This window comes from Paraburkholderia sp. A1BS-2L (genome assembly GCF_051125205.1).
GTDB lineage: Bacteria > Pseudomonadota > Gammaproteobacteria > Burkholderiales > Burkholderiaceae > Paraburkholderia.
On record NZ_CP120431.1, the window covers coordinates 801,111 to 857,941 of the forward strand.

Annotated in this window: 53 protein-coding genes and 1 pseudogene (2 of these 54 cut by a window edge); 18 read left to right on the plus strand and 36 right to left on the minus strand. The window is 64.2% G+C overall.

Translation table 11 applies throughout. The features are described 5' to 3' along the window. Positions 1-295: the 5' end (the start) of a LysR family transcriptional regulator gene (locus P5W98_RS33410; RefSeq protein WP_421028687.1), read on the minus strand. Its footprint begins 656 nt before the window's first position; the window shows 295 of its 951 coding nt (coding positions 1-295); its start codon is at positions 293-295; its stop codon lies off the left edge, out of view. A 154-nt stretch (positions 296-449) separates the two neighbouring features. On the opposite strand from P5W98_RS33410, the gene P5W98_RS33415 reads away from it, so the two are divergent. The 5 genes from P5W98_RS33415 (at position 450) to P5W98_RS33435 (ending at position 8,250) form a co-directional block, all read left to right on the plus strand. Continuing rightward, positions 450-1,880 (plus strand): sulfatase-like hydrolase/transferase, encoded by a 1,431-nt coding sequence (locus tag P5W98_RS33415; RefSeq protein ID WP_421028688.1) that lies wholly within the window; start codon positions 450-452, stop codon positions 1,878-1,880. Between the two features lie 77 nt (positions 1,881-1,957). Then, entirely contained in the window at positions 1,958-3,271 is a 1,314-nt protein-coding gene (locus P5W98_RS33420) for an MFS transporter (protein WP_421028689.1), read from the plus strand. A 56-nt stretch (positions 3,272-3,327) separates the two neighbouring features. Next, positions 3,328-4,719, plus strand: a complete 1,392-nt coding sequence (locus P5W98_RS33425; RefSeq protein WP_421028690.1) for an FAD-binding oxidoreductase — start codon at positions 3,328-3,330, stop codon at positions 4,717-4,719. Between the two features lie 419 nt (positions 4,720-5,138). Next, positions 5,139-6,701, plus strand: coding sequence for a histidine ammonia-lyase (gene hutH / locus P5W98_RS33430; RefSeq protein ID WP_421028691.1), 1,563 nt, complete (start codon positions 5,139-5,141; stop codon positions 6,699-6,701). Positions 6,702-6,855: 154 nt separating this feature from the next. Then, positions 6,856-8,250: an amino acid permease gene (locus P5W98_RS33435; protein ID WP_421028692.1), complete on the plus strand. Its 1,395-nt coding sequence runs from the start codon at positions 6,856-6,858 to the stop codon at positions 8,248-8,250. A gap of 180 nt (positions 8,251-8,430) precedes the next feature. Here the strand turns inward: P5W98_RS33435 and P5W98_RS33440 are convergent, their stop codons facing one another. From P5W98_RS33440 to P5W98_RS33475, 8 genes are all read right to left on the minus strand, one after another. Then, complete coding sequence (locus tag P5W98_RS33440; protein ID WP_421028693.1) at positions 8,431-8,847, minus strand: cupin domain-containing protein; 417 nt, start codon at positions 8,845-8,847, stop codon at positions 8,431-8,433. A gap of 19 nt (positions 8,848-8,866) precedes the next feature. After that, a complete protein-coding gene (locus tag P5W98_RS33445; protein ID WP_421028694.1) occupies positions 8,867-11,860 on the minus strand; it encodes a bifunctional diguanylate cyclase/phosphodiesterase in 2,994 nt (997 codons plus the stop codon). Beyond that, positions 11,860-13,161, minus strand: coding sequence for an ABC transporter substrate-binding protein (locus P5W98_RS33450; RefSeq protein ID WP_421028695.1), 1,302 nt, complete (start codon positions 13,159-13,161; stop codon positions 11,860-11,862). Before P5W98_RS33450 ends, P5W98_RS33445 begins: the two co-directional genes overlap by 1 nt. Before the next feature lie 166 nt (positions 13,162-13,327). Then, a complete protein-coding gene (locus P5W98_RS33455; protein ID WP_421028696.1) occupies positions 13,328-14,653 on the minus strand; it encodes a protein kinase in 1,326 nt (441 codons plus the stop codon). Positions 14,654-14,777: 124 nt separating this feature from the next. After that, the gene (locus P5W98_RS33460) at positions 14,778-15,902 is read right to left on the minus strand and encodes a dihydrolipoamide acetyltransferase family protein (protein WP_421028697.1); all 1,125 of its coding nucleotides are present in this window, start codon (positions 15,900-15,902) and stop codon (positions 14,778-14,780) included. Between the two features lie 4 nt (positions 15,903-15,906). Further along, positions 15,907-16,887, minus strand: coding sequence for an alpha-ketoacid dehydrogenase subunit beta (locus P5W98_RS33465; RefSeq protein WP_421028698.1), 981 nt, complete (start codon positions 16,885-16,887; stop codon positions 15,907-15,909). Then, complete coding sequence (gene pdhA / locus P5W98_RS33470; protein WP_421028699.1) at positions 16,880-17,977, minus strand: pyruvate dehydrogenase (acetyl-transferring) E1 component subunit alpha; 1,098 nt, start codon at positions 17,975-17,977, stop codon at positions 16,880-16,882. Before pdhA ends, P5W98_RS33465 begins: the two co-directional genes overlap by 8 nt. A 65-nt stretch (positions 17,978-18,042) precedes the next feature. Then, positions 18,043-18,372 carry a hypothetical protein gene (locus P5W98_RS33475; RefSeq protein ID WP_421028700.1) on the minus strand — a complete coding sequence of 110 codons (330 nt, stop codon included), beginning with the start codon at positions 18,370-18,372 and terminating at the stop codon, positions 18,043-18,045. 191 nt (positions 18,373-18,563) lie between these two features. On the opposite strand from P5W98_RS33475, the gene P5W98_RS33480 reads away from it, so the two are divergent. Further along, positions 18,564-19,073, plus strand: a complete 510-nt coding sequence (locus tag P5W98_RS33480; RefSeq protein WP_421028701.1) for a DUF1269 domain-containing protein — start codon at positions 18,564-18,566, stop codon at positions 19,071-19,073. A 114-nt stretch (positions 19,074-19,187) separates the two neighbouring features. On the opposite strand, the gene P5W98_RS33485 is transcribed toward P5W98_RS33480, so the two are convergent. From P5W98_RS33485 to P5W98_RS33495, 3 genes are all read right to left on the minus strand, one after another. Next, on the minus strand, positions 19,188-19,391 hold the full coding sequence (locus P5W98_RS33485; RefSeq protein ID WP_421028702.1) for a hypothetical protein: 204 nt from the start codon (positions 19,389-19,391) through the stop codon (positions 19,188-19,190). A 31-nt stretch (positions 19,392-19,422) separates the two neighbouring features. Beyond that, positions 19,423-19,836: a hypothetical protein gene (locus P5W98_RS33490; protein WP_421028703.1), complete on the minus strand. Its 414-nt coding sequence runs from the start codon at positions 19,834-19,836 to the stop codon at positions 19,423-19,425. A 122-nt stretch (positions 19,837-19,958) separates the two neighbouring features. Then, positions 19,959-20,222, minus strand: coding sequence for a hypothetical protein (locus P5W98_RS33495; RefSeq protein WP_421028704.1), 264 nt, complete (start codon positions 20,220-20,222; stop codon positions 19,959-19,961). A 254-nt stretch (positions 20,223-20,476) separates the two neighbouring features. Between P5W98_RS33495 and P5W98_RS33500 the strand changes: the two genes are divergently transcribed. Beyond that, on the plus strand, positions 20,477-21,397 hold the full coding sequence (locus P5W98_RS33500) for a 3-hydroxyacyl-CoA dehydrogenase family protein (protein ID WP_421028705.1): 921 nt from the start codon (positions 20,477-20,479) through the stop codon (positions 21,395-21,397). Between the two features lie 74 nt (positions 21,398-21,471). Here P5W98_RS33500 and P5W98_RS33505 read toward each other — a convergent pair whose 3' ends face one another. Further along, positions 21,472-22,089 carry a glutathione S-transferase family protein gene (locus P5W98_RS33505; protein ID WP_421028706.1) on the minus strand — a complete coding sequence of 206 codons (618 nt, stop codon included), beginning with the start codon at positions 22,087-22,089 and terminating at the stop codon, positions 21,472-21,474. Between the two features lie 42 nt (positions 22,090-22,131). After that, positions 22,132-22,497 (minus strand): hypothetical protein, encoded by a 366-nt coding sequence (locus P5W98_RS33510; RefSeq protein ID WP_421028707.1) that lies wholly within the window; start codon positions 22,495-22,497, stop codon positions 22,132-22,134. An 83-nt stretch (positions 22,498-22,580) separates the two neighbouring features. Here P5W98_RS33510 and P5W98_RS33515 point away from each other — a divergent pair, with 83 nt between their 5' ends. The 3 genes from P5W98_RS33515 to P5W98_RS33525 all read left to right on the plus strand — a co-directional run bounded on the left by P5W98_RS33515 (position 22,581) and on the right by P5W98_RS33525 (position 26,069). Further along, positions 22,581-23,027 carry a MarR family winged helix-turn-helix transcriptional regulator gene (locus tag P5W98_RS33515; RefSeq protein ID WP_421028708.1) on the plus strand — a complete coding sequence of 149 codons (447 nt, stop codon included), beginning with the start codon at positions 22,581-22,583 and terminating at the stop codon, positions 23,025-23,027. A gap of 329 nt (positions 23,028-23,356) precedes the next feature. Next, a complete protein-coding gene (locus P5W98_RS33520; RefSeq protein WP_421028709.1) occupies positions 23,357-24,541 on the plus strand; it encodes a GGDEF domain-containing protein in 1,185 nt (394 codons plus the stop codon). Between the two features lie 115 nt (positions 24,542-24,656). Then, entirely contained in the window at positions 24,657-26,069 is a 1,413-nt protein-coding gene (locus tag P5W98_RS33525) for a discoidin domain-containing protein (protein ID WP_421028710.1), read from the plus strand. 53 nt (positions 26,070-26,122) lie between these two features. On the opposite strand, the gene P5W98_RS33530 is transcribed toward P5W98_RS33525, so the two are convergent. Then, a complete protein-coding gene (locus P5W98_RS33530) occupies positions 26,123-27,574 on the minus strand; it encodes an MFS transporter (RefSeq protein WP_421028711.1) in 1,452 nt (483 codons plus the stop codon). A 118-nt stretch (positions 27,575-27,692) separates the two neighbouring features. On the opposite strand from P5W98_RS33530, the gene P5W98_RS33535 reads away from it, so the two are divergent. Next, entirely contained in the window at positions 27,693-28,088 is a 396-nt protein-coding gene (locus P5W98_RS33535) for a hypothetical protein (protein WP_421028712.1), read from the plus strand. Positions 28,089-28,156: 68 nt separating this feature from the next. Here P5W98_RS33535 and P5W98_RS33540 read toward each other — a convergent pair whose 3' ends face one another. Beyond that, a complete protein-coding gene (locus P5W98_RS33540; RefSeq protein ID WP_421028713.1) occupies positions 28,157-29,941 on the minus strand; it encodes a glycoside hydrolase family 15 protein in 1,785 nt (594 codons plus the stop codon). A gap of 413 nt (positions 29,942-30,354) precedes the next feature. Between P5W98_RS33540 and P5W98_RS33545 the strand changes: the two genes are divergently transcribed. Further along, entirely contained in the window at positions 30,355-31,374 is a 1,020-nt protein-coding gene (locus tag P5W98_RS33545) for an alcohol dehydrogenase (RefSeq protein ID WP_421028714.1), read from the plus strand. A 46-nt stretch (positions 31,375-31,420) separates the two neighbouring features. Here P5W98_RS33545 and P5W98_RS33550 read toward each other — a convergent pair whose 3' ends face one another. Then, complete coding sequence (locus P5W98_RS33550) at positions 31,421-32,722, minus strand: aspartate aminotransferase family protein (RefSeq protein WP_421028715.1); 1,302 nt, start codon at positions 32,720-32,722, stop codon at positions 31,421-31,423. Positions 32,723-32,909: 187 nt separating this feature from the next. Between P5W98_RS33550 and P5W98_RS33555 the strand changes: the two genes are divergently transcribed. Beyond that, entirely contained in the window at positions 32,910-33,776 is an 867-nt protein-coding gene (locus P5W98_RS33555) for a LysR family transcriptional regulator (protein WP_421028799.1), read from the plus strand. Positions 33,777-33,826: 50 nt separating this feature from the next. On the opposite strand, the gene pyk is transcribed toward P5W98_RS33555, so the two are convergent. Then, positions 33,827-35,245 (minus strand): pyruvate kinase, encoded by a 1,419-nt coding sequence (gene pyk, locus P5W98_RS33560; protein ID WP_421028716.1) that lies wholly within the window; start codon positions 35,243-35,245, stop codon positions 33,827-33,829. Between the two features lie 371 nt (positions 35,246-35,616). On the opposite strand from pyk, the gene P5W98_RS33565 reads away from it, so the two are divergent. Next, a complete protein-coding gene (locus P5W98_RS33565; protein ID WP_421028717.1) occupies positions 35,617-36,501 on the plus strand; it encodes a pirin family protein in 885 nt (294 codons plus the stop codon). 72 nt (positions 36,502-36,573) lie between these two features. Here the strand turns inward: P5W98_RS33565 and P5W98_RS33570 are convergent, their stop codons facing one another. The 4 genes and pseudogenes from P5W98_RS33570 to P5W98_RS33585 form a co-directional block, all read right to left on the minus strand. Then, a complete protein-coding gene (locus P5W98_RS33570; RefSeq protein ID WP_421028718.1) occupies positions 36,574-36,864 on the minus strand; it encodes a ShlB/FhaC/HecB family hemolysin secretion/activation protein in 291 nt (96 codons plus the stop codon). Positions 36,865-36,929: 65 nt separating this feature from the next. Beyond that, positions 36,930-37,630: pseudogene (locus P5W98_RS33575) on the minus strand (ShlB/FhaC/HecB family hemolysin secretion/activation protein); the annotation flags it as partial. After that, positions 37,631-38,080, minus strand: a complete 450-nt coding sequence (locus P5W98_RS33580; protein ID WP_421073401.1) for a POTRA domain-containing protein — start codon at positions 38,078-38,080, stop codon at positions 37,631-37,633. Positions 38,081-38,307: 227 nt separating this feature from the next. After that, positions 38,308-38,556: a hypothetical protein gene (locus P5W98_RS33585; protein WP_421028720.1), complete on the minus strand. Its 249-nt coding sequence runs from the start codon at positions 38,554-38,556 to the stop codon at positions 38,308-38,310. Between the two features lie 317 nt (positions 38,557-38,873). On the opposite strand from P5W98_RS33585, the gene P5W98_RS33590 reads away from it, so the two are divergent. Further along, complete coding sequence (locus P5W98_RS33590) at positions 38,874-39,281, plus strand: OsmC family protein (RefSeq protein ID WP_421028721.1); 408 nt, start codon at positions 38,874-38,876, stop codon at positions 39,279-39,281. A gap of 96 nt (positions 39,282-39,377) precedes the next feature. Here P5W98_RS33590 and P5W98_RS33595 read toward each other — a convergent pair whose 3' ends face one another. Then, complete coding sequence (locus tag P5W98_RS33595) at positions 39,378-39,908, minus strand: DUF488 domain-containing protein (RefSeq protein ID WP_421028722.1); 531 nt, start codon at positions 39,906-39,908, stop codon at positions 39,378-39,380. A 14-nt stretch (positions 39,909-39,922) separates the two neighbouring features. Beyond that, positions 39,923-40,132: a DUF2945 domain-containing protein gene (locus tag P5W98_RS33600; protein ID WP_421028723.1), complete on the minus strand. Its 210-nt coding sequence runs from the start codon at positions 40,130-40,132 to the stop codon at positions 39,923-39,925. Positions 40,133-40,398: 266 nt separating this feature from the next. Between P5W98_RS33600 and P5W98_RS33605 the strand changes: the two genes are divergently transcribed. Further along, entirely contained in the window at positions 40,399-41,790 is a 1,392-nt protein-coding gene (locus P5W98_RS33605; protein WP_421028724.1) for a uracil-xanthine permease family protein, read from the plus strand. Between the two features lie 633 nt (positions 41,791-42,423). Then, positions 42,424-43,776, plus strand: coding sequence for an amino acid permease (locus P5W98_RS33610; RefSeq protein WP_421028800.1), 1,353 nt, complete (start codon positions 42,424-42,426; stop codon positions 43,774-43,776). A 117-nt stretch (positions 43,777-43,893) separates the two neighbouring features. Here P5W98_RS33610 and P5W98_RS33615 read toward each other — a convergent pair whose 3' ends face one another. From P5W98_RS33615 to P5W98_RS33670, 12 genes are all read right to left on the minus strand, one after another. After that, complete coding sequence (locus P5W98_RS33615) at positions 43,894-44,673, minus strand: HAD-IA family hydrolase (RefSeq protein WP_421028725.1); 780 nt, start codon at positions 44,671-44,673, stop codon at positions 43,894-43,896. Positions 44,674-44,720: 47 nt separating this feature from the next. Further along, complete coding sequence (gene rpe, locus P5W98_RS33620) at positions 44,721-45,479, minus strand: ribulose-phosphate 3-epimerase (protein ID WP_421028726.1); 759 nt, start codon at positions 45,477-45,479, stop codon at positions 44,721-44,723. A 4-nt stretch (positions 45,480-45,483) separates the two neighbouring features. Next, positions 45,484-46,530, minus strand: a complete 1,047-nt coding sequence (gene fba / locus P5W98_RS33625) for a class II fructose-bisphosphate aldolase (protein ID WP_421028727.1) — start codon at positions 46,528-46,530, stop codon at positions 45,484-45,486. A gap of 42 nt (positions 46,531-46,572) precedes the next feature. Beyond that, positions 46,573-47,772: a phosphoglycerate kinase gene (locus tag P5W98_RS33630; RefSeq protein ID WP_421028728.1), complete on the minus strand. Its 1,200-nt coding sequence runs from the start codon at positions 47,770-47,772 to the stop codon at positions 46,573-46,575. Further along, positions 47,769-48,785, minus strand: a complete 1,017-nt coding sequence (gene gap, locus P5W98_RS33635) for a type I glyceraldehyde-3-phosphate dehydrogenase (RefSeq protein WP_421028729.1) — start codon at positions 48,783-48,785, stop codon at positions 47,769-47,771. Before gap ends, P5W98_RS33630 begins: the two co-directional genes overlap by 4 nt. Before the next feature lie 76 nt (positions 48,786-48,861). Further along, positions 48,862-49,527 (minus strand): phosphoglycolate phosphatase, encoded by a 666-nt coding sequence (locus P5W98_RS33640; RefSeq protein ID WP_421028730.1) that lies wholly within the window; start codon positions 49,525-49,527, stop codon positions 48,862-48,864. After that, complete coding sequence (gene tkt, locus P5W98_RS33645) at positions 49,524-51,560, minus strand: transketolase (RefSeq protein ID WP_421028731.1); 2,037 nt, start codon at positions 51,558-51,560, stop codon at positions 49,524-49,526. Before tkt ends, P5W98_RS33640 begins: the two co-directional genes overlap by 4 nt. Positions 51,561-51,586: 26 nt before the next feature. Then, positions 51,587-52,465 (minus strand): phosphoribulokinase, encoded by an 879-nt coding sequence (locus P5W98_RS33650; RefSeq protein WP_421028732.1) that lies wholly within the window; start codon positions 52,463-52,465, stop codon positions 51,587-51,589. A gap of 36 nt (positions 52,466-52,501) precedes the next feature. After that, positions 52,502-53,581, minus strand: a complete 1,080-nt coding sequence (locus P5W98_RS33655; protein ID WP_421028733.1) for a class 1 fructose-bisphosphatase — start codon at positions 53,579-53,581, stop codon at positions 52,502-52,504. Positions 53,582-53,607: 26 nt separating this feature from the next. Continuing rightward, positions 53,608-54,486, minus strand: a complete 879-nt coding sequence (gene cbbX, locus P5W98_RS33660; protein WP_421028734.1) for a CbbX protein — start codon at positions 54,484-54,486, stop codon at positions 53,608-53,610. A 96-nt stretch (positions 54,487-54,582) separates the two neighbouring features. Beyond that, positions 54,583-55,002 carry a ribulose bisphosphate carboxylase small subunit gene (locus P5W98_RS33665; RefSeq protein ID WP_421028735.1) on the minus strand — a complete coding sequence of 140 codons (420 nt, stop codon included), beginning with the start codon at positions 55,000-55,002 and terminating at the stop codon, positions 54,583-54,585. A gap of 27 nt (positions 55,003-55,029) precedes the next feature. Beyond that, positions 55,030-56,514, minus strand: a complete 1,485-nt coding sequence (locus tag P5W98_RS33670) for a form I ribulose bisphosphate carboxylase large subunit (protein ID WP_421028736.1) — start codon at positions 56,512-56,514, stop codon at positions 55,030-55,032. Positions 56,515-56,615: 101 nt separating this feature from the next. On the opposite strand from P5W98_RS33670, the gene P5W98_RS33675 reads away from it, so the two are divergent. Beyond that, positions 56,616-56,831, plus strand: the start of a protein-coding gene (locus P5W98_RS33675) for a LysR family transcriptional regulator (RefSeq protein ID WP_421028801.1). Its footprint extends 705 nt past the window's final position; the window shows 216 of its 921 coding nt (coding positions 1-216); its start codon is at positions 56,616-56,618; its stop codon lies off the right edge, out of view.

Genomic DNA, 56,831 nt, shown 5'->3' on the forward strand with positions numbered 1-56,831 from the left:
CGCTGGTGAGCACATCGACTTCATAGCGCGCCCGTTCGATCTGATGGAACACCTCGCGCGCATGACGAAGGAGCACCTCGCCCACAGCAGTGAAATGAAGCCGGTTGCCCACCCGCTCCAGCACCGGCGTGCCGAGTCCCGCCTCAAGGTCGGCGAGCTGCTTCGACACCGCAGGCTGGGTCAGATTCAGCCGTTCCGCGACAAGACGGATTTGCCCGACGCTGTCAAACAGCGTCAACAGGCGCAGGTGGCTCAGCTTCAGGCCTGCCTCGAAAAAGCGTTCGATCGGATCCATGGGGTTCTGGCGCGGAGGGCGGTTCTTTTACGAATAACTAAAAGTTATTCGTACAGCAAAAATGGTCACTTGCTTCTCATGCGCAAGCGTACCACCATTGACGGCAGGAGACGCAGCCCGGCCATCCCACGGGCTGCCAGCGAAAACATCCATCATGCGACCGACCAACGTCCTTTTCATTCTTTCGGATGAGCACCAGCACGGCCTCATGGGCTGTGCGGGTCACCCGTTCATCCGCACTCCGAACCTCGACGCGCTGGCCACCCGTGGCACGCGCTTTTCCAACGCCTACACGCCCTCGCCCATCTGCGTGCCCGCGCGCGCGAGTCTCGCAACCGGCCGTCACGTCCACGACATCCGCTGCTGGGACAACGCACTCGCCTACGACGGCGTGCCCAAAGGCTGGGCGCATCATCTCGCCGAGCACGGCGTGCTCTGCGAATCGGTCGGCAAGCTGCATTACCGTTCGGAAGATGCGCCAGTCGGGCTTCATCGGCAGCATCATGCCGTGCATATCCTGGAAGGCATCGGGCAGGTGTGGGGTTCGGTGCGCGAGCCGATGCCCGAGACGATGGGCCGCTCGCCGCTCTACGACAAGATCGGCGCGGGCACATCGAGCTATAACCGCTTCGACATGCGGGTCGCGGACACGGCCGCCACCTGGCTCTCCGGGCATTCGCGCGACGAGCAGCCATGGGTGCTTTACGTCGGACTGGTTGCGCCGCATTTTCCGCTCGTCGTGCCGCAGGAGTGGCTCGATCTTTATCCGCCCGAGTCGCTCGATCTCCCGTTGCTGCATCCTTCGACGGGTTATGTGCGTCATCCGTGGGTCGAACGGCAGGCGCGCCACATGGACCACGACGCGGCCATCGGTGGCGAGGAACGGCGGCGTCTCGCGGTGGCCTGCTATCTCGCGCTCGTCTCGTTCATGGACGCGCAGGCGGGCAAGGTGCTTGACGCGCTGCGCGAACACGGCCTCGAAGAGACAACCACGGTCATCTACAGCAGCGACCACGGCGACAACCTGGGCAAGCGCGGCATGTGGAACAAATGCCTGATGTATCGCGAATCGACGGGCGTGCCCATGATCCTTGCCGGCCCCGGCATTCCGGCGGCCAACGTGAACGAGACGGCGGTTTCGCTGGTCGACGTTCAGAACACGCTGCTCGATCTGGCCGGCTGTCCGCCCGGCTTGATGACGGGGCCGGGAACGTCGCTGGCGCAGCTCGCTAATGAGGCCGCGCAACCCGATCGCCTCGCCTTCAGCGAGTACCATGCCGTTGGATCGGAAACGGCGGCCTACATGCTCGCCGATGCACGCTACAAGTATCACCACTACGTGGGCCTGCGCCCGGAGCTGTTCGATCTCCAAACCGACCCCGAGGAGCTGAACGACGTGGCGAACGATCCCGCCTACGCCAGCGTGCTCGCGCATTACGAGGCGCGATTGCGCGCGCTGCTCGACCCCGAAGCCATTGATGCCGCCGCGAAAGCCGATCAGGCGCGCCTCGTGGAGGCATTCGGCGGGCGCGAAGCGGCCCTGAAAACCGGCACACCGGCGGCAACGCCCGTGCCGGCTGCCTGAGACGCGCAACCAGGCCCACAACGAGGCACACAGCGCGCCTGCATAGACCACAACGACAAAACAGACCGGAGACGACGATGCACCCAGCCCAACACACCACCGTGGCCGCGCCGGCCGCTCGCGACGGCCTGAGGCGCAAATGGAAGACGGTGATACTCGCGAGCCTCGGCGGCTCGCTCGAAATCTACGACTTCATCATCTACGGCGTATTCGCACGCGAGATTGCGCGGCAGTTCTTTCCGGCCGCCGATCCGCTTGCCTCGCTCATCAGCGCTTTCGGCGTGTTTGCGATCGGGTACGTTTCGCGTCCGCTTGGCGGCATCGTGCTCGCGAGCCTCGGCGACCGCTTCGGGCGGCGCGTGATCTTTCTCGTCTCCGTGCTCGCCATGTCCGCTTCGACGATCGGCATCGGCCTGATTCCGGGCTACGCGAGCATTGGCGTATTCGCACCCGTGCTGCTGGTGCTGCTGCGTCTCGCGCAAGGCTTCTTTCTCGCGGGCGAGCTGCCCTGCTCGATCACCTACGTCGTCGAAGAGATACCGCAGCGCGCGAGCCTCGTGGGCGGACTCGTCGTGTTCTGCCTGAATTCTGGAGTGCTGACGGCTACGCTGATGAGCCTCGCGCTCCATGCCACCCTCGATGCCGCCGACGTCGTGACTTATGGCTGGCGCATCGCGTTCATCTTCGGCGGTCTGATCGGCCTGCTGTCCTACTGGCTGCGCACCTCGCTCGAGGAATCGACGGAATTCCAGCGCCTGCGCAGCCACAAGTCCAGGCGGCCGTTCCGCACGGTCCTGCGCGCGTGGCCGTGGCACATCGTGGCGGGCGTGGGGGTGGCGGGTATCGTGAATGCCGCCAACAGCTTACTGTTCGTCGTGCTGCCTTCGTATCTCACGACTGTGCTGCACGTGGCGGCGCCGCTCGCGAGCGCGGCGCAGAACGTTGGTATCGCAACGATGTCGGCGTCGCTGCTCGTGTGCGCGTGGCTCGGCGACCGCATTGCGCCGCGTCTCGTCCATCGCGCGGGCGCGCTCATCATGCTTGCGGGCAGCTATCCGTTTTATCGCCTCGTTGCCGCGCACGCAATCGATCCTTTCACGATGTTCGCCGTAATCGGCTTCGTCGGCGGCTTCGTGAACGGAACATACGCGTTTTTGCTCGCGGACCTGTTCCCCACGAACGTGCGCTTCTCCGGCATCGCGCTCTCGCTCAATCTCGCGACAGTGGTCTTTACCGGCATTACGCCGCTCGTCGTCACCGACCTGCTGCATCGCATCGGCCCCATTGCGCCTGGCATCTACATGACGGCGATTGCGTGCATCGGGCTCGTCGCCGGTCTCGCGCTAAAGCGACTCGGCGGCAAGGTCGAGCGCGTGAGCCATGCCAACTGAGACGCCCTGCACGCACTTCCCTCCCGCTCCCGATTAAACGATCGCCATCCGAACCCATGCACGCTTCGCCCACCATCTCCCTGCACGACGCACTCGCGAACGCCATTGGCGCCGAGCGCGTGAGCGCCGACCCGACAATCGCCGACGCGCACGCCGCCGACTGGAGCGACGCGCCGCGCTGCGCGCCGTCGCTCGTGATTCTGCCGCGCACTCCCGAAGAGGTTGCCCGCGCACTAGCGGTGCTTGCCCGCTACGGCCAGCCGGTGGCCGTGCAAGGCGGCCTGACCGGCCTTGCCGGCGCGGCCACGCCGCAGGCCGGTGAGGTCGCGCTCTCGCTTGCGCGCCTGAACGCCATCGAGGCGTTCGATACGACGGGCGGCACCGTGACGGTGCAGGCCGGAGTCGTGCTCGAGCAACTGCAAACGCAGGTGGAAGCCGACGGTTGGTTCTTCCCGCTCGATCTCGGCGCGCGCGGCTCGTGTCAGCTCGGCGGCAACGCGGCGACCAATGCGGGCGGCAATCGCGTCGTGCGTTTCGGGACCATGCGCGAGCGCATCCTGGGCCTCGAAGTCGCGCTGCCCGACGGCACCGTGCTTTCGATGCTCAATCGCGTGACAAAGAATACGACGGGCATCGACCTCAAGCAGTTGTTCATCGGATCGGAAGGCTTGCTCGGCGTGATCACGCGGCTCGTGCTCAAGCTCGAACCGAAGCCCGCCGCCGCGCAGACGGCGCTCTGCGCCCTGGGATCGTTCGACGCCGCCGCGCGGCTGCTAAAGGCGCTGCGCATGCGCCTGCCAGGCCTCTCATCCTTTGAACTCATGTGGGACGACTTCCTGGCGGCGGCGTGCGAGGTAGCGCGCCTGAAGTCGCCGTTTTCGACGCGTTATCCGATCTATGCGCTGGTCGAAACGCTCGGTGACGCCGATGATGACGCGCAACGCGCGCTCGAAAGCGCGCTCGGCGACATGCTGGAAACCGGAGTGATCGACGATGTGGTCGTCGCGCAATCGATCGAGCAAGCAAAGCAGCTGTGGGCCGCACGCGAATCGGTCGGCGAATTGCTCGCCGCTACGCGCCCGCACGCGGCATTCGACGTGGGCGTGCCGATGGACGAAATGGAGCACTGCGTCGCGACGCTGCGTGCGCGCCTTCGCGAGCGCTTTCCTGAGCAGCGTCATCTGTTTTTTGGCCATCTCGGCGACGGCAATCTGCATGTCCTGAGCGGCCCGTTTGCCGGCGAAGCCGCGCTGCTCGAAGTCGAGGCACTCGTTTATGAAGCCGTGCGCGATGCAGGGGGATGCATATCGGCGGAACACGGCATTGGCGTGGTCAAACGCACCTTCATCGGTCTGACGCGCTCCGAAGCAGAACTCGATCTCATGCGCAAGATCAAGAGCGTTATCGACCCAGCTTCCATTCTGAATGGCGGTCGAGTCATTCCTTGACTGCAATAGTGCTGCCTTGATCGGGGCGACGTTCGATTGCTCTGTTTTTCGCGCTTCAGTGGAAAACCCATCTAGCGGTCAGCAACGCGGCTCTCCCTGAGAACGCGCCGCCGAATCCGATCTAACGCACTCCGATTCGTCCCATGGCCTGATCGAGGGCCAGGAATCAATCCGAACAGAACGCGCGCCGCAAGCCGGGGCTTTATCGCTCGCGGCCTTTCGCTCCGCCCCCAATTTGTATTGATTAGACAACTTCAAGCAGGCTTACGCCGAGTAAGCCGCAAGAAATCCCCGCAAATTCGGCTACAAATCACCTTTGCGTAAACCCTCATATCCGCAAAGTTGTCTATACAATATGCTTCGAGCGTGGCAGTAAACCTACTTGCCTTAGCGATCAATTTTCTATGTGGAGGAAGTCCGTGACTTCGCGTTGCCAGGATACCCATCAAGTTACGGCGCTGTGCATCACCCCCGGAACGCTCACGCTCCCGCAGTTGCGCACCGTGCATCAGAACCCCGTGCGACTCTCGCTCGACGCCAGCGCCAATGAGGCCATCGAGCGCAGCGTGGCCTGCGTCGAGCAGATCATCGCGGAAGACCGCACGGCCTATGGCATCAACACCGGCTTCGGTCTGCTCGCTTCGACGCGCATCGCGCGCGAAGACCTCGAAAATCTCCAGCGCTCGCTGGTGCTCTCGCACGCCGCAGGCGTGGGCCAAGCGCTGGACGATGCGCTCGTGCGCCTGATCATGGTGCTCAAGATCAACAGCCTCGCACGCGGGATTTCGGGCATCCGCCGCTCGGTGATCGACGCGCTCATCGCGCTCGTGAACGCCGAGGTGTATCCGCGCATTCCCGTGAAGGGTTCGGTGGGCGCTTCGGGCGACCTCGCGCCGCTCGCGCACATGTCGCTCGTGCTGCTGGGCGAAGGTGAGGCGCGCCACGACGGCCGCTGGATGCCGGCGCGCGAAGCGCTCAAGATCGCCGGTCTCGAGCCGCTCAGCCTCGCCGCGAAGGAAGGTCTCGCGCTCCTGAACGGCACGCAAGCCTCGACCGCCTACGCGCTCAAGGGCCTGTTCCTTGCCGAAGACCTCTACGCCGCCGCCAGCGTGTGCGGCGCGCTGAGCGTGGAAGCCATGCTCGGCTCGCGCGCACCGTTCGATCCGCGCATTCACGCCGCGCGCGGCCAGCGCGGCCAGATCGACGCTGCCGCGGTGTATCGCCACCTGCTGGGCGCATCGAGCCCGGTGGGCGCATCGCACGCGAACTGCGAAAAGGTCCAGGACCCGTATTCGCTGCGCTGCCAGCCGCAAGTCATGGGCGCGTGCCTCACGCAGATCCGCAACGCCGCTGAAGTGCTCGAAGTGGAATCGAACGCGGTGTCGGACAACCCGCTCGTGTTCCCGGAGGAAGGCGACGTCATTTCGGGCGGCAACTTCCACGCCGAACCCGTTGCGATGGCCGCCGACAATCTCGCGCTCGCGATTGCGGAGATCGGCTCGCTCAGCGAACGCCGCGTCTCGCTGATGATGGACAAGCACATGTCACAATTGCCCGCGTTCCTCGTGGCGAACGGTGGCGTGAATTCGGGCTTCATGATCGCCCAGGTGACGGCCGCGGCGCTCGCCTCGGACAACAAGGCGCTCGCCCACCCCGCCAGCGTCGACAGTCTGCCGACCTCGGCCAACCAGGAAGACCACGTGTCGATGGCGCCCAATGCCGGTCGCCGTCTCTGGGAAATGGCCGACAACGTCAAGGGCATTCTCGCGATCGAATGGCTTGGCGCGTGCCAGGGGCTGGACTTCCGCGAAGGCCTGAAGACCACCGACGCCCTGGAAACCGCACGCTATATCCTGCGCAAGGATGTGCCGTTCTACGAGAAGGACCGCTACTTCGCGCCCGATATCGAAGCAGCGAGCGCGTTGATTGCCCAGCGCCACCTGAGCGCACTGCTGCCCGCCGCCACGCTGCCGAGCCTGTAAAGGCCGCATCGCGTATCAAGCACGCACGGCCCTGAGGAATCCCGAGCAATTCCCGGTGATCCTCTGCGGCCGTGTCCAGGAGAAGACGAAGCGGGCCGGCGGTTAGCCAGGTTGGCGCCAGCCACCGGGGCCGGCCCGCTCAAGGAAAGAGACATTGGAAAATCTTCAACGTAATCTCGGCGCCCGCCACATCCGGTTCCTCGCAATCGGTTCGGCCATCGGCACGGGACTATTCTACGGATCGGCATCCGCGATCCAGCTCGCAGGCCCGGCGGTCATCCTCGCCTATATCTTCGGCGGCGCAGCGGTCTATATGGTCATGCGCGCGCTCGGTGAGATGTCCGTGCGCAATCCGATATCGGGCTCGTTCAGCCGCTACGCCGGCGACTACCTCGGCCCGCTCGCCGGCTTTCTCACCGGCTGGACCTATATCCTCGAAATGATCATCGTGGGCCTTGCGGACGTCACGGCCTTCGGCATCTACATGGCCTTCTGGTTTCCGCACGTGCCGCAATGGATCTGGGTGCTGGCAATCGTGCTGCTGATTTGCGGCCTCAATCTGTGCAATGTGAAGATCTTCGGCGAAATGGAGTTCTGGCTCGCACTCGCGAAGATCCTCGCCATTGGCGCGATGATCATCGGCGGCGCCGCCATTCTCGTGCTGGGCATCAGCATGAATGGCGAGCAGGCGCACGGGCTCTCGAATCTCTGGACCCACGGCGGTTTCGCGCCGCACGGCGTGGGCGGCCTGATCGCCTCGCTCGCGGTGGTGATGTTCGCGTATGGCGGGGTCGAGATCATAGGCATCACGAGCGGCGAGGCGAAGAATCCCGAAGTGGTCCTGCCGCGCGCGATCAACGCGGTGCCGGTGCGTATCCTGCTGTTCTACGTGCTCACCATGGTGGTGCTGATGGCGGTGTTCCCGTGGAGCAAGATCGACGGCCAGGGCAGCCCGTTCGTGCAGATCTTCTCGGGACTCGGCATCAAGTCCGCGGCGACGATCCTGAACGTGGTCGTGATTTCCGCAGCGGTTTCGGCGATCAATAGTGACATCTTCGGCGCGTGCCGCATGATGTACGGCATGGCCGCGCAAGGCCAGGCGCCGCGCGTCTTCGCGATCACGTCGCGTGCAGGCGCGCCCTGGGTGACGGTGCTCGTGATGGGCGTGGCGCTGCTTGGCGGCGTGCTGCTCAACTATCTGATCCCTGACCAGATCTTCCTGATCATCGCTTCGATCGCGACGTTCGCCACGGTATGGGTCTGGCTGATGATCCTGCTTTCGCAGGTGGCCATGCGCCGGCGTCTGTCGAGCGACGAAGTGCGCGCGCTGAAATTCAAGGTGCCGCTGTGGCCCGTCGGCCCCGCCGTGGCGATCGCGTTCATGATTTTCGTGATCGGCATTCTGGGCTACGAGCAGGACACGCGCATTGCCCTGTTCGTCGGCATCGGCTGGATCGCGCTGATGACCGTGGGCTGGTGGGCGTGCAGCAAGCTCAATGGCGAGCCCGCTTCCAGCGAGGAAAAACGCGAGCTGGTGAAGCAGAGCTAACGCGTTATTGCAGACGGTATTGCAATGCGCCCCGTATCTGGCATATCCGGATACGGGGCGCATTTTTTATTTCACCATGATTCCAGCCCGGTACTTCGCTGGACGAGGCCGAACGGCGCTTCCAGTACAGGTCCGCAAGGCTCCCGCAGCCGATGTGTGACGCGCAACGGCCTGGTGCCCTCATTCGTCGCGAGTCGGATCGTACGGCACGACCTGCTCCTGTTCCTCCGGATGATTGCGCGCGACGATTGCCCTTGCGGGCGTCGTCGCACTCAAATTGAACGGCTGATGCGGCACATCGGGCGGAATGAACAGAAAATCGCCGGCTTCGGTGATTACCGACTGACGCAGCCCCGGGCCATAGCGCGTCTCGACGCTGCCCTCGAGCACGTAAATGCCGGTTTCGTAGCCGCAATGACTATGCGGCTCGGCGTGCGCGCCGGGCGGGATGACGACCAGATGCATCGACAATCCCTTCGCTCCGGCCGTCGTGGAGGAAATGCCGACGAAGTAAGGCAAGCGCTGAGTCGTGGCGAGTTCCCTTGCGGGATGAACCGTAACCACAGCGGCCTGTGCGTCATTCGAATCGCGTTGCATGATGTGCCCTCTGCATCGTTCAGCCCGAATTCTCCTGCGTTTCGGTCCGACCGCGCTCCTGGTCGCTTTCCTGGCCGCCCCGGTTTTCGTCCGCCAGTTCAGCGTCGGGCCGCCAGGCCCACGCCTCGAACTGCTCGGGTGGCACGGGTTTCGAATAAAGAAAGCCCTGAGCGAAGTCGCATCCCACCGCTTTAAGAAACGCCTCTTGCTCCGCCGTCTCCACGCCCTCGGCAATCACCTGAATACCGAGCTTGTGCGCGAGCACCACCATCGCTTCGCAAAGCGCCTGATTATCTGCGTTCACGCTCAAGTTCTGCACGAACGACCGGTCGATCTTTAGATAATCAATTTCGAAGCGCTGGAGATAAGCCAGCGACGAATAGCCCGTGCCGAAATCGTCGATCGAAATGCCGATGCCGGCACGGCGCAAGGTCCGCAGCTTTTCATCGATATTCGATTCCGACTGCAATAGCAGGCCCTCGGTGATCTCCACGGCAACGCTGCCGCCGGCCGCGCCTTCGCGCGCGAGATATTCGGACCATCGCGCACATTGCATGCTGTCCTGGCGGACCTGCACCGGAGACACGTTCACGCTCACCTGAAACGCGCCGTGATACCGCTCGCGCCAACGCCGCGCGTGCTGCATCGCCTGCAGGAATACCCAGTCGCCTATCGGCACGATCAATCCCGTGTCTTCGGCCAGCGGAATGAATTCGAGCGGGCTGATCATGCCGCGCACCGGATGGAACCAGCGGATCAGCGCCTCGGCTTTGCACACCGTGCCGGTCGCCAGTTCGATGATCGGCTGGTAGAAGAGTTGAAACTGATTTTCCGGCAAGGCGGCGCGCAAATCGCTCGTGAGCCGCAAGCGTCTTTCCGCCTCCACGCGCATGGCGGGCGTGAAGTAGCAGAAGCGATTGCGTCCAGCGTTCTTGGACGCGTACATGGCCTGGTCGGCGTTCTTGAACAGCATGTCGAGTTCGCCGGCATCGTCGGGATAAAACGTAATGCCGATGCTCGCGGAAATGAATTCTTCGTCCGCACCAAGCTTGAATGGCAAGGCCAGGCCCGCATTGATCGTTCGCGCGATCCGCTCTACCTGCTCATCGTCGTCGAGTTCCGGGAGAATGACCGTGAACTCGTCGCCGCCCAGGCGCGCCACCGTGTCCGTTTCGCGCACGTACGCGTTGATGCGCCGAGCCGCCTCCACCAGCAGCACGTCGCCCGTGTCATGTCCGAGCGAGTCGTTGACCTCCTTGAAGCGGTCGAGGTCGATCAGCATCAGCGCCATGCGCCGGCCCGAGCGGCGTGAGCGCTGCGCTTCATGCTCGAGACGCTCATGGAACATCTGGCGGTTCGGCAAGCCCGTGAGCGCGTCGAAATTGGCCTGCCGCCAGATTGTCGCCTCGAACGCCATGCGGTCCGAGAGGTCGCGCCCGACAGCCATCACCGAATTCACCTCGCCAAAGAGGTCGATTTCCGGCGTGATGCGAATATGCGAGCATTGCTCGGCGCCTTCCTTGCCGATCCATCTCAGCTCGAATTGCGCGCTTTTCCCGCTGGCAATGACTTCGCGGATCTTCCTTTCGTAAATGAGCGCGTTGGGGCCGCCAGGGAGTTCCGATGGCCGCTTGCCGAGCGCCTCGACAAGACGGCTCCCGGACGACGCGCAAAACGCAGGATTCGCATAAATGCGGCGAACGTCGCGATCGTAACGGGTAATGGTATCCGGCGAATTTTCGATCAAGGTGCGCGACTCGCGCTCGCGCGCCACGAGTTCGGCCGTGCGCTCGACAATGGTCTGTTCGAGCGAGGCGTTGATCTCGTTGATCTTCTGTATTTTCTGGCCGATCGCGCCGCGCATTCGCTCGAAGCGCAATTCGAGCCTCGCGAGCTCGTCCTGCCCCCGCGCCGCTGTTCCCGTCGGCGCGCCGTCCTCGAACGGCACGCCCGCATCGTCGCCGGCATCGTGCATCTTGCGCACCAGCTTGCTGAGCGGCTCCGAAATGCTGCGCGAAATGAAATACGCCAGAAAGAGCGAAAGCAGAAAACCCGAGATGCCCACCAGCACGATCTGGTTGCGCACCGCGCGCGCCTCGGTCGTCAGGCTCGTTTCCGCAATCGTGCTCACCACGAGCCAGCTTGTGCCGGGAATGCGCGTATAGGCGACGAGGTAGCGCTCGCCCTGAATGCCCGGCACGCTCAGGAAGCGGCTTGCATCGCCTGCTGGCCCGTTGGCTTCGATGCGCCCTGGCAGGCCGGACACCCATGGCTTATCGCCGTGAACTGTGGCATCGTCGGCGCGGATAATGACGGCTTTGCTATCTGCATCGAGAATGCAGATCTCCATGCCGCTTCGCGAAGCCACGTTGCTGAAGATCGTGGAGAAGTACTGCGGTCTCACCACCAGAACCAGATTGCCGATTTTCCGGTCGTTGCTCTTGTCGAAGATCCCGGTGACCACACCCAGGTTTTGCTCGCCGACGCCGTTATCGTAGCTGCCCCAGTAAGTGCGTTCGTTCTGGGCCCCGGCGCGCTCGACGAGGCTGGTGACGCCGCGCGTCAATTGCGCGAACGCCTGCGTGTCGAGAATGCGATTGTTCTTGTCGAGCAGATATTTCTGGTTGATGAAATCCACCGAACCGAAATGTTCGAGCAGCAGGCGCGCGATGTCTTCGCGTGCCTCGCTGCCGCGCCCGGCGCTCGCCGCGCCGGCAAGCGCACCTTGCAGCCGGCTCGACACCACGAGCAGCCTGCTCTCGGTCTCGATCTGCTCCATGCGCATGCGCACGTTCTTGGAGACCTGCTCGACCACTTCGCGCGAAAGGACCTCGGCATTCTCCTTGATCGCCGCGACCGATTTCACGTACGAGATGCAGCCCGAAATGATCACGGGCAGCAGGCACAGCAGCACGAACGCCGCCATGAGCCGGTGACGGATCTCGACGCGACGAAGCAGATCCTGCGAGAGGTAGTCGAATGCGGGTCGTAGCGGAGCGGGGATCAAGTTCATTATTTGTATTGCATTTTCGCTTCGTTCTTGACCGACCGGTCCAGTCGCTTCGCGGCTTGCCCTGGTGTGATCTTGTGAAGCAGCACATCCTGCATGAGCCCATGCACGTATTCGATGGTATTCGACGGCAGCGACGAATAATACGGACTCGCCGTGACGGGATAGCGGCGGACCGCGTTGGTGTAATCGACGATCACCGGGTCGCTCACCGCGGTGCCGGCATTTTCGCGGAACGGTGAAATGTTATGCCGTTTCTTTTGCAGAATCAGGAAGCCCGGGCCCGCCATGAATTCCAGAAAGCGCACGGCTGCGGCCTTGCGCGGCGTTTCGCACACGGCAAACCCGGTTTCGCTGCCGAGCACCGGCACGACCTGCGCGCCGCGCGCATTCCACGGCGGCACGAATACGCCGGTCCGAAAGGCGTTACCGTGCAGCATCGAGCCAGCCGACCAACTGCCTTCGAAAGCCATTGCCACCTTGCCCTCCTTGAAGAGCCGGATGCCTTCGTCGTAGCCCGTCGTCATGAAGGCGGGCTGAACGTATCCGCGTTCGGGAATCAAAGCCATCTTGGCGAAGATGTCCGCCACCGCCGGGGTGTCGAGATTCAGCGTGCCGTCAGCCATTTTGTTGCGCCAGTCCGCCTCGTTGGCCACTACGTCGTTGGCAAAACCCGAAGCAAAGGGCCCGTTGCCGAGCATATTCGGAAATCCGCCGCTCCACATGATGGGCGTGAAGCCCGCCCGCTTGAGTTGCGCGCACATCCGCAGGAAAGCATCGAAGTCGGTCGGCGCCTGGGTGATGCCGGCCTTTGCGAACATTTCCCGGTTGTAATAGATCATGGTCGTCGCAACGCCGCCCGAAATGCCAAACCCCTTACCGCGGCGGCTGGTCCAATCCGCCTTGAGGGGAGCCAGCATGTTATTCCACGCGCCGGTCCGCCGTAAATCAGCAAGAACGCCCTGGTCCGCGAGTTCGGCCGAGTAGCCGTTGGGATTGACGCTCACGAAATCGGGCAGCGTGCCCGCCGCCACGCGCGGCTTGATATTTTCCTCGACCGAATTGCCGATCATGAACTGGACGTCCACGCGCACGTCGGGATTGAGCTTGCTGAATTCGGCGGCAATCTGAAGCATTTCCTGCGGCCAGTCGGGCGCCCACACCAAAGCGGTGATGGTGGTCCGGGCGGCAGGAGGCGTGGCTGGCGTAGCATCTTTGTGCGCGTGGCAGCCGGAAAAGAGAAGCAGGACAGCCAGGCCAGTCAAACCGTATCGCCACCACCAGAAGAGCTTGGCTCGTCCCATGCAAGGCTCGCTTTCAGATTGATGAGGATGGCACTTCATCGGAAGCCGGGCCGGTTCACAATGATGCCTCATCTGTCTATCGGCGGGAAAAATCGATCCTTTAATTTACTCGCTGCAATCGTGACAATTGCCATGCAGCGTCATTCGAATCGCCTTCAACGGGTAATCAAAGTGCGTTCAAGCGATTGAGAATCTCATCGAACAATGGCCGCACGTCGACGTGCTCGTTCAGACAATCCGCTATCAGCGAGTCGAATCCGGCCGCGCCATCGGTGGAAACCGGGGCTACGCGTTGTGCAAGCTCTTGGAGCAGGCAGCCGAACGCGCGCACCTCGATCCGCTCGAACGCCTGCGCCCGTGCCGGATCGTCCGTTTCATGAAACGATGCTGCGCCGAAGTCGCCGAGTAACGCGTGGCCCGCGCCGTCATGAAGGATGTTGTGTGCGTAAAGATCGCCATGCATGATCCCGCGCCGGTGCAAGTGCCGCGCCGCGGAAGCAATCCCTCGCGCGATCCGCAATGCGGCTGACCGGGTGAACGACACATCGTTTGCATACACGTCGCGCGTGCATGAGTCCAGGCTCGGCGGCCCCGCGAGATTGCCGAACGCCGGGTCGATCAGCGCCATCGCGAGACCATGCTCGTCGAGCGGATGCCCCGTGATCTTGCCCAGCACCGGAATCAGATTGGGATGCTGCCCGGCTTGCAGGCAAGCCGCCATTTCGAGGTCCGGCAAGCCATCGCTCGTTACCGCGCCCTTGAACAGCTTTACCGCAACGGCGCCGGACGGATGGCCGTCCTGCAAAAGACGCGTCGCGCGATGAATCACGCCCGATGCGCCCTCGCCCAGCGTCTGCCCGAGCGCAAGCGTATGCCAGTCGATATCGGGCACCGGCGCGCCAGCCAGCGCCGTGCGCTCGCGCGCGGCATTCAGCGGGTTGCCGGCATAGGCGAGCCACGCGAGCCGCGGCAGGCGCAGCAGCCAGTCCGGCAACGCATCCAGTCGATTCGCGGAGATCCGCAGCAGTTCGAGGCAGCGCAATCCGGCCATGGTTTCCGGCAGCGCGCGCAGCCGGTTGCCGGCGAGCATCAGTTTCTGCAGATTCGCACGCTCGCCCAATTCCTGCGGCAGTGTCTCGATGGCGTTGTCGGTCAAAATCAACCAGCGCAATTGCGGCGGCAGCGCACTCGCCGGCACGTGCCGGATCTGGTTCGACTTGAAGCCGACCATGCTCACCGAGGCACAGTCGCCCAGCATGTCCGGCAACGCCGTGAACGGATTGTTCGAGGCAAACAGAATGCGCAGCTTGCGCAGCCTCGGCAAATCGTCGGGCAGCGCGCTCAGTGCATTGCCGGAAAGGTCGAGCACTTCGAGCGTATCGGCAAGCTCGAAAATTTCGCGCGGAAATTTGGTCAGCCCGCAGGCGAGCTTGATCTGTCGTGCGCCGGCGAGCTGGCCCGCGCGCAGTTGTTCGAGGGTGGAGGTCGTCACGCGTGGAATGAACCGGCCATGGCAAGGAATTCGGAAAGCGCCGGCGCGCAACGCGGCGCCGGTCGTGCGCAATTCTAACGGGAGTGCGCCGAAGTGCGGCCCTTCGCGCTGGGCATTGCGCCACTCATTGCGCCATTTCCAGATCCTTGATGACGGCGGCCAGAAAGCGCGCCGCCTCTCCGCCGGTGACCACCCGATGATCGAACGTCAGGCTCAGCGGCAAGATCCGGTGTACGGCGGGCGCGCCCTCGTGCGCCACGACCTGATCGTGCATGCGTCCCGCGCCGAGGATCGCCACCGTGGGCGGCACCACCACGGGCGCCGCATATTTGCCGGCAATCATGCCGAAGTTCGATAACGTGATCGTATTGCCGCGCATTTCCTCGGGCGGAATCTTGCGCGCCCGGATATCGGCGCGCATGCGGTCGAGTCCGGCGCGCAAGTCCGCCGCGTCGCGCTGCGCGACGTCGCGCAGCACCGGCACGAACAGGCCCTCGGGCAAATCGACGGCAATGCCGAGATCGATTTTCGCGAGCACATGGCGCCGCTCCATCTTCGCGTCGAACCAGGCATTCAATCCCGGCTCCGCACGGCACCCGGCCACCAGCGCACGAACCAGACGGATCGTGACATCGGTGTGCGGCGGCCATGCATGGATGTCGGCATCGTCGATGACGGTGGCGGCCGCCACCTCGTTCTGCGCGCGCGCCATGTTCTGCGCCATCGCCCGCCGCACGCCGCGCAGCACTTCGGGCGGACCGAGTTCGGCGAGCAGCCGCGCCGCGCGTTGCACATCGGCCGCCGTGATGACGCCTTCGGGGCCGGACGGCGTCACCATCGCCAGATCGACATCGAGCTTGCGTGCCAGCGCGCGCACCGCGGGCATCGCCTTGATCGCCCCATGCCCCGCTCCCGCGCCACTGCCGAGCGCGGCGGCCGCCTCCTGCACCGTTTGCCGGCCCACCTCCATGTGGCCGACCACGGTGCCCGCATCGGCATCCTCGGCGCCCGCGCCATCGCCTTCGAACGCACATAGCGGCGCGCCCAGGTGCACGATGTCGCCCGGCTTGCCGAACAGCTTCGCGACGCGCCCCGCTTGCGGCGACGGAATCTCGACAATCGCCTTGGCCGTCTCGACCGAGACGAGCGGCTGATCCGCGAGAATCTCGTCGCCGCTCTTGACGTGCCATTCGACGATTTCCGCTTCCTGGAGGCCTTCGCCCAGATCGGGCAGCTTGAAGATTTTCATGGCTTCACTGCGCCTCCAGCGCTTGCCGCGCCGCCGCGACGATGCGCGCCGTGCCGGGCATATAGTGGCTTTCGAGCCGATAGAGCGGAACCACCACATCGTATCCCGTGACGCGCTGCACCGGCGCCAGCAGCGAATAAAGACCGCGCTCCGCAATGCCGGCGGCAATTTCGGCACCCACGCCGCCCGTGCGCGAACCTTCGTGCACGATTACGCAGCGGCCTGTTTTGGATACCGAAGCAAGAATGGTGTCCATGTCGAGCGGCTTGAGCGTGGCCACGTCGATCACCTCCGCACTCACGCCTTCGAGCGCCAGCAGGTCGGCCGCCGCCAGCGCTTCCTGCAGCGCACCGCCCCAACCAACCAGCGTAATGTCCGCACCGTCGCGCAGCACGTAGCAGCAGTCGAGCGGCAGCGCCTCGCCGTTGTCCTCCACCGACTGCCTGAAGAGACGATAAAGGCGCGTGGGCTCGAAGAAGATCACCGGGTCCGGATCGCGAATCGCCGCGAGCAGCAGGCCGTAAGCGCGCGCGGGCGACGAAGGGGTCACCACGCGCAAGCCCGGTATGTGCGCGAACAACGCTTCGGGGCTTTCGGAGTGATGTTCGGGCGCATGGATGCCTGCGCCGCTCGGCGAGCGCACCACGAGCGGACACGCCAGCCTGCCGCGCGTCCGGTGCCGCAAACGCGACGCATGATTGAGCAGATGATCGATCGCGGGGTAGATGAAGCCGCTGAACTGAATCTCCGCGACGGGCTTCAAGCCCATTGCAGCCATGCCGACCGCCGCGCCGCCGATCGCCGTTTCCGCAAGCGGCGTATCGATCACGCGCTGCGCGCCAAAGCGTGACTGCAAGCCCGCCGTGGCGCGAAACACGCCCCCGTTCACGCCGATGTCCTCGCCGAGCAGCACCACGTCCGGGTCATGCCCGAGCGCCCACGCGAGCGCCAGATTGATCGCCTCGACCATGTTCAGATCAGCCATGATCGTTCTCCGTGGCCGGACCCGCCGGTGCAAACCGCTGCGCCATCGAAAGTTGCTCATGCATGGCGCGCGGCAGCACCTGGTAGAGATGGTCGAACATCGACGCCACCTCGGGCGGCGCAACCGCGAGATACGCCGCAACCGCCTGCTCGACCTGCTCGTGACAAGTTTTGCCGAACTGCTCGTCTTGCGCCTTGTCCAGCACGTTCATGCGCATGAGGTAAGCGCGCAGGCGGCGCAGCGGCTCGTGTTCCCATTGCTGGCTGAGCACCTCGGCGTCGCGGTAGCGCGTGGCGTCGTCTGCGGTCGTGTGATCGCCGAGGCGATAGCTGAGCGCCTCGATCAACGTCGGGCCCTCGCCGCGCCGCGCCTTCGCTAGCGCCGCCCCCACCACCTGGTGCACGGCAATCACATCGTTGCCATCGACCTGCACGCCGTCGATGCCGGCGGCGATGGCTTTTTGCGCGAGCGTTTGTGCGGCGCTCTGCTGGCTGCGCGGCAGCGAAATCGCCCACTGGTTGTTATTGATGACGAGCACGAGCGGCGCGCGCCACGCGCCCGCGAAATTCATCGCCTCGTAAAAATCGCCTTTGGAAGTGGCGCCGTCGCCAAAAATCGTGACGGCCACACGCGGCTCTTGCCGAAGCAGGAAAGCATAAGCCGCGCCCGCCGCATGACAAACCTGGGTGCCGATCGGCACGCAATTGGGAAAGTCGAAGCGCGGCCCGGCAAAGTCACTGCCCCGCTCGTCGCCGCCCCAATAAAGCAGGCTTTCGGTCATGGTGACGCCGCGCAGCAATTGCGCAGCGTGATCGCGATAGGAGGGAAACAGCACGTCTTCGGGCCGCATCGCGCTGGCCACGCCCACGCCGATCGCCTCCTGGCCCAACGACGAAGCAAAGGTGCCGAGCTGGCCCGTACGTTGCAGGGCCACGGCCTTGGTATCGAACGCCCTGGTGAGCACCATGGCGCGATAGAGCGGCAACAGCGCGGCGGGGTCGCTTGCGAAGGGCGGCAGTGGATGAACGGGTTCGCCGTCGTGCCCGAGGTACTGCGTGTAGCCGATTTGAAAACTGGCAGCCGTGGTCATGACGGCCTCCTTGGTGTTTTCAAATATCGTAGGTCTTATCGCGCGGGTGTGCTGTGACGAAGATTTTACGCAGCGCTGAAAACCACCGCGCCCCGATGGGAAACCTCGGTGAATGCCCGCACGAAGCGATAAGTCTGCCCGCCAATGGTGAGTTCATTGAACCCCGAACTTGTCACGCCCAGCACCGCGCTCGCCACGGCATTGCGGATTTTCCCGTACCGTGTCCAGTCCTCTTCGGGCTCGCCCGCGTCGCCGAGGAACACGTCGCTGCTTTCCGCCTGGCTTCGAACCAGAATCAGGCTCTTGCCCTTGTCGAGCAGAAGCTCGAGATATTCGGCCAGCGTGGCCAATGCCTCGGCATCGGCGTCGTGAGATTCGCGAGAGGTTGAAATCATGAGGGCACCTGCGCTGATTGGAACTGCACGGCATTACGGCTTCTATCGTACACGGCCATGACGCAATTGCGCGCCGACTTGCCATTTCATCCACACGATCGCTGAAAAAAGCGGCACGCCACTTCGCTGCAGCAGGCGTACCATCAATGCTTACCCTGCGGCGAACACCGCTTGATCAAAGGGGAGCCAACATGAGACGTCTTTACTTCCTGGCACCTGACATACCCACGGCGAAAGCCGTCGTGGACGACTTGCTGCTGGCGCGGATTACGTGGCGGCATCTGCACGTTCTCGCGAATCACACCGTCCAGCTCGATCAATTGCCGGGCGCCTCGTTGCTGCAAAGCAGCGACGTCGTGCACGCGCTCGAACGCGGCGTGGCGCTAGGCGGCGCGGCCGGCGCCATTGTGGGTCTCGCGGCGCTGGTTTTTCCGCCGGCCGGACTGGTCATCGGCGGCGGAGCGGTCGTGACGTTGACGTTGGCGGGCGCGAGCTTCGGCGCGTGGACCGCCGCCATGATCGGCGTGGACGAACCGAACGCCCGGCTCCAGCGCTTTCGCGAAGCGATCCGCAACGGGCAATTCCTGATCATGGCCGATGTGCCCGCCGCGCGCGAGGAGGAAATTGCGCAGACGGTCGCAAAGCATGTCCCCAGAGCCGATCCGGAAGGCGCCGAACCGACCACGCCGATATTCCCATGAGCGCGTGGCCGAGTCTTCGCGCGGCCGCGCAAATCATGCAGAGGCCGGATTCCGGAATGTCACGGAATGCGCGAAACCCGCGAAACATGCGAAACGCGATAGCTGCCCGCGCAACTACTGGTCTTGTGCCAGCGCGGTGAGACGCGCATCACCCGCGTCTTTCGCCGCGCGTTGATTGACATAGGTTTCGTCGGATACCAGTACGCGGCGCACGTCTCGCGCGGCGAAGTCGACCAGCGAGATAACCCATACCCAGCCGCCAGTGCGCTCGGCGGTGTGCACGAATGCGCGCACGTCGGCGTTGTTGCTAGCGTTCATGTGACCTCCGTGGAAAAAGATCGAATAAGCACTACCCGTTCCTGCCATCCCGGACCCGCTTGCGCGCATCTCCGTGATGAGCATCCGGTGGACGCGCGCCGTCTTTGCCTGGCTGCCCGCGTTGCCTGCTGCGCCAGCTCATCAAGTTGACCACCAGCGCCGCAATGAACGTCACGACAGTGGAACTGGACGACGCAATGAGCGTCATTTGCGCGGATTTCAGCGGCGGCGCTGAACGACTGGATTGGGTGGCCGCGGAGAACGACATGATCGCGGTGCCGCGCGGCAAGGCAGGCGAGGCACCGCTCGACTGCACCGCGGCGACCTGCGGGAGCGGATGCATCGATTTATATCGGACAAAAAGGGCTGTCGTTACACAAAAGAAACCCACAAAAAGTCCGATAAACAATCGGCAAAGCAACTCTAGCCGCGTGGGGATGGCCATGTCCGCCTCCGTCGTCTTCAACGGTTGCCACATGCTTTATATTGCGCCGGAATACGAGGAAACGCGAAAAACCCGCCAAAAAATAACCCTCGCCGATTTGCCGATCGCACACGGCGGCAATCTCAATCGTCGAACTTCCCGGCCTGAAGCGCCTCATCGAAATCGGTGATCCACGGAGCGAAATGGTCGGTGTCGTAGATCTCCGTCTTGCCGTTGACTATACGTGTCACCGAAACCTGCCGGATTACCGCCTTCCCGGCGCCAGCAGAATCGCTTTCCTTATCCGTGATCCTGAATTCACCGAGTTCGAACCCTCGGCTTAGAAGAATCGCCTTGACGTCCGCCTGTTCATCCCAGGAAAACTCGGCAAAGTCGTGGTCAGCCATGTTCATCTCCTCGGCGCGGCGGGCGCGAATGTCGTGGCACGGTGACAAGGTGAATCCAATCTTAGCCGACACATTGCCATTGTTCGGCCAAAGTTGCCATCATGCATCCGCGTCAAAATTCAGACGTTTGCAGATGTGTTTGCAGATGTGCCGCTTGCCTCGCACGCCAACGATTGCCCATCTGCACCCGGAGGCGAAACGCAACGCGCTATGCTTGCCGTTTCGACAAGGACCTGGCAAGGAGGCCAGTAGGCATGGAAAGAACGGTGACGGTGGCGGGCGTGGTCGGCACGGGGCTGATGGGCGTCGGCATTGCGACGCAATGTGCGCTGCATGGCCTGCGCACGATCGTGCATGACGTCGATCCCGCCCGGCTCGCGAGCGTGGCGGCGAAGGCCGAGGCCGTGCTCGACGAACTCATCGACGCCGGGCGCATCGATGCCGCCGAGCGTGCAGCCGCGCTCGCGCGCATCGAAACCACGGGGCAGCTCGACGCCATGGCGCAGGCACAGTTCGTTTTCGAAGCGGTGCCCGAAGTGCTCGACCTCAAGCACCGGCTCTATGCGCGGCTCGGCGCCGTGCTAGCCGCCGATGCGATTCTGGGGAGCAATACGAGCGGCTTCGAACCCGATTTGCTAGCCGGCCCCCTGCCCGCGCCCGAGCGCTTCGTGATCGCCCATTTCTGGAACCCGCCTCATATGATTCCGCTCGTCGAGGTGGTGCCGGGCCGCGCGACCGCGCGCGAGGTCACGGCGCGCACCGAGACGCTCATGCGCGCGATCGGCATGGAGCCCGTCGTGCTCGCCAAGTCGATTCCCGGCTTCGTCGGCAACCGTCTGCAATTCGCCGTGCTGCGCGAGGCGCTCAACATCGTGCGCTCGGGCGCAGCGAGCCCCGACGTGGTCGATCGCGTGATGAAGGCGTCGCTTGGCCGCCGCTGGGGCATCGTCGGGCCGCTCGAAAGCGCGGACATGGGCGGCCTCGATACCTTCGTCGATATCGCTTCGCATCTCATGCCCGCGCTCGCAAAGGACGAAGACGTGATCGATCTGCTGCGCGAGCAGGTGGCCGCCGGACGCGTTGGCGCGCGCAGCGGCGCGGGCTTTTACGACTGGGACGAGGCGCATCTCGCCCGCGTGAAGGCGGCGCGGCGCAAGCTGATCGCGGGCGATTGAACTGTGATTGCGCTGCGATTGAATGGCCAATCGAGTGATCGATCGAGCCGCCAGTCCGGCTCAATCGATCGGGCTCATGCCGCCTTGCGGGCGTCGGCAATGCGCGGCGGCGCTTCGGAGCGTGCATAGAGCCGCTCCAGATAGGCCTGCAAACGCGGAAAACCACCGAGCATCTGGAATTCGTTGGCCCAGTCCATCAGGTACACGGTCACGCAATCGGCCGCCGTGAGCCGGTCCCCCACGATGAATGCGCGTGTTTCCAGATGCTTTTCGAGCACCGCCGCCATGGCTGCGAATTCGTCGCGTGCCAACTCGATATCGGCGGGCAGGCGCTTGTCCGCCGGATAAAGCATCGAGTGCTTCGTGATGCGCCACAGGGGCTGCTCGAGTTCCGTCACCGCAAACAGGATCCAGCGATAAGCCTGCGCCCGCGCGTCCAGATCGGCCGGCATCAAGCCTTTCTCCGGATATTTGTCCGCGAGGTACAGCACGATCGCCGCCGATTCGGGAATGACCCGGTCGCCGTCGATCAGCACCGGGACCTTGCCGGCCGGATTGACGCGCAGGAATTCCGGCCGCTTATGCTCGCCTTCGAGCAAATTGACCGATATGAACTCGAAATCTGCGTCGACTTCCTTGAGACCCCATAGCGCACGCTGCGAACGGGTTCCACCAAATCCGTAAAGCTTCATCACGATTCTCCAAAGTAATCCGTCGAAAAGCGCCTGCGCGGTTCAGCCCGGAGGAATCGGCAGCACCGGCATCACCTCGACCGCATCCCCGGGAAAGATCGTGAAATGCGGATGGCCTTCGAACAGCTTCATGGCCTCGTCGATGGAAGCGCTGCGCACGACCGTGAAGCCTGTTAGCGCATTGGTGGTGTCCTTGATGCCGTCCGGGCCAATGCGTTTGGTCTTGCCGAGCGGTCCGCCGAGTTCGACGATGTCCGCCTTGTGCTGCTCCACCCACCCCTTCCATGCCGCGATGCCCTCGCGCTCGCGGGCGTGCCGCTCGTCTTCGGGAAGAGCCCACCACGCCTGCGCGCGCGGGTTGTCGTGACTGCCGAGAAAAACGGCGAGAAACAATTTCTGGTCGCTCATGCGTCCTCCGTCTGCTATTGCGAGCAACGGGATGTTGCTCATCCGGCCTTGACAATATAGGTTGATATCAACATAATTGCAACATGTCACGCGCAAAGAAAATCCCTTTCGAAACCACGCTCATGGTGCGCGATTGCTGCCTGTGTCTGCACATGCAGCGCGCGGCGCGCAACCTCGCGCGCATTTTTGACGAAGCGTTGCGCCCGCTCGACCTCACGAATGGTCAGTTCTCGCTGCTGATGTCGCTCAACCGGCCGCATCCACCAGCCATCAAGGATGTGTCCGCGCTGCTGGCCATGGACCGCACCACGCTCACGGCTGCGCTTAAACCCCTGGAGCGCCGCGGCCTCGTCAGCATCGAACAAGACCCGGACGACAAACGCAGCCGCCTGCTCAGCCTGACACCCGAAGGCGAACGCCTGCTCGCCGAAGCATTCCCCGTGTGGCAGCGCACGCACGCCGAGATCGAGCAACCGTTCTCCTCTGCAGAGGTCGACCGGCTGCGCAAACAGTTGCGTGCGCTTTCATAAACTCATTATGCATGACTACGCAATTCGTTGACAAATCAACTTTATTGCGCCTGATTTCTCCCCTCGTTAGCCGGAAAGGCTTTCCGCAGACGTTATAATTCTGGCCGCGGTGGCAGGTAGAAATTTGCGTTTCCGACCCGCATTTTCATATGCCAACGCAAATCAGCGAAACGATCGGCAAGAGCTACCGCGCGCGGTCAAATGAGTGAGATGCCGGCACGAATTACCTCTAATCCCCCAATTGATGTTCATACAGAAAGATAGACTGGGTTCGCAATGCTGAAGCGGAGTATTTCCGCCAGCGACATGGGGGGCGGACGGTGATCGAGGTGCGAAGAGCCATTGTTGCGGAGCGGCGCCGCTCGCTGCTGGTCTATGGAAGCATCGTCGCCGCCCTCCTTGCCAGCGCCGTGGCTTCTGCCTGGCAGGCAAGCGCGGTTGTCGCCGATGCCCGCGCGCAAAACCGCGCGGCCCTGCTCGTGAGTACCAGCAACGCCTTGCTCAGCGGCATGAAAGACGCGGAGAGCGGGCAGCGCGGATTTCTTCTGACCGCGGACGAACAATATCTGGCGCCCTATGTGCGCGGCAAGGCGGCGGCGCTCGACGCGCTCGCCCGGCTCTCCGGTTTGATTCGTGGCCCCGAGCAGGTTGCCGCGCTACGGAACGTGCGCGACGACATGGACGAAAAGCTCGCTGAACTGGCCTTGACCGTGCAGCTCGAGCGCAGCGGCCAGCATAAGCGCGCACTCGCCGTGGTCAAGACCAATGCCGGCAAGGCGGCGATGGACCGGCTGCGCGAAAGCGTCAGCGCGATCGCCGCCGATTGCGACGCCAAAGGCGCGGCGGCGCTGCGCGACGAAACCTTCCGCGTCGAGCGCGCGGGCTACGCATTCGCCGGTTTACTGCTGGGCGTCCTCGCGCTGCTGGCGTACACCACCGTCATGCAAAGAAAGGCGTTCACCGGTGTCGTGCGCGGCGCGGAGCGCATGACGCGCGCCGCGTTGCGCGACGCGCTCACCGGCTTGCCGAACCGCCGCGATCTGGATCTTCAGCTTCGCGCGCTCGAAGGCCACGCGGCAAGGGCGCACGCCCCTGTCACCGCACTGTTCATGGATCTCGATGGCTTCAAGCTCATCAACGACACCCAGGGACATGCAAGCGGCGACGCGCTGCTGCGCCGTGTTTCGGAGCGGCTGCGGCAAGTGAAGCGCTCCGGCGACCTGCTCGCGCGCGTGGGCGGCGACGAATTCGTGCTGATCGCGCCGGGTCTCGCCAACCGCACGGATGTCGATCAGCTTTGCGCCAGGCTGATTGCGGCGGTAGCCCCGCTTGCGCGCGAGTTCGGCTTTGTGGGCCTGAGCATCGGCATTGCAATCCGTGAAGCGGCGAGCGAAACGCTTGCCGATCTCGTCGTACGAGCCGACCAGGCCATGTACGACGCCAAGCGTTCGGGCGGCGGCTACCGGTTCAGCCCGAAGGACCGGGAGATTGGTCCAACCGAGGCGCTTGCCTAGCGAGTACCGCAAGCGCCTCCAGTCAGCAGACAGCCTGCAAACCCTCGCGAGTTTTTTCAAACTCGCAGCAAGGCCCTGCGCATTACCCAGTTCCGTTTGATAAGGATAACTGATTGTGAAAGTGAAGAACCTCGTTGCCGGCCTGATGACCGGCGTCGCCCTCAATGTGTTTGCCGGCGCCGCCGGTGCAGCTTGCGTCACCAACCCCGCCGCCCAGCCCGACGGTTCGTTTCCCGCCACGCTCACGGGCAAGCTCGTCTATCACAGCTACGTGACATATGGCGACGGCACGAGCCAGATCTTTCTCTACGATTTTTCGGCACGCTCGCTCACGCAGCTCAGCAAGGCCTCGTGGGGCATCAAGGACCCGATGAACGCCGTGTTCAGCCCCGACGGCAAGTGGATCGCCTTCATGGGCGTGACCAACAACGCGTGGAATGTGTTCATGTATCAGCTCGGCACCAGCAACCCGCCGGTGAACATGACGAACAGCACGGGCGCCACGCGCAATGAAGATCCGAAATTCAGCAAGGACGGCAAGACCCTCGTGTTCAAGCAGAACGGCGACGTCAAGCAGGCCACGCTTTCGTACACGAGCGCGGGTCCGGCCTTCACGTCGATCGTGAGCCTGACCAACGCCCCCTCTGGCGCCGAGTATTCGATGCCCTATCTCGCGCCTGATGCAAGCGCCGTCTACTACGCGACCGGCACGGGCGCGAACATGGGGCTCATGAAGCGCACGATCGCCACCGGCGTCACGGCCGTATTCGATCATCCGCCTTCGCTGCAAACCTACTATCCGATCGTGCGCGCGGACGGCAACGTGTTCTACGCGCGCTGGAAGGACACCGGCGGTCTCGACCAGATCTACGAGAAGACGTCGGACCCGGCTTCGACGCCGAACCAGCTGTCGCTCAACGACTGCATCAGCAACAACTCCGACCCGGCCCCGGTGAACGGCACGAACTACCTGTTCTTCTCGTCGACGACGGCTGGCGGCTATCAGCTCTACATGGCCGACGTGACCACGGGCCAGCGCTGGAGCCTCACGCAGTTCGGCGTGAACGCTGACTCCACCAAGGCCAAGCTAGGGTCGAACTATTACGGCGGCCCGGCCGCGAGCCAGACCGCGCTGCTTTCGCAGGGGCATTCCGCCAGCGCGTCGGCCAGCTACAACACGTCGCTCACGCCCGACAAGGCCTTCGACGGCAACACGACCAGCACGCGCTGGGACTCGCCCGAAGGCGCGGGCGTCGATCCCCAATGGATCTCCGTGGATCTGGGCGCGGTGAAGAGCATCAGCGGCGTCGACCTGTATTGGGATGCGGGCGCCAGCGTGTATCAAATCCAGACCTCGAGCGACAACGTCAACTGGACCACGCTCTACTCGACGACCAACGGTGTCGCCTACGGCCACGTCAAGCTATCGAATCTCAACGGCCAGGGCCGCTATGTGCGGATGTACGGCACTAAGCGCGCAACACAGTGGGGCTATTCGCTCGACGAAATGCAGGTGTGGGGATCCTGAGTCAGGCCTCCGCGCGCCAGCGGGCCGTGAATGGTTGATTGGCTGCCACCCACTCACGGCTCGTCCGGCACCGCAGAAAGCGGCGCGGCCACGTGCTCCAGCGACTTGCGCTCGGCGTCCGCGCCCCACACCGCGGCAACCAGCGCCGCGCCCACCATCAGCGCGGACCCCACGAGGTAGCCCGTGAACACCGCGCCGCGCTGATGCGTATCGATCAGATGTCCGAAGAAAGCCGGCCCGACAATTCCGCCCAGCGCGGTGCCGAACGCGTAGAACACCGCAATCGCCAGCGCGCGGATTTCGAGCGGGAAGGATTCGCTCACGGTCAGATAGGCGGAACTTGCCGCCGCCGATGCGAAGAAGAAAATCACCATCCACGCGAGGGTTTGCGTCATGACGGTCAGCATCCCTTGCGCGAATAGATAGCCGCTTCCCGTCAGCAACAGGCCCGAGAGCGCGTACGTCGTGGCGATCATCTTGCGGCGTCCGATCACGTCGAACAGCCGCCCCAGCAGGAGCGGCCCAAGAAAATTGCCGAGCGCGAACGGCAGCAGGTAAAGGCCCACGTCGCCGCCCGGCACGTGGTAGAAGTCCGTGAGCACCAGCGCGTAGGTAAAGAAGATCGCATTGTAGAAAAATGCCTGGGCCGTCATCAGCGAAAGCCCGACCGCCGCGCGGCGGCGGTGCTGCACGAAGATCGCGTGCAGCACGGTTGAGAGCGGCGTATGGCTTTGCGCGCGCAGCCGCAGCGGCTTTCCCGGAGGATCGCCAAGCACATGCCCCGTCTTCCGGAAGCGTGCCTCGATGGTCTCGACGATGGCGCGCGCTTCGTCGTGCTCGCCGTGCGTGAGCAGCCAGCGCGGGCTTTCCGGTATCCATGCGCGCATCGGCAGGATCACGAGCGCGAGCACCGCGCCGATGAAGAAACACACGCGCCAGCCCCAGTCGGGCGGCAGCAGATGCGGCTCCAGCACGATCAGCGAGCCCGCCGCGCCAATGCCCGCGCCCACCCAGAATGTGCCGTTGATGCCGAGGTCGGTCCAGCCGCGCACGCGCGCGGGCGTGAATTCCTGAATGGTCGAATTGATCGCCGCGTACTCGCCGCCGATGCCCGCGCCCGTGAGCGCGCGAAACACTACAAAGCTTGCGAAGCTCCACGAGAATGCCGTGGCGGCGGTGGCGGCCAGATAGACCGTGAGCGTGATGAAAAAGAGCTTGCGCCGCCCCAGCCGGTCCGTGAGCCAGCCGAAGCCCAACGCGCCGCACACCGCGCCGGCAATATAGGCGCTGCCGGCAATCCCGACCTGAGTGTTGTCGAAATGGAGCACCGGGCTCGTCTTCAGCGCGCTCGCCACGGCGCCCGCGAGCGTCACTTCGAGCCCGTCCAGCAGCCACGTGACGCCCAGCGCCACCACGATCAGCACATGAAAATGCCCCCACGGCAGGCGGTCGAGGCGTGCGGGAAGGTTGGTTTCGACGATGGATTGCGTTTCGGTCGTGTGCATCGCGCAGGCAGGTCTCGGGTCGCTGTATCTCGCGTAAAAATGCATCGCGAGCACATGGCATGCCCGCCCGACCAGGGAACGCGCGATGCTGTCGTCTTGGAAGACCAATGGAGCAACCATGAAAACTTTCGATTTCGACCAGCGTCTTGAAGAGATCCAGATGTCACTGGCGAATCTCTTCGAATCACCCAAGGCGTCGACCGTGAACTGCCTCAAAGATGAAGACACCGTCGTATTGCGTTTGAGCTGGGTCGTGGAGTCGAAACGCGATTCCACACTCGATGCGCGTTGTGCGGCCACGATCCACGCGACACGCGCACAGCTCGAACGTTACGCGGGTCTGGAGACCGCGCAACGGCGCACCATTCAGCAACGCATCCGCCAGTGTGTGCGCACGCAATTCGAGGAACGCCAGGGTCCCTCCCAGCATGGCGGCGCCTGCGCATTCGATGTGGTGCTGGACGATGCAATCTTCCACGCCGACAAGGACGACTACTTCCCGAGCATCGAGTAAGCGCGGCGCGCAAAGCCGGTGGTCGCCCGGCGCGGGGTGGCGCGCAGGGACACCGCAACACGCGCGTGTTAATGCGCCGCCGCGCTGCGATGGCGCTTCGCCGTGCCGCTCAGCAGCAAGGCGGTCTTCACCACGGCCATATGCGTGAGCGCCTGAGGAAAGTTGCCCGCGAGGCGCCGCTCATGCACATCGTATTCTTCGGCAAGCAGGCCCAGATCGTTTGCCACGGCGAGCACGCGCTCGAACTGGCGGCACGCGGCATCTTCGTCGCCTCGCAGGTACAGGCAGTCGGCCATCCAGCACGAGCACGCTAGAAACGCGCCTTCGTTCGGCGCTTCACCGCCGCGTTTCCAGCGGCGGATCAGGCCGCCGTCGCCGAGCTCGGCGCGAATGGCATCGAGCGTCGTCGACATGAGCACGTCGTCGGCGCGCATGAAACCCACCAGCGGCATGAGCAGCACGCTCGCGTCGAGCTCCGGGTCGGCATAGCCGCGCACGAACACGCCGCGCCCGGCATGCCAGCCGCGCGTGCAGACTTCGTCGTGCAGCGCGCGGCGCAGTGCGACCGCCTGTTGCATGAGGGCGTCGCCCCGGCCGGGTCCAGCATCGCGCCAGTGCGAGATGAAGCGGTCGAGCGCCACCCAGGCCATCACGCGCGAACTGGTGAAGTGGCAAGGCGTGCTACGCGATTCCCAGATGCCCGAGCCCGGCCGGTCGCGATGATCGAGCAGCCAGCGGACGATGCGCGCTTCGAGCGCCGCCTCGCCCTCCGCTGGCGGGAGGCCAGCCTTGCGCGCGAGATAGAGGCAATCGAGCGCCTCGCCGAATACGTCGGGCTGATACTGCCTCGCCGCCGCATTGCCGATGCGCACCGGCTGCGCGCCGCGCCATCCCGTGAGTGCGGATACACTGCGCTCGCGCGGCACGTGCCCGCCATCGACGCAATACATGATGTGGAAGGTGTCCAAAGTTTCGCCGAGCGTGTCCAGCAGCCAGTCGCGCCACGCCATCGCCTCGCCGTGAAAGCCCGCTTCTATGAGCGCCTCCATTGCGAAACTCGCGTCGCGCAGCCAGCAGTAGCGGTAGTCCCAGTTCAGGCTGCCGCCCGGCGCCTCGGGCAGCGAGGTCGTGGGCGCGGCCACCATCGCGCCGCTCGGGCGGTAGATCAGCGCCTTCAAGGTAAGCAGCGAGCGACGCACGGCCTGTGGCCAATGCGTGCGGCTGTCGTCGAAGCCGTCGATCCAGCGGCGCCAATGGCGGCGCGTGTCTTGCAGCGCAAGCGCAGCCGCAACCGTATCGACGCCCGGCTGGTCGCCATGGCACAGCGTGAACACAGCACGCTTGCCTTCGCGCAGCGTGAACGAGGCCTCGAGCGCGTGACCGTGCACGGCGAGCGGCAAGTCTGCGCGCAGCGTCATCGCACCGCTCGCCGTGCGCACTGTCACGGCGCCTTGCTCAGGGACGATCACGGGCGGCGGTGCATCCGCATCGGCACGCGGATGCAGAACCGACCGCATGGCGACGCTGCCGTGCAGTCCTTCGGCCATACGCACGATGCACGGCTCGCGGGTGTCGGCCGTCATGAAATCGGTCAGCCGCACGCAGCCGCTGCGCCCCTCGAAATCGGTTTGCAGCACGAGCGTGTCCTCTTCGTAGCGGCGGCTGATGCTGTGTGCCGGCTCGGCGGGCGCCATGCGCCAGTGGCCGTTCCCGGCTGTACCGAGCATGGCTGCGAAGCACGGCTCGCTGTCGAAGCGCGGCCAGCAGAGCCACTCGATCGTGCCGTCACGGCTCGTTAGCGCGGCGCCACGGCCGTCCGCGAGCAGCGCGTAGTCCTCGATGCGGCGGCTCATAGGCAGCGCTTCCCGCTCGGCCCCGGGCGCACGTCGACGAGCGAGTGAGTTGCAACCGCCTGAATCCGCGAGCCAACGAAGCCGACGAATGACGTTTCGTACATCGTATTTTTCTGGTTGATATCGAGTCGAGGCCGGCCTGAGCGGTGGCCCCGGGATTGGCATCACCCATAAAGGCATATCGCCCCATTTGAGCAAGCCGGATGCCTGATGGCCTATGTGAGGTTCCTGCTCGTCGTGGCAATCACGTGGCTGCACGTTCCTCCGCGCTCGTGATCGGTTCCCTCAGCCCGCCGCACCCATATCGCGTCCTACAATGACCCAGTAGAAGCACGCCCCAATGGCGCTACACTCCACCCGTCAGATCACCGCCCGGGGGCGAATCCCATCAGGAACACGCGAAGGAGCACACGATGCGCAAGATGCAGGCAGTGCAGGTAACGAAAGCAGGCGGCCCGCTGGAACTGGTCGAACGGGACATACCCGAGCCGCCCGAACGACATGTGCTGATCAAGGTGCAGGCCTGCGGGATCTGCCATAGCGACTCGCTCACGAAGGAAGGACTGTGGCCCGGGCTTCAGTATCCGCGCGTGCCGGGACACGAAATCGCCGGTATCGTCGAAAAGCTCGGGACTGGCATAGAAGACTGGCAGGTCGGGCAACGTGTGGGGGTGGGCTGGCACGGCGGGCATTGCGGCCACTGCGAAAGCTGCCGGCGCGGCGACTTCGTGCTCTGCAAAAGCGCGCTCGTGCCTGGCATCAGCTACGACGGCGGCTACGCGCAGTACATGGTGGCGCCGCAGGAAGCCCTCGCCCGCATGCCCGACGATCTCTCCGACGTCGACGCCGCCCCGCTCCTGTGCGCGGGCATCACCACCTTCAATGCATTGCGCCGCAGCGGCGCACACGCGGGCGATGTCGTGGCGATCCTCGGCATTGGCGGGCTGGGCCATCTCGGCGTGCAGTACGCACGCAAGATGGGCTTCGTGACCGTGGCCATCGCGCGCGGCAAGGACAAGGAGCCGCTCGCGAAGCAACTCGGCGCCCATCATTACATCGACAGCGAAGCGCAGAACGTGGCCGAAGCATTGCAGGCGCTCGGCGGCGCACGCGTGATTCTCGCGACGGCCACGAGCGGCAAGGCCATGAGCGCCGCAATCGGCGGGCTCGGTGTGAACGGCAAGCTGATCATGGTCGGCGTGTCGGAAGAGCCCGTGGAAGTGCCCATCACGCAGTTCATCATGGGGCGCAATTCGGTGCAGGGCTGGCCGTCCGGCACGGCGGCCGACTCCCAGGACACACTCGCGTTCAGCGCGCTCTCGGGCGTGAAGCCCATGATCGAGGAATATCCGCTCAGCCGTGCAGCAGAAGCTTACGAGCAGATGATGAGCGGAAAGGCGCGTTTCAGAGTCGTGCTGGTGCCTGGGAAATAAGCGCGAAAACAAGCGGGAAAAACCCACTGTGCGATGAATCGTGCGCTCAAACCGAGCGCTCGATCGCCTGCCCCAGCATCGAAACACCCAGGTCGATCTCCTCCTCGCTCACAGTCAGCGGCGGCGCAATCCGGAACACGCCACCCATGCCGGGCAACTGTACGATGTTCATGCTAAGTCCGAGGCTCATGCACTCGCGCGTGATCTTCGCGCCCAGGCCATCGGCGGGCTCCTTCGTGCGGCGATCCTTGACGATCTCCATGCCGAGAAGGAGCCCACGCCCGCGCACATCGCCGATGCACTCGAAACGCTCCATCAGATCGAGCAGGCCACGCCTTAACCGATCGCCCATGACGTTCGCGCGCGCAACCAGTCCCTCGCGCTCCACCACGTCCAGTACGCGCAGGCCCACGGCGGCTGGCAGCGGATCGGACACGTGCGTCGTATAGAACAGATAACCCAGTTCGTGCGCACGCTCTTCGATCTCCGCGGAAGTCACGACGGCCGCGAGCGGCAGCCCGGCGCCCAGCGTCTTCGAGAGCGTGAGAATGTCGGGCGTCACGCCGTCGCGCTCGCAGGCGAACATCGTGCCGGTGCGCCCCACCCCGGTTTGCGCCTCGTCCAGAATCAGCAGCATGCCGCGCTCTTCGCATTTACGCTTGAGCGCCGCCATGTAGCCTTCGGGCAGTTCGATGATCCCGCCGGAGCTCAGGATCGGCTCGGCGATGAAGGCGGCGAGATTGCCGCTGGACTGGCGATCGATCAGGTCGAATGCGTAATCCAGCTCCGCAAGATAATCGTAATGGCCGTTGCGCTCGAAGCGCGGCCGGTACGTGAATGGCGCCGGTATCGCGAACGAGCCGACCGCCGCGGGCCCGACACCCTTGCGGCCCGCGCTGTAGGTCGCGGACGCCGCGCCCCCCGTCATGCCGTGCCACGACTGCGCAAAGCCGACGATCTCGTACTTGCCCGTGACCAGCTTCGCCATGCGGATAGCGGCCTCGTTCGACTCCGCGCCGGTGCTGAGCAACAGCGCGCGGTCGAGCCCCTCCGGCGTGACCTCGGCCAGACGCGTGGCGAGATCGACCACGGGCCGCGAGAGCATGCCGCTGAAGAGATGGTCGAGCTTGCCGGCGTACTCGTTGATGACCGAGACGATTTCCGGATGGCTGTGCCCCAGCACCGCGCTCATCTGCCCCGAGGTGAAATCGAGGATCGCACGGCCATCCGCATCGTAGACAAAGCTGCCTTTGGCGCGCTCGATGATCATCGGCTCGAACGTGCCGCCGTAGCGGATGAGGTGCTGCCTGGCATTGCGCCAAAACGTTGCGTCGTTGTTCCGGGACACCGTGCTTCTCCTGGTGGTTGGCTGCCAAACGAGGGCCTGGTGGGAATGACTTGCAGTGTAGGCGCGCCTCTGGTTTTATAGAAACGAATAGTTTTAATGCGAGCCAGCAGTCTGGCTAATATCGGCGGCCAATTTCTGCGGCCATCGTCGGCCGTTAATATCCGGGGCGAATATCGTGACGAATACCGTGAGCCGGTCGCTCGAAATCGATCTGCTGCGTTCGTTTGCCGTCGTTGCGGAAGTGCGCTCGCTGAGCCGTGCGGCCAGCCGGGTCGGCCGCACGCAGTCCGCGCTGAGCCAGCAGATGAAGCGTCTGGAGGAGATCGTCGACCAGCCGCTGTTTCAGCGCACTGGGCGTGGCGTGGCGCTGACGAATCCCGGCGAGCGCCTGCTGATTCACGCGCAGCGCATGCTGCGGCTGCACGACGAAGCCATGGCCGATTTATGCGGCAAGGGATTGACGGGGACGATCCGCTTCGGCTGCCCGGACGACTATGCCGCCGTGTTTCTGCCCGCACTGCTGCGCCAGTTTTCGCGCCAACATCCGCAGGCTCTCGTGGAGGTCGTTTGCGGACCTACGCCGCGCCTTATCGAGCAACTCGAAAGCCGCGCCGTGGATCTCGCGATGATTTCATTGCCGGAAGATGCGAACGGCCATGCGGACGAGGACATCATCCGCCACGAGCAGCTCGTATGGATCGGCTATCCGGGGCTGGAACCCGTGCACTTCGATCCATTGCCGCTCGCGCTCTCCGACCCGGACACGCTCGACCACATGGCCGCGTGCGAGGCGCTGCAGCGTATCGGCCGCGCTTACCGCGTGGCCTATGCGAGCAGCAGCCTCTCCGGTCTGACCGCACTGGTGCGCTCCGGGCAAGCCTTCGCCGTGATGACGCAGACGGCCGTGCCCGCGGACCTTGCCATCCTGCACGGCGAACCCGGTCTGCCGCCCTTGCCCAGCGTCGGCATTACGCTGAAGTTCGAACGCAAACGCCCCTCACATCTCGTCGCCGCGTTTGCCGGACACATCCGGCTGACGCTGCCACTGCTGTGAGGGGCGCTGCAAACCTGCGCAGCTAGCGCAGGCGAACGGGTTCGACGCTCTCAGCCCGAAATCTTCGCGATCTGGAGCAGGTTTGTCGTGCCCGACTCGCCGAACGGCAGGCCGGCCGCAATTGCCACGAGGTCGCCTTCGCGGCCGAAGCCCTCGGTCACGGCCGCACGGCATGCGAGACCGATCATCTCGTCCACGTTGGACGCTTCCACGCGCGGCACGGCATGCACGCCCCAGGTCAGCGCCAGACGGCGCGCCACCTGCTCCGAAGGCGTCAGCGCGACGATGCGCGACGGCGCGCGCTCGCGCGCCGCCCGCAGGCTCGTGAAACCCGAGCTCGTGTAGGTGACGGTGACAACCGGTTCGATCAACTGCACAGCCTTGCGCAGCGCGCAGCAAATCGAGTCGGCAACGGTCGCTTCGGCACGCGTGTGCGAAGCGTCGATCTGCTCGCGGTAAGCGGGATCGCCTTCCACGCGCTCGATGATGCGGTTCATCGTGCTGACCGCTTCGAGCGGGAACTTGCCGCTCGCCGATTCGGCCGACAGCATCACCGCGTCGGCGCCTTCGTAAATCGCGCCGGCGACGTCCGAGGTTTCCGCACGCGTGGGCACCGGCGAATTCGTCATCGATTCGAGCATCTGCGTCGCCACCACCACCACGCGGCCCACGCGGCGGCATTCGCGAATGATACGGCGCTGCAGTTCCGGAATCTGCTCGGCCGGCAGCTCAACGCCGAGATCGCCGCGCGCCACCATCACGCCGTCGGCGCGCTGCACGATGCCCTCGAGGTGATCGATCGCCAGCGGCTTTTCGAGCTTCGCCATGATCCATGCGCGCTCGCCGATCAGCTCGCGCGCTTCTTCGATATCCTCCACGCACTGGACGAACGACAGCGCCACCCAGTCGACGCCGAGTTCGAGGCCGAACGCGAGGTCGGCGCGATCCTTCTTCGTGAGCGGCGAGATCGGCAGGTGCGAGCCCGGCACGTTCACGCCCTTGCGGTCGGAAATGCGCCCGCCCACCAGCACGACGGTCTCGGCGAAATCGTCGCCCGAGGCTTCCACGCGCAGACGGACCTTGCCGTCGTCGAGCAGCAGCTCCGAGCCCGGCTTCACAGCCTTGAAGATCTCGGGATGCGGGAGCGGCGCGCGCTCCTGATTGCCCGGCGTCGTATCGAGGTCGAGACGAAAACGCGCGCCCACGGCGAGTTCCGCAAAACCCGTCTCGAACGTACCGAGACGCAGCTTCGGCCCCTGGAGATCGAGCAGAATGCCGACCGGACGGCCGTATTCCTGTTCGAGCCGGCGGATTTGCGCATGACGCTGACTATGGTCGTCGTGCGTGCCGTGGCTGAAATTCAGTCGGAAGACGTCGACGCCGGCCTCGAAAAGCGAACGGATAACCTTCGGGTCCGAACTGGCCGGCCCGAGCGTGGCGATGATCTTTGCATTACGGTTTCGCTTCATTTCCTCTCCGCGGACTGCGTGGCGCGCCGCCCCCACCCATGAGGGGCGCGCGAATCTCATGAACTGCCAATAGCTTATGGATCAATGCCCCAACAAGGTTATCCCTCACGCGCAATACTGATTTCCCGCGAAAGGCATTCCAGGCGCGCGCACGATCTCCTATGATCTCCGGCCATATAAATTGCCGATCTAAACATCCGCATAACCAGGCTGATATAACAGTCGGAAAAACGAAACTCGAACGTTCGTTTGATTGTTCCATTCATGAGACACAGTGGCTTACCGGCGCCCCCTACCGGTAACACGGTTCCGGTCCTATCTTCCATGCATGTCAACGAGGCCATTGCGGCCGGAAGATAAGGATTCGCACCATGAAGAAAATTATCGGCAAGTACAGCAACCCCAGCCAGCATTGGGTCGGCGACGGATTCCCGGTGCGCTCGCTGTTTTCGGACCGCACGGTGGGCCGCCAGCTGAGCCCGTTCCTGATGCTCGACTACGCGGGCCCCGCCCGATTCGAGCCGACCACGCAACGGCGCGGCGTCGGCCAGCACCCGCATCGCGGCTTCGAAACCGTGACGATCGTGTACGAGGGCGAACTCGAACATCGCGACTCGTCGGGCGGCGGCGGCAAGATCGGCGCCGGCGACGTGCAGTGGATGACCGCGGGCGCGGGCATTCTTCACGAGGAGTTTCACTCGGAGGATTTCGCGAAGTCGGGCGGCACGCTGGAAATGGTGCAGCTTTGGGTCAACCTGCCCGCGAAGGACAAGATGACGCCGCCGCGCTATCAAACGCTGCTCGCGAGCGCGATTCCGACTGTTGAATTGCCCGGGAACACCGGCAGCGTGCGCGTGATTGCAGGCGAGTACGCGGGCCACGCGGGTCCTGCGCTCACGTTCACGCCCATGGACGTGTGGGACATGCGCGTGAAGGCCGGCCACGGCACGCGCCTCGACTACCCCGCCGGGCGCTCGCTTGCACTGATCGTGTCGCGCGGGCGCATCGTGGTGAACGGCAGCGAGCACGTGGGCGACGGCGAGATGGTGCTGTTCGAGCGCGCGGATACCGGCGTGCAAATCGACGCGTCCAGCGACGCGACGATCCTGCTGCTCGGCGGCGAGCCGATCGACGAACCCGTGGCGGCGTATGGCCCGTTCGTGATGAACACGGCCGATGAAATCCGCGAGGCGGTGCAGGACTTCAATAGCGGCCGTTTTGGCCAGATCGCGCGGGAAGCGGCAGGCGCGCGATAACGGCATGATGGCCACGCTGCGGGTTGCTTCGGCAAGCCGCAGCGCGCGCCATATCGATCAAAACCGCGTCGATCAAAGCCGCGCCGTGGCCGGCAGCCCGACCGTCACACTCGCGGTCGGAAAACCTCTGGGCTTGTAGATCGGCGTTCCGATAAACAAGTCGTAGCTGAAGCTCGCATATTTCGCCGGCAGGCCGCCCCGAATGCCGATGACCGCGCCCGCGAGCTGGGTGCCCGCGAGGAACTCGGTGGCGGGCCCGAACACCCGTCCGTAATCGAGCCCGGCATAAAGCGTCTGCCCGGTCTGGAACACCGGCCATTGCACCTCGTTGCGCCAGTAGAAGCCCTTCTCCGCGGCAAGCATCGTGTGCCGTCGAAGCCGCGCACGGTGTAGCGGCTGCCGATCGTCAGATCGTCAATATAGAACAGCGCGTCGTTGGTGTACTGGCCGTGAAATGTGGTCACGTAAGCGAAACGCTGGTTCGCGATCGCAAACGGCACGGAGAGATTCGCGTCGAGCACCGCCATCTGAAAGCGGTAAGTCGGATTGTTGGAGAAGGGCGTGCCATCGCTCTGCACCGGATCGGCGGTCGCGCCCAGCCCGCCGATGCCATGACGCCAGGCCAGCGAGCCGTCGAGCTCCGAGGCGCCGATGTAATGCCGGTCGGTCAAGCCCGCTTCGATGAACGTGTTGTTGCGCGCCTGCGCAGCAATGCTCGCATCTTCGATAAAGCTCTCCCCAAACCGCTTCGAGAGCTGGAGACGAACGTCTGGTTCACACCCGCGATGTTCTGATAGTAGGTATTCGTGTAGCCCGAGAGCGTCGCGCTCCAGTAGCCCCGGGGCACCGAATATGAACCGTTGAAGCCGTGCGAACCCAGCGACTTGTTGCTGAAGTACAGGTCCTGGTTCGCGCCCACGGTGAACATGTCGTTCAGCCCGAGCGGATTGTCGATGCCGAGGCTCACGTTGCCCTGCCACTTGCCCGTGCCCTCGTTGCCCGAGTTGTCGACCGATGCCACGAAGGTCCATGGTTTCGTGCGCGTCACGCTCACGACCACGTCGCTTTCGCCGGGCAGGTCGGTAGGCTCGATCTTCATGTCGATGTCCTGGCTCGCGACGCGCTTCATCTACTCGAGGCCCTGTTCGAGGTCGCGCAGGTTCAGCAAGTCGCCGCCGGTCACCGGGAAGGCGGTCTTCCAGGTACCCCGCGTGGACGGCTCGGCAAACCGCACCTGCCGCACCACGCCTGGCGCGAGCGACAGCGTCGGCACGCCCGACGACAAATCCCGCGGCGGCACAAGCACACGCGTCGTGACATAGCCATGACCCAGGATGGTCTGCTGCACGCCCTTCGTGAGCAGGTCCACTCCCGCCTTGCCCACGCACTTGCCCTTATAGTAGTCCAGCCATTCGCGCGCGAATGCAAACGGATCCTGCGGCAGTGCCGACGCGCCCTTCGCACGCGCCGTCTCCGGCAGCGTGGCCGGCACGTCGAGCACGAACGCGTCGATGCGCAGGCATGGCGTTTCGTCGGGCAGGTCCGGGCGCGCGACTTGATTCGGCAAGGTCGAACGCACTGAACGGGCCTGCACAGCCGCCTCGCGCTGCTGCGCGTCGCGCTGTTGCTGGAGTTGGCGATTCTACTCGGCGTTCGCTCGTGCGGCCGCAGCCTCGTCAGCCGGGCCCGGTGCGTGCTGCGCGGGCGACGCGAGCGTAACCAGGGCTATGAGCGGCAGCGCCGCCAGCCGCTTGTGGATTTTCATCGTGTGGTTTGAAGCCGCTTATCGGCTGTTCAGCGCTTTGCTTAAAGATCGACAAAATTGCCGTAGCTGTCCGCGAGTATCGGCATTTCGAAACACGGGCTGCTCAAAATGGAGACACCGTCGAGCAGTTCGCTTTTCAGTCCCATTTCACGCATCAATTCGGCCTGTTGCTCCGGATGCAGAATAAGCGCCGCGGGCTTGCGCCCGTGATCGGCCACGTACTGCAGAATGCCGCTCTCAACGAGTTTCCAGACACCACATGCGATTTTCTTCTGCGAAATATTAATCATGGCTAGGCTTTGGTCTTCCTGTTGTATTGGGACGGTATCCGACTCGATATCGCCCTTTTTTTAACGCTCGATCACTGTTCCCGTACAAGCGATTTTCTTGCACTTCGTATCTCGGAATGGACAAACATTGTCAATCCAGCGGCGATTTCGGGACTTTTAGGAATTATCCGAAGCAAAATCACCCGTAACGCATAAATCGTGTCGTGCCCAGGCGACGCAGACTTCCGCGCAGGCCGTCCGGCACATGCCGTGAGTCGATGGCACAATCGTCGCTGCCGCCGCACTGCCACAAAAACCCCTGCCCCGAGGAGTCGACCATGCCGCTCGCCACCGCCACCGCCCGTCTTGCCGCCGAGGCGCCCAACTATGTCGTCGCCCTCGAGGCCGGCCGCCATGCGCTGACTGGCGACGAAGGCCCGCACGAAGGCGGCGAGGATCGCGGCCCGGCGCCGTTCGCGCTCGTGCTTTCGGGGCTGGCCGCCTGCACGGCCGCCACGCTGCGCATGTATATGCAGCGCAAGGCGTGGCCGAACGCGGTGATCGACGTGGAAGTCAGCCTGCACGCCGACCAGGACGGCACGCAATACATCCGTCGGGGCGTCGCCGTGGCGGGCCCGCTCGACGAGACGCAACGCGCGCGGCTTGCCGAGATCTGCGAGAAAACGCCGGTCACGCGCTTCATCAAGCGCGGCACGCGCATCGACACGACGCTGCACATCGCCTGAGGCGCAGATCGCCATTGCGCCTCGGGCGCGCGCAGCGCCGCCTGATTATTTGGCATCCTTAGTATCCAGCACATCACCAAATAGTCTGCCGCCCGGCTAGCGCGGGTAGACGATCGTTCCGTCCTGCTGGACCACCGCGCCTTCGGTCAGCGTGGCGGGCACGATGCGGCCCGGCGCCATGATGTGGAAGACGGACTCGCCGCGCGCGATCAGATAGTCGGCGATGATGCGCCGATGGCAACGCCACCACACGGCCTCGGAGCACATGACCGCGCAGCGCCGCGACCGCCCCAGTTCGATCAGATGATCGAGGCCCGCATGAAATGGCGCGGTTAGCGCGTAATCGGCGTAACGATGAAAACTCTTGTTCGTCCAGAAGCCGTTGACGTCCTCGGCAACCGTGCGCGTCCTGCCGCGAAGGCCACCCAGTGCAGCCTCGTGCTCGTAAGCAATGCCGAATGCCGCCAGCGCATCGGCAAGCGTCGCCTCGTTGAACTGCGGATGGGTTCTCGACCCCGGCATTTTTCTCACGTCCGCGAGCAACGAGATCTCCGCGCCGCTCAACAACCCCATGAAGTCGTCGAGGGTGCGATTCGAGTGGCCGATCGTAAAGAACGGGAGCGTCAAGGGCTGCCTCCGGTTCAAATCCGTTGAAGAACGCGGCCGCGATGGGCGGCAATGTGATCGGTCTTGTCGCTCTTGATCTCGTACTGCGGGTCGTCCGGCGACGTACGATGCGTGTGCCCCTTATAGTCGAAGTCCGCCGTGTGCACCGCAACGATTGTGCCCGTGACCCAGCCCGCCTCAGAATTCCAGCCGACCCGGTCACCGGGCCTGAACCTGTTCGTCATGTCGTTCCTCCTGCCGGGCGTTTGCGACGCGGCTTGCGGCCAACGCAATCATATGCGCCGGCTTATTCGACGCATCGCGTTGCACGAATAGCCGGCTCCAATCTTATGCCGATCGTTGATTTTCGAGGCGAATCCGTGGTCTTGCCGTTAAAATCCCGCACTTCCCGCACTTCCCGCGCTTTTCCGTGTTACCCACATTGTCCGCCGTTTCCACCTTCGGCTAGGCCTCCCTTTCCCTTTTGACCTTCTCGACCCGCTGGCCCTAGATGCAACCCGCTTCCTCCGCTCAACGCACGTCCCACGGCGCCGCCGATGACGCCGACCTCACCCGCGACCTTGTCTACGGTCCCGACGACCGCCCCGCCCCCACGCTTGCCTTCGTGGCCGCCCTTCAGCACCTGCTGGCCATCATCGTGCCGATCGTCACGCCGGGTCTGCTGATCTGCCAGGCGCTGGGCGTCTCGAGCCGCGACACCACGCTGATCGTTTCGATGTCGCTCGTGATCTCCGGCATCGCCACGTTTCTCCAGTGCAAGCGCTTCGGGCCGCTGGGCGCGGGCCTGCTTATCGTGCAGGGCACGAGCTTCAACTTCGTCGGCCCGCTGATCGCCGGCGGCAGCCTGATGGTCCATGAAGGCACGCCCGTGACCACGGTGATGTCGGCCATCTTCGGCGTCGTCATCGCCGGATCGTTCGTCGAAATGAGCGTCTCGCGCATCCTGCCCTTCATCAAGCGGCTCATCACGCCGCTCGTCACGGGCGTCGTGGTGCTGCTGATCGGCCTCACGCTCATCAAGGTCGGCCTCATCAGCATGGGCGGCGGCTATGGCGCCATTGCCAGCCACAGCTTCGCGAGCGCCGAGAACCTCACGCTTTCGTTTGTCGTGCTCGGCACCATCATCGTGCTCAACCGCGTGCCCATCGTCTGGGTGCGCAGCACGGCGCTCGTCATCGCGCTCGCAATCGGCTATATCGTGGCCGGCCTCATGGGCCGGCTCGACTTTACGGGCGCCCGCGAAGCCGCCCTGTTTCAGATCCCGACTCCGCTGCACTTCGGCCTGAGCTTCTCGTGGTCGCTGTTCGTGCCGATGCTGATCATCTATCTCGTCACCTCGCTCGAAGCCATCGGCGACGTTACGGCCACCAGCAAGATCTCGAAGGAGCCCGTGGAAGGCCCCGTGTGGATGCGGCGCATCAAGGGCGGCGTGCTCGTGAACGGCGCCAACTCGCTGATCGCCGGCGTGTTCAACACCTTCCCGAGCTCGGTCTTCGCGCAGAACAACGGCGTGATTCAGATCACCGGCATCGCGAGCCGCCATGTGGGCATCTGGATCGCGGCCATGCTCGTGGTGCTCGGGCTGTTCCCGCCGGTCGCGGGCGCGCTGCAAGCCGTGCCCGAACCCGTGCTGGGCGGGGCGGCCATGGTGATGTTCGGCGCAGTGGCCGCTTCGGGCATCAACATCCTCGCGGGCATCCGGCTGGACCGCCGCGCGCTGCTCATCATCTCGGTTTCGCTGTCGCTGGGCCTGGGCGTCTCGCAGGTGCCGGAGATCCTCGCGAACCTGCCGCATGCGCTCAGGAACGTGCTGGAATCGGGCGTAGCCACGGGCGGCATCTGTGCGCTCGTGATGAACTGGTTCCTGCCTGAAAAGGCTTGATGGTGTGTTTTGGGGCGCCAGGGTAATGAAACCTGGCGCCTTTGTCTGCCTCGTCTCTCCAGAGTCTGGTCACCACCGACCCGCTCCATCCGCTGACATGCTCGCCCGACAGGCCGGCGCCAACTCATCCCGCTTCGCATTCTGACCATCGCCACGGTGCAGCCGTGCGCGCCGCGCCGTTTCGGTCCCTGTGTCGTCCGTTCCTTCGTTTCAACCTTTGCCGCTCCGATGGCGGCGGCGGGAGCTATTTCAACAGCCTCCCGGGAACAGTTGTTTTTCCTTTATTTCTCTAAAATTCGTTATCTTCAACTTGATATCTGCACATAACATAGCGAACCTTACTGGAAAGCTGCGAATTTGCAGTTTCGATGTGACATGCGCGTGATGGCTCGATACGTCCGCCCGGCCCCGCGCCCGAAGCAGTGAACGCGATGCCAGGACGCATGGGGACAAAACCGGCTGCGCTGCCCCCGTTGCGCGTCGGAACTGCGGATAAAAGCGGTGCGATCACGCCGCGCAAGACGCCTTCCCAATCTGATCGATGGGAACGAGATTTATGTTCAAGAGGAGACACCTGTGAACGAGAAGGAAGAGACATTACATCGCGGGCTGGAGGAGCGGCACATCAACATCATGGCGCTCGGTGCAGCCATTGGTGCGGGCTTGTTCCTGGGCTCGGCCAGCGCCATCAAAATGGCCGGTCCGGCCATCATGCTGTCCTATGCATTAGGCGGCCTCGCCATATTCCTGATCATGCGTGCACTGGGCGAAATGGCGACTCACAACCCGGTGGCCGGTTCGTTCAGCCGCTATGCGCAAGACTATCTCGGTCCGCTCGCCGGTTATCTGACCGGCTGGAACTATTGGTTCCTCTGGGTCGTGACCTGCATGGTGGAAATCACCGCCGTCGGCATTTACATGGGGATATGGTTTCCAGGCGTGCCGCACTGGATCTGGGCACTGTCCGCATTGACGATCATGGGCTGCGTCAACTTCATCAGCGTGAGAGCCTACGGCGAGTTTGAATTCTGGTTCGCGCTGATCAAGGTCGTCACGATCGTGCTGATGATCGTCTCCAGTCTCGGCATGATCTTTTTTGGACTGGGCAATCACGGCGTGGCGACCGGCATTTCAAACCTGTGGAGCCATGGCGGTTTTATGCCCCACGGTGTCAAGGGTGTGTTGATGTCGCTGCAGATGGTGATGTTCGCCTACCTGGGCGTGGAAATGATCGGACTGACCGCCGGTGAAGCGAAAAACCCGAAGAAGACATTGGCGCGCGCCATCGACTCTGTGTTCTGGCGCATCCTGATTTTCTATGTTGGCGCGCTGTTCGTGGTCATGTCGCTCTATCCGTGGGACCAGATCGGCACGCAGGGCAGTCCGTTCGTGATGACCTTCGCGCGCATGGGGATTCCCGCGGCCGCTGGCATCGTCAACTTCGTGGTACTGACCGCTGCACTGTCCTCGTGCAATAGCGGCATCTTCAGCACTGGCCGCATGCTCTATAACCTGGCCGAGCAGGGGCAGGCCCTGCCGCTGTTTGCAAAAGTGGACAAGAGAGGCGTGCCGGTGCCGGCCGTGCTGATGTCGGTGGTGGTGCTGCTGGGTGGCGTGCTGCTCAACTACCTGGCGCCCAAAGAGGTGTTCAGCTGGCTGACGGCCATTTCCACTTTCGGCGCGGTTTGGACCTGGGCCGTCATTCTGCTGTCGCAACTCAAGTTCCGCCGCAGCCTCAATCGTCATGAGCAGGCCAACCTCTTCTACAAAATGCCCTTCTGGCCGTATGGCTCTTACATCGCGTTAGGCTTCCTGCTAGTGGTGATCGGCTTGATGGGCTACTTCCCGGATACCCGCGTGGCGCTCGTGGTTGGCCCGGCCTGGCTCGTGGCGCTGGGGGTGCTTTATTACGTGCTGGGGTTCAACCGCAAGGCGGCGTCAGACGAGCGGATCGCGCAACGTCAGCGCGCTGAAGAACTCGTGTAGCAAGCCGAACGTTTGGGCGAAGACGAAGATTGAACAAAACGGCCAGGCGTTCTGACGAGCGCCTGGCCTCTCAACTACCCTGAACGGGATCTGACCACCTGCGTTCGAGTTCGGAACTCAGATATTCGCTTTCCAACCTTCATGGGTTGAAGCGCCGCCGTGCAAACGCCTTAGCGACGCCAGATCCACCCATCCACCCTCCGCGCCTGCCACGCTCTCCGGCAACGGCTGTCGCGGGTCGCCCAAATGCGGCAGCACGCGCAGCGCACCGTCGAAGCACTGCGATTCCGTATAGGCATTCGTGGTGATCACAGCAGGAATACCCGCGGCGCACGCGGCGCGCAGGCCGTTTTCCGAATCTTCGAGCGCGAGGCATGCGGCCGCCGGCACGCCGATCTGCTGCAAGACCGCGTAATACACGTCGGGCGCCGGCTTTTTCACGGGTGCGCTCGATGCATCGCACACCGCCGCGAAACGCTTGCGCCAGCCGGCGCCGAGCGGGCCGCTGAGCAGCGCGTCGAGATTGGTCGTCGTGGTCGTGGTGGCAATCGCCAGCGGCAAACTCGCCGCGTTCGCCTCGTCGATCAGGCGCGCGATGCCCGGCCGCAGCGCCACCGCGCCGCCCTGCACGCGTTCGGTGTAATACCGCGTCTTGATGGCGTGGATCGCGGCTATCGTCTCCTTCATGCGCTTGCCATCAGTCTCTTCCGGCTCGACGCAGCGCCAGTAGCGCTCGATGCGCTCCTTGCCGCCTGCCACGTTGAGTAGACGCGTGTACAAAGCCTCGTCCCAATGCCAGTCGAGCCGGACTTCGGCAAACGCGGCGTTGAACGCTTCGCGATGCACCGCCTCGGTGTCGGCCATGGTGCCGTCCACGTCGAATATGAGCGCCTGCATGGGTCGCCTCTCCTTGCTGTGTTGCGCCATGACGCCATGAGCGCCGGTCACGGCGCCGTTCGCGAACCGGCCACACCAGGTTCGCGCGCTCGTTCTCTCGCGTGTTCACGCGCCTGAAGCCGCGCGTGCTCCGCGCGGCTGCGCAGCCCTTCGATCACGCTCCGGTAGTCCGGCGCGCCGAACACCGCGGAGCCGGCAACGAGCGTATCCGCGCCCGCCGCCGCCACCTGCGCCACGTTATCGAGCTTGATGCCGCCATCGACCTCGAGGCGCGGCCGGCGACCGGTCTGCGCCGCCGCATGGTCGATGAGCGTGGCCACCGCGCGAATCTTTCCGAGCACCGGCTCGATGAACTTCTGCCCGCCAAAACCGGGATTCACCGACATCAGCAGCACGAAGTCGAGGTCGCCCAGCACCTCGTCGAGCCACGCGAGCGGCGTGGCCGGATTGAGCGCGAGACCGGCGCGGCATCCGCGCTCCTTGATCAGATGGAGCGTGCGGTGGACGTGATCGCTCGCCTCGGGATGAAAGCTGATCGAGTTCGCGCCGGCCTGAGCGAACTCGCCGACGAGCGCATCGACGGGCCGCACCATCAGATGCACGTCGATCGGCAATGACGTATGCGGGCGCAGCGCTGCGCACACCATGGGGCCGACCGTCAGGTTCGGCACGTAGTGGTTGTCCATCACGTCGAAATGGAGCCAGTCGGCGCCGGCCGCTTCAAGCGCGCGGACCTCTTCGCCGAGCCGCGCGAAATCGGCGGACAGGAGGCTCGGCGCGATGAGCAAGGGATTGAGCGCGTCCATGGCGTCACCCCTTCTTGCTGTAGCGTTCGGCCATCCGTTCGAGCGGTACCGGCTTGATGCGCGAGGCCGCCCCGGCGCAGCCGAATGCCTCGAAACGGGCGGCGCAGATGCCGCGCGCCGCCTTTCTCGCCGCCGCGAACGCCTTGCGCGGATCGAATTCCGCAGGCTGTTCGGCGAACAGCTTGCGCATGGCGCCCGTCATCGCGAGCCGGATGTCGGTGTCGATATTCACCTTGCGCACGCCGCTGCGAATGCCGCGTTGAATTTCCTCCACCGGCACGCCGTAGGTCTCCTTGATGTCGCCGCCGTAGCGCCGGATGATTTCGAGCCATTCCTGCGGCACCGAAGACGAGCCGTGCATCACCAGATGCGTATCGGGAATGCGTTCGTGGATCTGGGCGATGCGGTCGATGGCGAGAATGTCGCCGCTCGGCTTGCGCGTGAACTTGTAGGCGCCGTGCGACGTGCCGATTGCAATCGCCAGCGCATCCACGCCGGTGCGTTCGACGAAGTCGCGCGCCTCGCCGGGGTCGGTGAGCAGCATGTCGTGGGAGAGCTTGCCCTGTGCGCCGACGCCATCTTCCTCGCCGGCCTCGCCGGTCTCGAGCGAGCCCAGACAACCGAGCTCGCCTTCCACCGACACGCCTACCGCATGCGCCATCTCACAGACGGTGCGCGTGACGCGCACGTTGTACTCGTAGCTGGCCGGCGTTTTCATGTCCTCCTCGAGCGAGCCGTCCATCATCACGCTGGAAAAACCGGAGCGGATCGCCATCTGGCACACGGCGGGACTGCCGCCGTGGTCCTGATGCAGCACGAGGGGAATGTCGGGATGCGCTTCGATGGCCGCGAGCACCATGTGGCGCAGATAAGGCTCGCCCGCATACTTGCGCGCGCCGGCGGACGCCTGCAGGATCACCGGGCTTTGCGTGTCCTCGGCGGCCTCCATGATGGCCTGGATCTGCTCGAGATTGTTGACGTTGAACGCCGGTACGCCGTAGCCGTGCTCGGCAGCATGATCGAGCAACTGGCGCAGTGAGATGAGTGCCATGAGAGTCTCCTCTATAAAAACGAATGCGGCCCGAACCGCGAATCAGCCCGCGCGGCGCTGCAAGATGTCGACGGCCGGCAGCACTTTGCCCTCCAGCACTTCGAGAAAGGCGCCGCCGCCCGTGGAGATGTAGCCCACGTCGGCGGCGATGCCGTATTTCGCAATCGCCGCCAGCGTGTCGCCGCCGCCCGCGAGTGAAAACGCGGGCGATGCGGCGATGGCTCGCGCGATCGTTTCGGTGCCGTGGCTGAACGCGTCGAACTCGAACACGCCGACCGGCCCGTTCCAAACGACCGTGCCCGCCCGGGCAAGCCGCTCCGCCAGCATCGCTGCGGTCTGCGGTCCGATGTCGAGAATCAGGTCGTCCGCTTCGATATCCTTAACATCCTTCACGGCGGCCGGCGCCGTTGCACTGAAGGTCTTCGCGCACACGACGTCGACCGGAATCGGCACCGACGCGCCGCGCGCCGCCATCAAGTCCATGATCTCGCGCGCCTCGCCCGCCAGATCCGGCTCGGCGAGCGACTTGCCGATCGGCAGCCCCGCTGCCAGCATGAAGGTGTTCGCAATGCCGCCGCCGACAATCAGCTGATCGACCTTCGTCGCGAGCGACTTGAGGATCGTCAGCTTGGTCGACACCTTCGAGCCCGCGACGATCGCGACCAACGGGCGCGCTGGCGCATCGAGCGCTTTGCCGAGCGCATCGAGTTCGGCGATCAGCAGCGGCCCCGCGCAGGCGACGCCCGCGTGACGGGCAATGCCTTCGGTGGTGGCTTCCGCGCGGTGCGCGGTGCCGAACGCGTCGTTCACGTAGATGTCGCACAGGCGCGCCATTTTCTGCGCGAGCGCATCGTCGTTGGACTTCTCGCCCGAGTTCGCGCGGCAGTTTTCGAGCAGCACGACTTTGCCCGGCGCGACGTCGAAGCCGCCATCGACCCAGTCTTGCACCAGCCCCACCTCGCAGCCGAGCAATTCCGATAGACGCACGGCGACCGGCGCGAGCGAGTCCTGCGGCCTCAGTTCGCCTTCAACCGGACGCCCGAGATGCGATGTCACCATCACCGCCGCGCCGGCTTGCGCGCACATTGCGATGGCCGGCAGGGACGCGCGAATCCGCGTGTCCTCGACCACACGGCCCTGTTCGTCGAGCGGCACGTTCAGGTCCGCGCGGATAAATACGCGCTTGCCGCGCAATGCGCCGCGCGCGGCCAGATCGTCGAGCTCAGGCACCGATGCGTTCATTGCGACGCCTCCATCCAGGCGAGCGTCGTGTCGAGCATGCGGTTGCTGAAGCCCCATTCGTTGTCGTACCAGCTCAACACCTTGACCAGCGTGCCGCCGATCACGCGCGTCTGCGTGGCGTCGAAAATCGACGAACGCGGGTCGTGATTGAAATCGACGGATACCAGCGGCAAGTCGTTGTAGCCGAGAATGCCCTTCAACTCGCCATGCGCGGCATCCCTGACGATCTCGTTGACCTCTTCGACGCTCGTTGCCCGCGCGGCCGTGAAGGTCAGATCGACCACCGACACGTTGATCGTCGGCACGCGTATCGCAAAGCCATCGAGCCGGCCGTTCAACTCCGGAATCACGAGGCCGACGGCGGCAGCGGCGCCCGTTTTGGTGGGGATCATCGAGTGCGTGGCCGAGCGCGCCCGGCGCAGGTCCTCGTGATACACGTCGGTGAGCACCTGATCGTTCGTATACGAATGAATCGTCGTCATGAGGCCGTGCTCGACGCCAAGCGCCGCATGCAGCGGCTTGACGAGCGGCGCGAGACAATTGGTGGTGCACGACGCGTTCGAGACGACCGTGAACGACTGGCGCAGGAGCGCATCGTTGACGCCATAGACGATGGTCGCGTCGACGTCCTTGCCGCCCGGCGCTGAGATCATGACCTTGTGCGCGCCTGCGGCCAGATGTGCGGACGCCTTCTCCTTGCTCGTGAAATGTCCCGTGCACTCGAACACGACGTCGACATCGAGCGCGCGCCACGGCAGTTGCGCGGGATCGCGCACGGACAGCACCTGGATGCGGTCACCGTCGACCACGAGTGCGTCGCCGTCCACCTCGACGGTGCCCGAGAACGGGCCGTGCACAGTGTCGTAACGCGTGAGATGCGCGTTGATGTGCGCGTCGCCGAGATCGTTGATCGCCACGATGCGGATTTCACGCGTGCGCTTCGACTCGTACAGCGCGCGCAACACATTGCGCCCGATGCGGCCATAACCGTTGATCGCCACGTTGACAGGCATGTCGTCTCCTTGATGTTGTGAATGGGCATCGCCCAATGCTGATTCAGTTCTGATTATGTTCGGATTCCAAATGGTTTCATTCCGGCGGCAGCACGTGGTCCGCCATCTCCGCAATGGACGCGAACACGCGGTCCGGATGCGCCTGCGCGATGGGCGCGCCGTGGTTGTAGCCGTAGGGCACGGCCCACGCGGCGACGCCCGCGCGGCGCGCCGACTGCACGTCGGTGCGCGAATCGCCCAGGTGCGCAGCCGCGTCCGTGGACACGTCGAGGCGCTCGACGCAATAGAGGATCGGTGCGGGATGCGGCTTCTTGTCAGGCAGGCTGTCTCCGCCGAGCACGACGTCGAAATACTGCGCAAATCCCGCGCGCTCGATCAGCCGCTGGGCGAAGCGATGGTCCTTGTTCGTGACCACGGCCATGCGCATGCCGGCAGCGCGCAACCGCGCGAGCGCGGCCGGCACGCCCGGATAGGGCATCGCCGTCGTACCCGCCGTGGCGTCGTAATGCGCGTCGAATACGGGCATCATCTCGTCGAGCGAGACCTGTGCTTCCAGACCGTGGCGCGCGAGCACCTGGCGCATCAGCTCCCGCGTGCCGTTGCCGATGTAGCCGATCACGGTGTCGAGCGAAACCGGCGAGAGACCGTGGGCCTCAAGCGCGCGGTTGACCGCAAGCGCAATTTCGGGTGCCGTGTCGAACAATGTGCCGTCGAGATCGAAGGTGATGAGCTGTGTCTTCATGCCAGGCACGCCTCCACGATGCGCTCCACACTCACGCCGAAGTGCGCGTACAGATCCGAAGCGGGCGCCGATTCTCCGAACGACGCGAGGCCGATTACCTTGCCGTCCGGGCCCACATACTTGTGCCAGAAGTCGCCGTGCGCGGCTTCCACCGCCACGCGGCGCACGTCCGCGGGAAGCACCGCTACTCGATATGCGGCGTCCTGCCGGTCGAACACGGAGCTCGACGGCATCGACACCACGCGTACGCGCACGCCCTGCTGCACGAGCCGCCCCTGCGCTTCAACCGCCAACGACACTTCGGATCCCGTAGCAATCAGCACGACTTCCGGTGCGCCATCCACCGAGTCGCTCAGCACATAGCCGCCCTTGCGGATCTGTTCGGTCCGTGCGTCGTTGGATGGCGCCTGCGGCAGGTTCTGACGTGACAGCACGAGCGAGGTCGGCCCGTGCGCGCGCTCGATGGCCATCTGCCACGCAACCGCGGTCTCGACCGAATCGCATGGGCGCCACACATCGAGCCCCGGAATCAGGCGCAGGCTGGCAACGTGCTCGACCGGCTGATGGGTCGGCCCGTCCTCGCCCAGCCCGATCGAATCGTGTGTGAGCACATGGATCACGCGCAGCTTCATCAGCGCGCTCATGCGAATGGCGTTGCGTGCGTAATCGGAGAACACGAGGAACGTGCCGCCGTACGGAATGAAGCCGCCATGCAGCGCCATGCCGTTCATCATTGCCATCATCCCGAACTCGCGCACGCCGTACGAAAGGTAGTTCGCATGCGGATCGGGCGTGCCGCGAGGCACGAACGCGCGGGACGCATTGACGGCAGTGAGATTGGAGCCGGTCAGGTCCGCCGAGCCGCCGAACAGTTCGGGCAATGCAGGCACCAGCACTTCGAGCGCAAGCTGCGACGACTTGCGCGTGGCGCACGGCGCGGTGGCGTCACATGCCGCGCGAATCAGCTTCCCGGATATACGCGGCCAGTCCTCAGGAAGCTCGCCGTTCGTCCGGCGCTCGAACTCCGCCGCCTCGTCCGGATACTCGATGCGATACGCTTCGAACAACGCCCGCCATTCGCGCACACGGGCCGCGCCGCGCTCGACCTCACTCCAGCTCGCGCGGATCGCCTCGGGAATCTCGAACGGCGCGTGATCCCAGCCGAGCGCGCGGCGCGTCGCTGCGATTTCATCGGCGCCGAGCGGCGCGCCATGCACGTCGTGCGTGTCGGCCTTATTCGGGGAACCCCAGCCGATGGTCGTGCGGCAGACGATCAGCGTCGGGCGTGCTTCGTCGGCGTGCGCCTCGCGTATTGCGGCCTCCACGGCCGCCGCGTCGTGGCCGTCGAGCGGCCCCACCACCTGCCAGCCATACGCGCGAAAACGCGCCGCCGTGTCGTCGGTAAACCAGCCGCTTACGTGGCCGTCGATCGAAATGCCGTTGTCGTCGTAGAAGGCGATCAGCTTGCCGAGCCCGAGCGTGCCGGCCAGCGAACACGCCTCATGGCTCACGCCTTCCATCAGGCAGCCGTCGCCCAGAAACACGTAGGTATGGTGATCGACGACGGGAAATCCAGACCGGTTGAAGCGCGCGGCCAGCAACTGCTCCGCGAAGGCCATGCCCACGCTATTCGCAAGCCCCTGGCCGAGCGGTCCCGTCGTCGTCTCGACACCAGGCGTCAAGCCATATTCAGGATGGCCAGGCGTCCTGGAATGCAGTTGCCGGAAGCGTTTCAACTCATCGAGCGGCAGATCATAGCCCGAGAGGTGCAGCGCCGCGTACAGCAGCATCGAACCATGCCCGTTCGAGAGCACGAAGCGGTCGCGATTCGGCCAGGACGGATTGCCCGGGCTGTGCCGCAGATGATCGCGCCACAGCACTTCGGCAATGTCGGCCATGCCCATCGGCATGCCGGGATGCCCCGACCTGGCGACCTCCACAGCGTCGATAGCGAGAAAGCGCAGCGCATTCGCGAGCTGGCGGCGGCTTGGCGGCGCCGCGCTCTCGCGGCCCGCATGACTAGGGTGATTCATAGAGACACCTCTTTCGTGAGCGTGCGTTACAGCAGCGCCTGCCGGCGGTTGCTCATCAGACGCAGGATCATCGGCGTGAAGATCAGCTGGATGGCGAGCCCCATCTTGCCGCCCGGACACACAATCGTGTTTGGCCGCGACATGTACGAGTCGTGCAGCATCGAAAGCAGATACGGAAAATCGATACCCTTCGGGTCCGCGAAGCGGATCACGAGCATGCTTTCGTCGAGCGAAGGAATGTCGCGCGCGATGAACGGATTCGACGTATCGACGACCGGCACGCGCTGCACGTTCACGTGCGTGCGCGAGAACTGCGGGCAGATGTAGCTCACGTAGTCGGGCATGCGTCGCAGGATCGTGTCGACGACCGCTTCCTGCGAATAGCCGCGCAGGTTCTGGTCGCGATGCAGCTTCTGGATCCATTCGAGATTGATCGTGGGCACCACGCCCACGAGCAGATCCGCATGCTGCGCGACGTCAACGCGGTCGGTCACGACCGCGCCGTGCAGCCCTTCGTAGAACAGCAGGTCGGTGCCTTCCTGCAGATCGGCCCACGGTGTGAACGTGCCCGGCGCCTGGCCGTACTCGGCGCCTTCGGCCTCGTCGTGCAGATACTTGCGGCAGCGGCCCGTGCCGTTCTCGCCGTAGGCCGCGAACAGTTGCGCGAGTTCCTCGAACAGGTTCCCGCTCGGCCCGAAGTGGCTGAAGCCGTGCTCGCCGGACGCCTCGGCCTCCTTGAGCTTCTGGCGCATCTGCAGGCGATCGTAGGCATGAAACGAATCGCCTTCGATGATGGCGGCGTTCACACCCTCGCGCCGGAAAATGTGCTGGAACGCACGGGTGATGGTTGTCGTGCCTGCGCCCGACGAACCCGTGATCACCACAATCGGATGTTTGGTCGACATGTCTCCTCCTGATGCTCGATCTCGTTGGCGCGCGCCTCAGTGCGGCGCGCGGAACAGCGAACGCGTATTGAAAAGCGGTGAATCGAAGGGCTCGCCGGCACCTCGGTCGAACTCGCTGTGATAGTGTTCGATGCGCTCGACCTCGCGCAGTGAGCCGAGGATGACCGGCACGCGCTGATGCAGCGCATCGGGCTCGACTTCGAGAATGCGTCCGCGCCCCGTCGATGCACGCCCGCCCGCCTGCTCGACGAGCATCGCCATGGGGTTCGCCTCGTAGAGCAGCCTCAGCCGGCCGGGTTTCGCCGGATCCTTCTTGTCCTTCGGGTACATGAACACGCCGCCGCGCATGAGGATGCGGTGCACCTCGGCCACCAGCGACGCAATCCAGCGCATGTTGAAGTCCGTCTGGCGCGGACCGGCCTTGCCTTCGAGGCATTCGTCGACATAGCGCTGCACGGGCGGTTCCCAATAGCGCATGTTCGACGCGTTGATGGCGAACTCGCGCGTTTCCTCGCAGATCCGCATATCCGGGTGCGTGAGGATATACGCGCCGATTTCCGGATCGAGCGTGAAGCCGTGCACGCCACGGCCGAGCGTCAGCACGATCATGTCGGCGGGCCCGAACAGCGCATAGCCCGCGCAGACCTGCGCCGTGCCCGGCTGCAGAAAGTCCTCCACCGTCGGCTCGGTCACGCCGGGAGGCGCCATGAGCACCGAGAAGATGGTGCCGACGGTCACGTTGACGTCGATGTTCGACGAGCCGTCGAGCGGGTCGAACAGCAACAGATAGCGCCCGCGCGGATACCCCGAAGGAATCTCGTAGGCGTGCTCGAGCTCCTCGGAGACCATGCCCGCGAGCTGGCCGCCCCACTCGCAGCACGAGAGCATGATCTCGTTGGAAATCACGTCGAGCTTCTGCTGCGTCTCGCCCTGCACGTTCTTCATGCCCGCCGCGCCTATCGCGCCATCGAGCGCGCCGCGAGCGACGCGCGCGCCGATATACTTGCAGGCGGTCTGGATATCGTTGACGAGCGCGGCAAGCTGCTCGTCCCGCGCCGGATGACGGCGGTGCTCCTCGATGATGAACTTCGAGAGCGTCGTTCGGCCATGTTGCATGGACGTCTCCTTTATCGATCTGTCTTTTATGCGTTGTCGCCGAACACGCGGCTCGCGCGAATGTCGGCAGCCACGAGGGTTTCGAGTGCTTCCCGCGTCACGGGCGCATGCGACGAGAACACGCGACTGGCCTGGCGCAGCCGCGCACGGTCGAGCGCATTGCGGATCGAGCGCGCATTCGCGAAGTTGGGCTGCGCCTTGCGCCGCGCAATGTAGTCGTGGAACGCGGCCTTCGCCTCGTCGTCGAGCCGGTAGTGCATGTCGTGCAGCATCCGTTCCGCAATCTCGAAGAGCTCCGTGTCGGTGTAGTCGGGAAAATCGATGTGATGCGCAATGCGCGACTTGAAACCTGGATTGCTCTGGAAAAACGTATCCATGCGCTCCTTGTAGCCGGCGAGGATCACAACGAGGTCGTCGCGCTGGTTCTCCATGATCTGCAGCAGGATCTCGATCGCCTCCTGGCCGTAGTCGCGCTCGTTCTCGGGGCGATACAGGTAGTACGCCTCGTCGATGAAGAGCACGCCGCCCATCGCGCGCTTGAGCACCTCCTTCGTCTTGGGCGCGGTGTGGCCGATGTACTGGCCCACCAGGTCGTCGCGGGTCACGGCCACCACGTGGCCTTTCCTCACGTAGCCGAGGCGATGCAGGATCTCGGCCATGCGCATCGCGACCGTGGTCTTGCCCGTGCCCGGGTTGCCGGTGAAGCACATATGCAGCGACGGCGCAGCGGTCGCCATGCCGAGCTCCTTGCGCGCGCGCTCGACCACGAGAAACGCGGCAATCTCGGCGATGCGGGTCTTAACTGGCTTCAATCCGATCAGCTCGCGATCGAGGCGCTCGAGCACATCGTGAATCTGTGCGTCGCGCACGATGGCCTGCAGATCGATGGCGGTTTCAGTGCTCATGGCGTCCAGTCCCGTCAATAGTGAGGATTGCCTGGCGCGCGGCTTGCGCCGCGCGCCGCTCGGGGTATCGACATCAAGCCGTTTGGCGTACGCGCATCACGCGTAGCGCTCGCCCGACGGCTTGTCGTCCGCGTAGGGGTGCAGGCTGTAGTGGAGCTTGCGCGCCGCGCCGTCGTCGCGTCCGAGGCGGAAGCCCGGCTCGTTCGCCGGCCGCGCGACGATGAACGACAGGCGTGTCGTCTCGAAGCCGAAGGTGGAATCGAACGCGTTCACCTTCACGTAATGGCTCGGCTTAGCCTTGCGGCACGCATCGACTTCGAGCATCACGCCGGCGGCGTCCCTGAGATCGAACATCGGCAGGCCCCACATTTCCCAATACGCGTTGCGCGGGTGCGGATCGTCGGTGAATTCCACGGAGCAGGCCCAGCCCTCGCGCAGCGCGTAGTCGATCTGTGCGCGGATCTCGTTGTCGGTGAGATCCGGCAGGAAAGAAAAAGTCCCTTGTGTGAGTCGCATATCGTTCTCCTATCCTTGTGGCGTGCGTTACGAGGCCGTTGCCGTGGTCACGAAGTCCGGCGTGTCAGTGGACGCGTAGTTGAAGGTCACGTCGCGCCAGGTGTCGAGCGCCTGCTTGAGCGGCGTGCACCAGCGCGCAGCCTCTTCGAGAATCTGTGGCCCCTCGGCCGCGATATCGCGCCCTTCGTTGCGTGCCTTCGTCATCGTTTCAAGCGCGACGCGATTCGCGGTCGCGCCGGCCTGAATGCCCATCGGGTGGCCGATCGTGCCGCCGCCGAACTGCAGCACGACGTCGTCGCCGAACAGCGTGAGCAATTGATGCATCTGCCCCGCGTGGATGCCGCCCGAGGCGACCGGCAAGACCTTCTTCAGCGCCGCCCAGTCCTGCTCGAAGAACAGGCCGCGCTGCAGATCGACTTGGTTGCGCTCGTCGCGGCAGACGTTGTAAAAGCCCTGCACGGTGAGCGGATCGCCTTCGAGCTTGCCTACCGCCGTGCCCGTGTGCAGGTGGTCGACGCCCGCGAGCCGCAGCCATTTCGCGATCACGCGGAACGACACGCCGTGGGACTTCTGCCGCGTATAGGTGCTGTGGCCCGCGCGGTGCATATGCAGAATCATGTCGTTCTTGCGCGCCCAGTTCGAGATCGACTGGATCGCGGTCCAGCCGATCACGAGGTCAACCATCACGATGCACGAACCCAGCTCCTTGGCGAATTCGCCGCGCTCGTACATGTCCTCCATCGTCGCGGCGGTAATGTTCATGTAATGCCCCTTGATCTCGCCGCTCATCGCCTCCGCGCGCTTGACCGCTTCCGTGCAGTACAGAAACCGGTCGCGCCAATGCATGAAAGGCTGCGAGTTGATGTTCTCGTCGTCCTTCGTGAAGTCGAGACCGCCGGCGAGCCCCTCGTAGACGACGCGCCCGTAGTTCTTGCCGGAGAGGCCGAGCTTGGGCTTCATGGTCGCGCCGAGCAGTGCGCGGCCGAACTTGTCGAGCCGCTCGCGCTCCACGACGATGCCGGTCGGCGGCCCCTTGAAGGTCTTCACATAGGCGACCGGAATGCGCATGTCTTCCAGGCGCAATGCCTTCAGGGGCTTGAAGCCGAACACATTGCCGATGATCGACGCGGTGAGGTTCGCGATCGATCCTTCCTCGAACAGCTCGAGCTCGTAGGCGATATAGGCGAAGTACTGCTGCTCGGTAGACGTGCCGGGGCCCGTGTTGGGCACCGGGTCGACGCGGTACGCCTTCGCGCGATACTTGTCGCAGGCGGTGAGCCGGTCGGTCCACACCACGGTCCATGTCGCGGTGGACGATTCGCCCGCGACGGCAGCAGCCGCCTCGTCCGGGTCCACACCCTCCTGAGGCGTGATGCGGAACAGGGCGATCACGTCCGTATCCTTGGGTTCATAATCCGGCTGCCAGTACCCCATCTGCTTGTACTTGAGCACGCCGGCCGCATAACGTTGCTTGGCGTCCGTAATCACACCGCTTTCCACAGGCTTGGTCATCGTCTCGCTCCTTGGTGGCTGACCTCATGGACACCAAGGTTATGCGGCGGGATAATTCATGTACATTCACGAATTTCTTTTCGTCGATTAAGGATTTCTTAATGAGAGGCGTGACGCTCCGGCAGATCCGTGTCTTCGTCGCAGTGGCACGCCATCTGAACTTCTCGCGCGCAGCCGAAATGCTGAGCCTCACGCCGCCCGCGGTCACGATGCAGATCCGCGAGCTCGAAGCGCAGATCGGCTTGCCGCTCTTCGACCGTGAAGGCAGGAATGTCTCGCTCACCATCACGGGCGAATATTTCCTCGTCTATGCGCGC

Excerpts from the sequence above, each read along its gene's own strand:
- P5W98_RS33415 (WP_421028688.1), top strand. The coding sequence starts at position 450 with ATGCGACCGACCAACGTCCTTTTCATTCTTTCGGATGAGCACCAGCAC.
- P5W98_RS33420 (WP_421028689.1), top strand. The coding sequence starts at position 1,958 with ATGCACCCAGCCCAACACACCACCGTGGCCGCGCCGGCCGCTCGCGAC.
- P5W98_RS33425 (WP_421028690.1), top strand. The coding sequence starts at position 3,328 with ATGCACGCTTCGCCCACCATCTCCCTGCACGACGCACTCGCGAACGCC.
- P5W98_RS33440 (WP_421028693.1), bottom strand. The coding sequence starts at position 8,847 with ATGCAACGCGATTCGAATGACGCACAGGCCGCTGTGGTTACGGTTCAT.
- P5W98_RS33445 (WP_421028694.1), bottom strand. The coding sequence starts at position 11,860 with ATGAACTTGATCCCCGCTCCGCTACGACCCGCATTCGACTACCTCTCG.
- P5W98_RS33450 (WP_421028695.1), bottom strand. The coding sequence starts at position 13,161 with ATGGGACGAGCCAAGCTCTTCTGGTGGTGGCGATACGGTTTGACTGGC.
- P5W98_RS33460 (WP_421028697.1), bottom strand. The coding sequence starts at position 15,902 with ATGAAAATCTTCAAGCTGCCCGATCTGGGCGAAGGCCTCCAGGAAGCG.
- P5W98_RS33465 (WP_421028698.1), bottom strand. The coding sequence starts at position 16,887 with ATGGCTGATCTGAACATGGTCGAGGCGATCAATCTGGCGCTCGCGTGG.
- pdhA (WP_421028699.1), bottom strand. The coding sequence starts at position 17,977 with ATGACCACGGCTGCCAGTTTTCAAATCGGCTACACGCAGTACCTCGGG.
- P5W98_RS33475 (WP_421028700.1), bottom strand. The coding sequence starts at position 18,372 with ATGATTTCAACCTCTCGCGAATCTCACGACGCCGATGCCGAGGCATTG.
- P5W98_RS33480 (WP_421028701.1), top strand. The coding sequence starts at position 18,564 with ATGAGACGTCTTTACTTCCTGGCACCTGACATACCCACGGCGAAAGCC.
- P5W98_RS33485 (WP_421028702.1), bottom strand. The coding sequence starts at position 19,391 with ATGAACGCTAGCAACAACGCCGACGTGCGCGCATTCGTGCACACCGCC.
- P5W98_RS33490 (WP_421028703.1), bottom strand. The coding sequence starts at position 19,836 with ATGGCCATCCCCACGCGGCTAGAGTTGCTTTGCCGATTGTTTATCGGA.
- P5W98_RS33495 (WP_421028704.1), bottom strand. The coding sequence starts at position 20,222 with ATGGCTGACCACGACTTTGCCGAGTTTTCCTGGGATGAACAGGCGGAC.
- P5W98_RS33500 (WP_421028705.1), top strand. The coding sequence starts at position 20,477 with ATGGAAAGAACGGTGACGGTGGCGGGCGTGGTCGGCACGGGGCTGATG.
- P5W98_RS33505 (WP_421028706.1), bottom strand. The coding sequence starts at position 22,089 with ATGAAGCTTTACGGATTTGGTGGAACCCGTTCGCAGCGTGCGCTATGG.
- P5W98_RS33510 (WP_421028707.1), bottom strand. The coding sequence starts at position 22,497 with ATGAGCGACCAGAAATTGTTTCTCGCCGTTTTTCTCGGCAGTCACGAC.
- P5W98_RS33515 (WP_421028708.1), top strand. The coding sequence starts at position 22,581 with ATGTCACGCGCAAAGAAAATCCCTTTCGAAACCACGCTCATGGTGCGC.
- P5W98_RS33530 (WP_421028711.1), bottom strand. The coding sequence starts at position 27,574 with ATGCACACGACCGAAACGCAATCCATCGTCGAAACCAACCTTCCCGCA.
- P5W98_RS33535 (WP_421028712.1), top strand. The coding sequence starts at position 27,693 with ATGAAAACTTTCGATTTCGACCAGCGTCTTGAAGAGATCCAGATGTCA.
- P5W98_RS33540 (WP_421028713.1), bottom strand. The coding sequence starts at position 29,941 with ATGAGCCGCCGCATCGAGGACTACGCGCTGCTCGCGGACGGCCGTGGC.
- P5W98_RS33545 (WP_421028714.1), top strand. The coding sequence starts at position 30,355 with ATGCGCAAGATGCAGGCAGTGCAGGTAACGAAAGCAGGCGGCCCGCTG.
- pyk (WP_421028716.1), bottom strand. The coding sequence starts at position 35,245 with ATGAAGCGAAACCGTAATGCAAAGATCATCGCCACGCTCGGGCCGGCC.
- P5W98_RS33565 (WP_421028717.1), top strand. The coding sequence starts at position 35,617 with ATGAAGAAAATTATCGGCAAGTACAGCAACCCCAGCCAGCATTGGGTC.
- P5W98_RS33570 (WP_421028718.1), bottom strand. The coding sequence starts at position 36,864 with ATGCTTGCCGCGGAGAAGGGCTTCTACTGGCGCAACGAGGTGCAATGG.
- P5W98_RS33585 (WP_421028720.1), bottom strand. The coding sequence starts at position 38,556 with ATGATTAATATTTCGCAGAAGAAAATCGCATGTGGTGTCTGGAAACTC.
- P5W98_RS33590 (WP_421028721.1), top strand. The coding sequence starts at position 38,874 with ATGCCGCTCGCCACCGCCACCGCCCGTCTTGCCGCCGAGGCGCCCAAC.
- P5W98_RS33600 (WP_421028723.1), bottom strand. The coding sequence starts at position 40,132 with ATGACGAACAGGTTCAGGCCCGGTGACCGGGTCGGCTGGAATTCTGAG.
- P5W98_RS33605 (WP_421028724.1), top strand. The coding sequence starts at position 40,399 with ATGCAACCCGCTTCCTCCGCTCAACGCACGTCCCACGGCGCCGCCGAT.
- P5W98_RS33610 (WP_421028800.1), top strand. The coding sequence starts at position 42,424 with ATGGCGCTCGGTGCAGCCATTGGTGCGGGCTTGTTCCTGGGCTCGGCC.
- P5W98_RS33615 (WP_421028725.1), bottom strand. The coding sequence starts at position 44,673 with ATGCAGGCGCTCATATTCGACGTGGACGGCACCATGGCCGACACCGAG.
- rpe (WP_421028726.1), bottom strand. The coding sequence starts at position 45,479 with ATGGACGCGCTCAATCCCTTGCTCATCGCGCCGAGCCTCCTGTCCGCC.
- fba (WP_421028727.1), bottom strand. The coding sequence starts at position 46,530 with ATGGCACTCATCTCACTGCGCCAGTTGCTCGATCATGCTGCCGAGCAC.
- P5W98_RS33630 (WP_421028728.1), bottom strand. The coding sequence starts at position 47,772 with ATGAACGCATCGGTGCCTGAGCTCGACGATCTGGCCGCGCGCGGCGCA.
- gap (WP_421028729.1), bottom strand. The coding sequence starts at position 48,785 with ATGCCTGTCAACGTGGCGATCAACGGTTATGGCCGCATCGGGCGCAAT.
- P5W98_RS33640 (WP_421028730.1), bottom strand. The coding sequence starts at position 49,527 with ATGAAGACACAGCTCATCACCTTCGATCTCGACGGCACATTGTTCGAC.
- tkt (WP_421028731.1), bottom strand. The coding sequence starts at position 51,560 with ATGAATCACCCTAGTCATGCGGGCCGCGAGAGCGCGGCGCCGCCAAGC.
- P5W98_RS33650 (WP_421028732.1), bottom strand. The coding sequence starts at position 52,465 with ATGTCGACCAAACATCCGATTGTGGTGATCACGGGTTCGTCGGGCGCA.
- P5W98_RS33655 (WP_421028733.1), bottom strand. The coding sequence starts at position 53,581 with ATGCAACATGGCCGAACGACGCTCTCGAAGTTCATCATCGAGGAGCAC.
- cbbX (WP_421028734.1), bottom strand. The coding sequence starts at position 54,486 with ATGAGCACTGAAACCGCCATCGATCTGCAGGCCATCGTGCGCGACGCA.
- P5W98_RS33665 (WP_421028735.1), bottom strand. The coding sequence starts at position 55,002 with ATGCGACTCACACAAGGGACTTTTTCTTTCCTGCCGGATCTCACCGAC.
- P5W98_RS33670 (WP_421028736.1), bottom strand. The coding sequence starts at position 56,514 with ATGACCAAGCCTGTGGAAAGCGGTGTGATTACGGACGCCAAGCAACGT.